47 protein-coding genes, 2 pseudogenes and 2 riboswitches (2 of these 51 only partly in view) are annotated in these 57671 nt (G+C 58.7%); of the genes and pseudogenes, 25 read left to right on the plus strand and 24 right to left on the minus strand.

Annotated elements, in window-relative coordinates:
• On the minus strand, window positions 1–1077 hold the 5' portion of the coding sequence (istA, locus tag KIO76_RS29890) for an IS21 family transposase (RefSeq protein ID WP_213322865.1). 423 nt of this gene lie to the left of the window's left edge; 1077 of the gene's 1500 nt are visible here — the first part of the coding sequence; the start codon lies at window positions 1075–1077; its stop codon lies off the left edge, out of view.
• Between the two features lie 281 nt (window positions 1078–1358).
• On the opposite strand from istA (KIO76_RS29890), the gene KIO76_RS29895 reads away from it, so the two are divergent.
• The 12 genes from KIO76_RS29895 (at window position 1359) to KIO76_RS29950 (ending at window position 12434) form a co-directional block, all read left to right on the plus strand.
• On the plus strand, window positions 1359–1445 hold the full coding sequence (locus KIO76_RS29895) for a hypothetical protein (protein ID WP_349629444.1): 87 nt from the start codon (window positions 1359–1361) through the stop codon (window positions 1443–1445).
• 155 nt (window positions 1446–1600) lie between these two features.
• A riboswitch (cobalamin riboswitch) is annotated at window positions 1601–1803 on the plus strand.
• Between the two features lie 112 nt (window positions 1804–1915).
• Window positions 1916–4267, plus strand: a complete 2352-nt coding sequence (gene metE, locus KIO76_RS29900; protein WP_213327321.1) for a 5-methyltetrahydropteroyltriglutamate--homocysteine S-methyltransferase — start codon at window positions 1916–1918, stop codon at window positions 4265–4267.
• 249 nt (window positions 4268–4516) lie between these two features.
• Window positions 4517–5593, plus strand: a complete 1077-nt coding sequence (locus tag KIO76_RS29905) for an ABC transporter substrate-binding protein (protein ID WP_213327322.1) — start codon at window positions 4517–4519, stop codon at window positions 5591–5593.
• The gene (locus KIO76_RS29910; protein ID WP_291976166.1) at window positions 5577–6641 is read left to right on the plus strand and encodes a FecCD family ABC transporter permease; all 1065 of its coding nucleotides are present in this window, start codon (window positions 5577–5579) and stop codon (window positions 6639–6641) included. The genes KIO76_RS29905 and KIO76_RS29910 overlap by 17 nt, the downstream gene beginning before the upstream one ends.
• Window positions 6634–7410 carry an ABC transporter ATP-binding protein gene (locus KIO76_RS29915; RefSeq protein WP_213327324.1) on the plus strand — a complete coding sequence of 259 codons (777 nt, stop codon included), beginning with the start codon at window positions 6634–6636 and terminating at the stop codon, window positions 7408–7410. The genes KIO76_RS29910 and KIO76_RS29915 overlap by 8 nt, the downstream gene beginning before the upstream one ends.
• 72 nt (window positions 7411–7482) lie before the next feature.
• Complete coding sequence (locus KIO76_RS29920; RefSeq protein ID WP_213327325.1) at window positions 7483–8001, plus strand: hypothetical protein; 519 nt, start codon at window positions 7483–7485, stop codon at window positions 7999–8001.
• A 109-nt stretch (window positions 8002–8110) separates the two neighbouring features.
• Window positions 8111–9013, plus strand: a complete 903-nt coding sequence (locus KIO76_RS29925; protein ID WP_213327326.1) for a hypothetical protein — start codon at window positions 8111–8113, stop codon at window positions 9011–9013.
• Window positions 9014–9698: 685 nt separating this feature from the next.
• The gene (locus KIO76_RS29930; RefSeq protein ID WP_213327327.1) at window positions 9699–10094 is read left to right on the plus strand and encodes a DUF2946 family protein; all 396 of its coding nucleotides are present in this window, start codon (window positions 9699–9701) and stop codon (window positions 10092–10094) included.
• 87 nt (window positions 10095–10181) lie between these two features.
• Entirely contained in the window at window positions 10182–10766 is a 585-nt protein-coding gene (locus KIO76_RS29935) for a copper chaperone PCu(A)C (protein ID WP_213327328.1), read from the plus strand.
• 1 nt (window position 10767) lies between these two features.
• Window positions 10768–11379, plus strand: a complete 612-nt coding sequence (locus KIO76_RS29940; RefSeq protein WP_213327329.1) for an SCO family protein — start codon at window positions 10768–10770, stop codon at window positions 11377–11379.
• 167 nt (window positions 11380–11546) lie between these two features.
• Window positions 11547–12074 carry a YcnI family copper-binding membrane protein gene (locus KIO76_RS29945; RefSeq protein ID WP_213327330.1) on the plus strand — a complete coding sequence of 176 codons (528 nt, stop codon included), beginning with the start codon at window positions 11547–11549 and terminating at the stop codon, window positions 12072–12074.
• Between the two features lie 72 nt (window positions 12075–12146).
• Window positions 12147–12434, plus strand: coding sequence for a hypothetical protein (locus KIO76_RS29950; RefSeq protein ID WP_213327331.1), 288 nt, complete (start codon window positions 12147–12149; stop codon window positions 12432–12434).
• A 564-nt stretch (window positions 12435–12998) separates the two neighbouring features.
• Here KIO76_RS29950 and repC read toward each other — a convergent pair.
• The 3 genes from repC to repA form a co-directional block, all read right to left on the minus strand.
• Window positions 12999–14351: a plasmid replication protein RepC gene (gene repC / locus KIO76_RS29955; RefSeq protein WP_213327332.1), complete on the minus strand. Its 1353-nt coding sequence runs from the start codon at window positions 14349–14351 to the stop codon at window positions 12999–13001.
• A gap of 151 nt (window positions 14352–14502) precedes the next feature.
• A complete protein-coding gene (repB, locus tag KIO76_RS29960; RefSeq protein WP_213327333.1) occupies window positions 14503–15498 on the minus strand; it encodes a plasmid partitioning protein RepB in 996 nt (331 codons plus the stop codon).
• Window positions 15499–15576: 78 nt separating this feature from the next.
• The gene (gene repA, locus KIO76_RS29965; RefSeq protein ID WP_213327334.1) at window positions 15577–16788 is read right to left on the minus strand and encodes a plasmid partitioning protein RepA; all 1212 of its coding nucleotides are present in this window, start codon (window positions 16786–16788) and stop codon (window positions 15577–15579) included.
• Window positions 16789–18659: 1871 nt separating this feature from the next.
• Between repA and KIO76_RS29975 the strand changes: the two genes are divergently transcribed.
• Complete coding sequence (locus KIO76_RS29975) at window positions 18660–18893, plus strand: AbrB/MazE/SpoVT family DNA-binding domain-containing protein (RefSeq protein WP_213327335.1); 234 nt, start codon at window positions 18660–18662, stop codon at window positions 18891–18893.
• Window positions 18890–19294 carry a type II toxin-antitoxin system VapC family toxin gene (locus KIO76_RS29980; RefSeq protein WP_213327336.1) on the plus strand — a complete coding sequence of 135 codons (405 nt, stop codon included), beginning with the start codon at window positions 18890–18892 and terminating at the stop codon, window positions 19292–19294. The genes KIO76_RS29975 and KIO76_RS29980 overlap by 4 nt, the downstream gene beginning before the upstream one ends.
• Window positions 19295–19581: 287 nt before the next feature.
• Here the strand turns inward: KIO76_RS29980 and KIO76_RS29985 are convergent, their stop codons facing one another.
• Complete coding sequence (locus KIO76_RS29985; RefSeq protein WP_213327337.1) at window positions 19582–20517, minus strand: recombinase family protein; 936 nt, start codon at window positions 20515–20517, stop codon at window positions 19582–19584.
• 1057 nt (window positions 20518–21574) lie between these two features.
• On the opposite strand from KIO76_RS29985, the gene KIO76_RS29990 reads away from it, so the two are divergent.
• Window positions 21575–22729, plus strand: coding sequence for a hypothetical protein (locus tag KIO76_RS29990; protein ID WP_213327338.1), 1155 nt, complete (start codon window positions 21575–21577; stop codon window positions 22727–22729).
• Between the two features lie 313 nt (window positions 22730–23042).
• Complete coding sequence (locus KIO76_RS29995; protein ID WP_213327339.1) at window positions 23043–23276, plus strand: hypothetical protein; 234 nt, start codon at window positions 23043–23045, stop codon at window positions 23274–23276.
• Window positions 23277–23303: 27 nt separating this feature from the next.
• Here the strand turns inward: KIO76_RS29995 and KIO76_RS30000 are convergent.
• The 6 genes and pseudogenes from KIO76_RS30000 to KIO76_RS30025 all read right to left on the minus strand — a co-directional run.
• Window positions 23304–23772: pseudogene (locus tag KIO76_RS30000) on the minus strand (transposase); the annotation flags it as partial.
• 217 nt (window positions 23773–23989) lie between these two features.
• Window positions 23990–24730, minus strand: a complete 741-nt coding sequence (locus KIO76_RS30005; protein ID WP_213327340.1) for a haloacid dehalogenase type II — start codon at window positions 24728–24730, stop codon at window positions 23990–23992.
• An 879-nt stretch (window positions 24731–25609) separates the two neighbouring features.
• Window positions 25610–26266: a MarC family protein gene (locus tag KIO76_RS30010; RefSeq protein WP_213327341.1), complete on the minus strand. Its 657-nt coding sequence runs from the start codon at window positions 26264–26266 to the stop codon at window positions 25610–25612.
• Window positions 26267–26976: 710 nt separating this feature from the next.
• Window positions 26977–27540, minus strand: coding sequence for a tautomerase family protein (locus tag KIO76_RS30015; RefSeq protein ID WP_213327342.1), 564 nt, complete (start codon window positions 27538–27540; stop codon window positions 26977–26979).
• Window positions 27541–27728: 188 nt separating this feature from the next.
• On the minus strand, window positions 27729–28538 hold the full coding sequence (locus tag KIO76_RS30020) for a pirin family protein (protein WP_213327343.1): 810 nt from the start codon (window positions 28536–28538) through the stop codon (window positions 27729–27731).
• Window positions 28539–28564: 26 nt separating this feature from the next.
• Window positions 28565–28783 (minus strand): rubredoxin, encoded by a 219-nt coding sequence (locus KIO76_RS30025; RefSeq protein WP_502761918.1) that lies wholly within the window; start codon window positions 28781–28783, stop codon window positions 28565–28567.
• A gap of 553 nt (window positions 28784–29336) precedes the next feature.
• Here KIO76_RS30025 and KIO76_RS30030 point away from each other — a divergent pair.
• From KIO76_RS30030 to KIO76_RS30040, 3 genes are read left to right on the plus strand one after another with little or no spacing between them, the layout of a single operon-like run.
• Window positions 29337–31469, plus strand: a complete 2133-nt coding sequence (locus tag KIO76_RS30030) for an FUSC family protein (protein WP_213327344.1) — start codon at window positions 29337–29339, stop codon at window positions 31467–31469.
• Window positions 31470–31473: 4 nt separating this feature from the next.
• Window positions 31474–31713, plus strand: a complete 240-nt coding sequence (locus KIO76_RS30035; RefSeq protein WP_213327345.1) for a DUF1656 domain-containing protein — start codon at window positions 31474–31476, stop codon at window positions 31711–31713.
• Entirely contained in the window at window positions 31710–32582 is an 873-nt protein-coding gene (locus KIO76_RS30040) for an efflux RND transporter periplasmic adaptor subunit (RefSeq protein ID WP_213327346.1), read from the plus strand. The genes KIO76_RS30035 and KIO76_RS30040 overlap by 4 nt, the downstream gene beginning before the upstream one ends.
• 124 nt (window positions 32583–32706) lie before the next feature.
• Here KIO76_RS30040 and KIO76_RS30045 read toward each other — a convergent pair whose 3' ends face one another.
• The 6 genes and pseudogenes from KIO76_RS30045 to KIO76_RS30070 form a co-directional block, all read right to left on the minus strand.
• Window positions 32707–33609, minus strand: a complete 903-nt coding sequence (locus tag KIO76_RS30045) for a DUF4214 domain-containing protein (protein ID WP_213327347.1) — start codon at window positions 33607–33609, stop codon at window positions 32707–32709.
• A 668-nt stretch (window positions 33610–34277) separates the two neighbouring features.
• A complete protein-coding gene (locus tag KIO76_RS30050) occupies window positions 34278–35306 on the minus strand; it encodes a methionine synthase (protein ID WP_213327348.1) in 1029 nt (342 codons plus the stop codon).
• A gap of 27 nt (window positions 35307–35333) precedes the next feature.
• Window positions 35334–36317 (minus strand): DUF1852 domain-containing protein, encoded by a 984-nt coding sequence (locus tag KIO76_RS30055; protein WP_213327418.1) that lies wholly within the window; start codon window positions 36315–36317, stop codon window positions 35334–35336.
• A gap of 163 nt (window positions 36318–36480) precedes the next feature.
• A riboswitch (cobalamin riboswitch) is annotated at window positions 36481–36693 on the minus strand.
• 166 nt (window positions 36694–36859) lie between these two features.
• Window positions 36860–37654 carry an IS21-like element helper ATPase IstB gene (istB, locus tag KIO76_RS30060; RefSeq protein ID WP_213327349.1) on the minus strand — a complete coding sequence of 265 codons (795 nt, stop codon included), beginning with the start codon at window positions 37652–37654 and terminating at the stop codon, window positions 36860–36862.
• A pseudogene (istA, locus tag KIO76_RS30065) lies at window positions 37644–39109 on the minus strand (IS21 family transposase). Before istA (KIO76_RS30065) ends, istB begins: the two are co-directional and overlap by 11 nt.
• Window positions 39110–41054: 1945 nt before the next feature.
• Window positions 41055–41636, minus strand: coding sequence for a hypothetical protein (locus tag KIO76_RS30070; RefSeq protein ID WP_213327350.1), 582 nt, complete (start codon window positions 41634–41636; stop codon window positions 41055–41057).
• A gap of 2150 nt (window positions 41637–43786) precedes the next feature.
• Here KIO76_RS30070 and KIO76_RS30075 point away from each other — a divergent pair.
• Window positions 43787–44886 (plus strand): IS3 family transposase gene (locus tag KIO76_RS30075; protein WP_213327351.1). Its coding sequence is split into 2 segments (ribosomal slippage): window positions 43787–44048 and window positions 44048–44886, totalling 1101 coding nucleotides; the frame shifts between segments, so codons are not numbered across the junction.
• 97 nt (window positions 44887–44983) lie between these two features.
• On the opposite strand, the gene KIO76_RS30080 is transcribed toward KIO76_RS30075, so the two are convergent.
• The 3 genes from KIO76_RS30080 to KIO76_RS30090 are packed head-to-tail and all read right to left on the minus strand — an operon-like array spanning window position 44984 to window position 48502.
• Window positions 44984–46714 (minus strand): GMC family oxidoreductase, encoded by a 1731-nt coding sequence (locus tag KIO76_RS30080; protein ID WP_213327352.1) that lies wholly within the window; start codon window positions 46712–46714, stop codon window positions 44984–44986.
• 37 nt (window positions 46715–46751) lie between these two features.
• Window positions 46752–47693 (minus strand): HpcH/HpaI aldolase family protein, encoded by a 942-nt coding sequence (locus KIO76_RS30085; RefSeq protein WP_213327353.1) that lies wholly within the window; start codon window positions 47691–47693, stop codon window positions 46752–46754.
• Entirely contained in the window at window positions 47672–48502 is an 831-nt protein-coding gene (locus KIO76_RS30090) for an amidohydrolase family protein (RefSeq protein WP_213327354.1), read from the minus strand. The genes KIO76_RS30085 and KIO76_RS30090 overlap by 22 nt, the downstream gene beginning before the upstream one ends.
• A gap of 310 nt (window positions 48503–48812) precedes the next feature.
• Between KIO76_RS30090 and KIO76_RS30095 the strand changes: the two genes are divergently transcribed.
• Together KIO76_RS30095 and KIO76_RS30100 are read left to right on the plus strand one after the other, a co-directional pair.
• Complete coding sequence (locus tag KIO76_RS30095) at window positions 48813–50285, plus strand: aldehyde dehydrogenase (protein WP_213327419.1); 1473 nt, start codon at window positions 48813–48815, stop codon at window positions 50283–50285.
• A gap of 110 nt (window positions 50286–50395) precedes the next feature.
• Window positions 50396–51322, plus strand: coding sequence for a LysR family transcriptional regulator (locus KIO76_RS30100; protein ID WP_213327355.1), 927 nt, complete (start codon window positions 50396–50398; stop codon window positions 51320–51322).
• A 17-nt stretch (window positions 51323–51339) separates the two neighbouring features.
• On the opposite strand, the gene KIO76_RS30105 is transcribed toward KIO76_RS30100, so the two are convergent.
• Together KIO76_RS30105 and KIO76_RS30110 are read right to left on the minus strand one after the other, a co-directional pair.
• Window positions 51340–51933, minus strand: a complete 594-nt coding sequence (locus KIO76_RS30105) for a thiamine pyrophosphate-dependent enzyme (RefSeq protein WP_213327356.1) — start codon at window positions 51931–51933, stop codon at window positions 51340–51342.
• Window positions 51933–52484, minus strand: coding sequence for a thiamine pyrophosphate-binding protein (locus KIO76_RS30110; RefSeq protein WP_213327357.1), 552 nt, complete (start codon window positions 52482–52484; stop codon window positions 51933–51935). Before KIO76_RS30110 ends, KIO76_RS30105 begins: the two co-directional genes overlap by 1 nt.
• A 384-nt stretch (window positions 52485–52868) precedes the next feature.
• On the opposite strand from KIO76_RS30110, the gene KIO76_RS30115 reads away from it, so the two are divergent.
• The 3 genes from KIO76_RS30115 (at window position 52869) to KIO76_RS30125 (ending at window position 56879) form a co-directional block, all read left to right on the plus strand.
• Window positions 52869–53948, plus strand: a complete 1080-nt coding sequence (locus tag KIO76_RS30115) for an ABC transporter substrate-binding protein (RefSeq protein WP_213327358.1) — start codon at window positions 52869–52871, stop codon at window positions 53946–53948.
• Window positions 53949–54029: 81 nt separating this feature from the next.
• Entirely contained in the window at window positions 54030–55721 is a 1692-nt protein-coding gene (locus tag KIO76_RS30120) for an ABC transporter permease (RefSeq protein ID WP_213327359.1), read from the plus strand.
• A 93-nt stretch (window positions 55722–55814) separates the two neighbouring features.
• Entirely contained in the window at window positions 55815–56879 is a 1065-nt protein-coding gene (locus KIO76_RS30125) for an ABC transporter ATP-binding protein (RefSeq protein WP_213327360.1), read from the plus strand.
• A gap of 28 nt (window positions 56880–56907) precedes the next feature.
• Here KIO76_RS30125 and KIO76_RS30130 read toward each other — a convergent pair whose 3' ends face one another.
• On the minus strand, window positions 56908–57312 hold the full coding sequence (locus tag KIO76_RS30130; RefSeq protein ID WP_213327361.1) for a VOC family protein: 405 nt from the start codon (window positions 57310–57312) through the stop codon (window positions 56908–56910).
• 73 nt (window positions 57313–57385) lie between these two features.
• A protein-coding gene (locus tag KIO76_RS30135; protein ID WP_213327362.1) for a zinc-dependent alcohol dehydrogenase family protein crosses the window boundary here: on the minus strand, window positions 57386–57671 show its 3' portion. 719 nt of this gene lie beyond the right edge of the window; only the last 286 of its 1005 coding nucleotides appear in the window; its start codon lies off the right edge, out of view — the gene reads right to left on this strand; the stop codon is at window positions 57386–57388.

Genomic DNA, 57671 nt, shown 5'->3' on the forward strand with positions numbered 1-57671 from the left:
CCCGTCCTGGCGCAGCTCGACCCGATCGGCATAGGCGCGGATCTCGACGGGACGCCCGACCGCACTCGCGATGACCGAGTACTTGTTGTTGTCGAAGCGCACGAGGCAGGTCTTCGACACCGAGGCTGGCAGTGAGTGGAAACCATCGAACCGCCCCGCGTAAGGCACCAGGCTCGGGCGCTCGGCTTCGAACATCTCCCAGATCGTGCGGTCACGCTGTTCGGGATGGCGGTGAGCCTTGGCGTAGCGGAGCACCTGATCCATCAGCCAGGCGTTCAACTCGTCGTAGTTCTTGACCCGCAGCCGTGGGGCGAAGAAGCGCTCGCGCACGAGCCCGACCTGGTTCTCGACCTGCCCCTTCTCCCAGCCCGAGGCCGGCGTACAGGCGACGGGATCGACCAGGTAATGGCTGCACATCTGCTGGAAGCGGCGATTATAGGCCCGCTCCTTGCCGACGAAGATCGTCTCCACCGCGGTCTTCATGTTGTCGTAGATGCCGCGCGTGCAGGCGCCCTTGAAGAAGGCGAAGGCCCGGTCATGGGCGTCGAAGACCATCTCCTGGCTCTCGCGCGGATAGGCCCGCACGAACAGCATGCGCGAGTGACAAAGCCGGACATGCGCCACCTTCACCTGGGTCGTCGCGCCATTGATGACGACGATCTCGTGGCTCCAGTCGAACTGATAGGCCTCGCCGGGCGCGAAGCTCAAAGGCACATAGGCGTCGGCCGTGACGGCGGATTGCTCGCGGCGCCAGCCTCGCGCATAGCGACGCACGGCATCGTATCCGCCCTCGTAGCCGAGATCCCGCAGTTCTTCGAAGAGCCGGATCAGCGTCAGGCGCTCGCGGGCCGGCTTGCCGTCGTTCGCCATCAGCAGCCGATCCAGCTCAGGGCGCCAGGGTCCAATCTTCGGCTGCGGCTGAACCTTCCGCTCATACTCGAACGACGTCGCACCCGAGCGTAGCACCTTCCGCACCGTGTTCCGGGAGACATGCAGCTCGCGGGCGATCTCCTTGATCGTCTTCCCACGGATCGAAAACTCGCGCCGGATCCGCGCAATCGTATCCACGCCCTTCATCCCCCGCCCGCCCATCCGAAACCAGGACGGGCAGTCTCACCGAAACCGGCTCAAGGGGGTCAAAGTTGGACGCCGATCCCCCGCCTCATGGGGTCAAACTTGCACGCCGAAACACAATCCAGCGCAAGGCGCCAGGCCTCGACTTCGGCTGCAGTTGAACTTTCTGCGCATATTCAAAGGACATCGCGAGCGAACGCAACACCTTCCGAACTGTGTTCCGAGACACATGCAGATGGTGACGCATCTCTTTGATCGACTTTACGGAAACAGGCTTCTACGGCGTGAAATGCACGCCGCACTACGATATGGGCATGGTCATGCTCATTCAGGTCGGTACCGAAGAACCCTCCTCAGCTGCCTTGCCGTAAGGAATGCCAAAAGATGCGGCGAAACGCTTTGGGCAGATCATTGAACGCGCCAGAAAAGCTTCGGCGAAGTAAGTTCGTGTCAGCTTGAAGGACGTCCCGCGACGTAGAGATATAAACAATTCTTTATATAACGTTGACTTCCCTCTCCCGGCATCTCAAGATGCCCATGCCATGGTTCCCTGACATGCCGGCTGCGGCGCGTCGGGGCTAAGAGGGAAGCCGGTGAAATGCCGGCGCTGCCCCCGCAACTGTAAGCGGCGAGCCGATGCCCACGATGTCACTTAGGCGATAGCCTTGGGAAGACGGGTGGAGGCGACGACCTGCGAGCCAGGAGACCTGCCGTGGCGAACAACGTCCACGGGCGGGGTGTCCCGGTGGTGCGCTCGACGGCTCGCCCGGATCTCTGTTCGGCCGGGCGATCGTCCCGCGTCCGCTCTGGCCTTTGCCCCCAAACTTTTGGGGTTAAGCCTATGTCTCAACTATCATCCGTTGCCGTCGCGACGCTCGGCACGCCGCGCATCGGTCCGCGCCGCGAACTCAAGATCGCGCTTGAGAATTTCTGGTCCGGCAAGTCCAACGAGAAGGCACTTCTGGAAGCCGCCGCAGCTCTGCGCGCGGCCAACTGGGCGCGCCAGAAATCCCAGGGGATCACGGTCATTCCCTCCAATGACTTTTCCTTCTACGATCAGGTACTCGACACCAGCGTGATGGTCGGCGCCATCCCCGCGGCCTATGGCTGGACGGGCGGACCAGTATCGCTTGCGACCTATTTCGCGATGGCGCGCGGGTCGCAGGGTGATGAGCAACGTAACGCCTGCGGCCATAGCCACCACGATCATGGCGCGTCCCACGGCGTGCCGGCACAGGAAATGACGAAGTGGTTCGACACCAACTATCATTACATGGTGCCAGAATTCGAAGCCGGGCAGCGCTTCGAACTCGCCTCGCTCAAGGCGGTCGATGAATACCGCGAGGCAAAGTCCCTCGGCTTCGAGACCCGTCCGGTCCTGCTCGGCCCCGTCACCTTCCTGCGCCTCGGCAAGGCAAAGGATCCGTCCTTCGACCCGCTGACGCTTCTGGGTGATCTGCTGCCGGTCTATGTCGATGTCCTGCGCCGGCTTGCCGCCAATGGCGCGACATGGGTCCAGATCGACGAGCCCTGCCTGGTGCTCGATCTCGACGAACCCGCGCGCGAGGCGCTGCGTCGCACCTATGCGCTGTTCGCCCATGCCTTGCCGGATCTGAAAATCATGCTCGCCACCTATTTCGGCGGCATCGGCGATAACCTGGACACCGCGCTCTCGCTGCCCGTCGCGGGCCTCCATATCGATCTGGTGCGTGCGCCGGAGCAGCGCGATGCTGTTCTCGCCAAGGCGCCGCGTGGCATCGTCCTGTCACTAGGTGTCGTCGATGGCCGCAATATCTGGCGCACGGATCTCGAGAAAATCCTTTCCCGCGTGGCGCCCGTCGCCGCCAAGCGCGGCACCGACCATGTCCAGATCGCGCCATCCTGCTCGCTGCTGCACAGCCCGATCGACCTCGAACTGGAAACGAACCTCGATTCCGAAGTGAAGGGCTGGCTCGCCTTCGCCGTGCAGAAGATGGGTGAACTGGCGACACTCGGCCGCGCGCTCACGGAGGGACGCGACAGCGTCAAGGACGCTCTTTCCGCCTCGACGGCAGCCGTCGCCGCCCGCAAGGCTTCTCCCAAAGTCAACGCCGCGATCGTCGCCGGGCGCTTGGCGGCCGTGACGGAAGCCTTCGTCCGCCGCAAGAACGCCTTCCCGAGCCGGGCTCGGCTGCAGCGCGAGCGCTTCAACCTTCCCGCCTTCCCCACCACGACCATCGGCTCCTTCCCGCAAACCCCGGAGGTCCGCAAGGCACGCGCCGCCCATGACAAGGGGCAACTCGACGCGACCGACTATGAAGCCTTCCTGCGCGAGGAAACGGCGCGCGCCGTGCGCTGGCAGGAGGAGATCGGTCTCGACGTGCTTGTTCACGGCGAATTCGAGCGCAACGACATGGTCCAGTATTTCGGCGAGCAGCTCGCGGGCTTCGCCTTCACGCGCCATGGCTGGGTGCAGAGTTATGGTTCGCGTTGCGTGCGCCCGCCGATCCTTTACGGCGACGTCTCGCGCCCGAAGCCGATGACCGTGGAATGGTGGCGCTATGCCCAGTCGCTGACCACGAAGCCCATGAAGGCGATGCTGACCGGGCCGGTGACGATCCTCAACTGGTCCTTCATCCGCGACGACATCCCACGCAGCGATGCGGCCAGGCAGATCGCGCTCGCCATCCGTGATGAGGTGCTTGATCTGGAGCAGGCGGGCGCCGCCATGATCCAGATCGACGAGGCGGCTCTGCGTGAGGGCTTGCCGCTGCGCCACGGGGACTGGAAGCATTATCTCGACTGGGCCGTCGAAAGCTTCCGCCTGTGCTCGTCAGGCGTCGGTGACGAAACCCAGATCCACACGCATATGTGCTACTCGGAGTTCAACCAGATCATCGATGCCATCGCGGCGATGGATGCCGACGTGATCTCGATCGAGACCTCACGGTCGAAGATGGAGCTGCTGGAGGCATTCCGTAGTTACGAGTATCCGAACGAGATCGGCCCGGGCGTCTATGACATCCACTCGCCGCGCGTGCCCGATGTCGAAGAGATGTCGGACTTGCTGCGGCTCGCGCGCCAACGGCTGGACGACGCGCAGCTTTGGGTCAACCCGGACTGCGGGCTGAAGACCCGCAAATGGGAAGAGGTCAGGCCGGCTTTGGTCAACATGGTCCAGGCGGCGCGGGACCTGCGCGCCTTGCGCCACTGACACTGCATGATCGCCCGGCGCGGCGCGGATGCCGTGCCTCCTCCCACTCTTGCTCAAGGCGCCAGGCAGCTCCGGCCGCGCACCTTGTAGTCTTTCTAAGATACGGATTTCACTTGCTTTTTACCGACGCACCGCGAGACATAAGCCTCGCCCGTGTTCGATTCCTGCTTCTTCTTTCCGGAGTGCTTCGGCGCTCGATGCGGGGATGTGTTGACCCGGCCGTCGGTTGGACCGTTTCAGAGGTTTCTCATGGCATTCTTTTCATTCCGCATGGTGCTCGCCGCCTCCACAGTCCTCGCTACAATCGGTTCCGCCGCTGCCATTGATGTCGTCGATCAGCGCGGCCAGACCCTGAGCTTCGACAAGGAGCCGGCAAAGGTCGCGACGATCCCGATTCCAGCCGCATCCATGTATGTCCTCGCGGATAGCAAGCCGGACCGCCTGGTCGCCATGAACCCCACCGCGCTCGGCGCCATCACCGGTGAATGGCTGGGCCGTATCTATCCCGGGCTCGAGAAAGTGCGGACGGACATTGTCAAGGGCGGGCAGTTCACGCCCAATGTCGAGGCGCTGCTGACATTGTCGCCGGATCTTGTCTTCCAATGGGCCAATCAGGGGCCTGACCTCATCGCGCCGATCGAGCGTGCCGGCATGAAGGTTTTCGGACAGAACTACGGCACGCAGGCCTTCCTCGAAGAAACCATGGTCGCCATGGGCAAGCTGACCGGGCAGACCGACAAGACGTCGGCGCTGCTTGATAAGCATCGCGGCGTGATGGCAAGCCTCGAAAAGACAACGGGCGCCATCCCCGAAGCCGACCGGCCCAAAGTTATCTACTTCCAGTACTTCACCAATTCGCTGCGGCCCAACGGCGTCGGCAGCTACAACGACATGTATCTGAAGCTCGCCGGCGGCCGCAACGGGGCCGAAGGGGTGAGGGGCACGGGCACGGATGTGACCTTCGAGCAGGTGCTGGCCTGGGCGCCGGAGGTCATCATTCTCGGCGGGTTCGATCAGGCCGTGCCAGGCGACCTCTACAAGGACCCGAAATGGGCCAGCGTGCCGGCGGTACGCAACAAGCGCGTCTACAAGATGCCGATCGGCGGTTATCGCTGGGATCCGCCGAATGTCGAAAGCCCGCTCGCCTGGATCTGGGTCGCGTCCATCCTTCATCCGGACAAGGTCGGTTTCAATCTGCGCGCCGAGATGGACGGGATGTACAAGCTGCTCTATGGCCGAGCGCCGACCGATGAGGAAACCAAAGCGATCTTGAAGGCCTCGGCCAACGCCGATGCGAAGGATTACGCGCGTGTCCTCCAACGCTGAAACGGCCGTGGCCCCGCATTGGCGGGGCCATTCGCTGAACGGGCTGCTGATATGGTTGGCGCTCGCTCTCGCGCCGATCATAGCCATCGTGGTTTCTCTCGCCGTCGGGCGCTATGCCGTCAGCCTTGAACATGTGGCCGGGATCCTTCTCAGCCCGTTGACTGGCGCCACCAAGACCTGGACCGACACGGACGCGACCGTCGTTCTCATCGTTCGCTTGCCGCGCGCCCTCCTGTCGGCGGTCTGCGGTGCGGGGCTGGCCGTCGCGGGCGCCGCCCTGCAGGGGCTGTTCCGCAATCCCCTCGTCGCGCCGCAGATCCTCGGCGTGTCGTCAGGTGCCGGGTTCGGAGGTGCATTGTCGCTGCTCTTCGGTCTGTCGGGCCTCTGGTTGATCGGTGCCTCCTTCGCGGGAGCCTGGGTGGCGCTGCTCGCGGTCCTGTTGCTGGCGCGGGTCGAAGGCCGCACTTCGCTCCTCATGCTCGTCCTGGCCGGATTGGTGGTCGGCACCCTGTTTTCAGCGCTGACATCGATCTGCGTCTTCCTGGCGGATCCTGAACAACGTCTCCCCGGGATCGTGTTCTGGCTGCTCGGCAGCTTTGCGACGGCGGATGGTCAGCGCCTGCTGCTCGCCACCGGGGCGATCTCGATCGGCGCGATTGTCATTGTCCTGCTCGCTTGGCGTATCGACGTGCTTTCGCTGGGGGACGAAGATGCGCGCGCGCTCGGCCAGCCCGTGGATGCCATTCGTTGGGCGGTGCTTGCGGCCGTGTCCCTGATCGTTGCCGGGCAGGTCGCCGTGTCCGGCATCATCGGCTGGGTCGGCCTCGTCATTCCGCACATGATGCGCGGTATCGTCGGGCCTGATCATCGCCGTCTTATCCCCGCCAGCATCCTCGCCGGTGCTGCCTATCTCACGCTCGCCGACACGCTCGCGCGCTCCGTATCCAACGCCGAGATCCCTCTGGGCATTCTCACGGCTCTCGTCGGCGCGCCGGTCTTTGCCATTCTGTTGCGTCGCATGCGCGCCAAGGGAGGCGGGGATGAGTGAGAGCCTGCTCACGACCCGCGGCCTGGCCCATGGATGGTCGCCTGACCATTGGCTGTTTCGCGATCTTGACCTCACGATCGGGCAAGGCGAAGTGCTGTCGATCCTCGGGCCGAACGGACGCGGCAAGACGACGCTGATGCGCGCGATTGCCGGCTTGCAGGAAACGCGCGCCGGCACGGTTACGCTGACGAGCGGCGCCTCCGTTGCCTATATCCCGCAGTCGTCGCGCGGGACGCTCGCCTATCGCGTCATCGACATGGTGGTGATGGGCCGGGCGCCGCATCTCGGCATTCTCTCCTGGCCCGGCAAGCGCGACCACGCGATCGCCCATGCGGCGCTGGAACGTGTGGGCGCCGCCCATCTGGCCGACCACCCGTTCAAGCAACTCTCGGGCGGCGAGCGCCAGCTGGTGCTCCTGGCGCGCGCGCTGGCCAGCGAGGCGCAACTGTTGCTGCTGGATGAGCCGATGGCGGCGCTCGACCTGAAGAACCAGAACGCGATGCTGAACGTGCTCGCGCATCTCGTGCGCGATCGCGGGGTCGCCGTCATCGTGACGACCCATCACCCCCAGCATGCCCTGACACTCGGGGGCAAAGCGCTGATCCTCGGCCCCCCCGGCCAGCATGTGGTCGGCGATGCCCGGTCCATCCTGACGGATGAACGCCTGACCGCGCTCTACGGCCTTGCCGTCGCGCGCGTCGATGTGGAGCACAAGGGTCTGCGCGCCCGCGCCGTCGTGCCGATGTTCGAGGCGGGAGCGACAGCCTGAGCCGATGCGACCGATGGACGCCAGAATGCTGTACGCAGAGCTTTCTTTTTCCCAACACGGAATTGTCCGGCCATGAGCGACACAATCACGGTTCACGAGAACGGCCAGCCTATTAGCTTCACCTTCGCTGAGATCTTGAAGTACCATGGCTTCGGTTATCCTGGCGGGGTCGCCCATGCCTTCAAGGTCATGCAGCGCGCCTTCCCCCTCCTTGATGGCGGCCATCCCCCCGAGCGGCGTGAGCTCGCGATGGACACCGCATTTCCCGGCCCGGGCGGCCGCGACGCCTTCGAGATGGTGACGCGCATGGTCACGGCGGGGCGCTACAACGTCGACCTCGCGCTCGCCAGCGACGATGTGCTTTCGAGCCCGAAGGGCCGTTATCTCTTCCGTTTTCACTATCGCGGCACGACGGTCGATCTAACCCTCCGGCCGGGGCTTGTGCATGACGAGTTCATCATGCTCGCCGCCAAAGAGACCAGGACCGCCACGGAGGAAGAGCGGCTGGTTTGGCTCAAGAACGACATGGCGCAAAGGTTGTTGAGCCTGCCCGCCGATGAGGTCTACGACGCCAAGCGCGTCGAGGGCTGAGCGCACCACATATCGGAATACCGCATTTCGGTCGCGGTACGGAGCCTTTACCGTTGAGTGCGGGGCTGCGAACCGCTATGGGCAAGGTGGAAAAACATGCAGGTGCGTGATGGATATTCGCATAGCCAAGACGGGAATGTGCTTCGGCATCGAACGCGCCTACAAGATGGTGGATCGCCTGGCCGCCAAGACGCCTCGCCTTCACGCGGGGCATAAATGCTCAGCCGAGCACAAGAATGCCGAATGGGACACCTTCCACCGCATCGAACGTGGCGATCCGGAGCTTCTGAAGCGTTATCCCAATCTCGCGAAAGTCCAGATCATTCATGACGACGCGGAAGTCCGCTCGGGTGATGAACTGGCGATCGGCTATCACGGATACACCCCAGAGCGGATGAACGATCTGCGTCAGCGGGGCGTCAAGCTGCACGACTACATGTGCCCGTTCATCGCGCGGATGCATGGCACGGCTGAAAAGCTTGCCGCAGCCGGTCATGACATCATCGCCTTTGGCAAGCCTCTCAACCACCACACGACCTACTGCAAGCGGGCCGCCGAAGAGGCAGGGCGCACGGGCCTCATCGCCGAGGATCTCGACGCCATCGCGAACGAGCTCGCGAACCCCGAGCGCAACTGGGCCTGCGTCGGCCAGGTCACCGGCAACGCGGACAAATGGAAGGCCTTCGCGAGCGGCCTCAAGGCGCGGGGCATACCGGTGCATGTGGTCGACACGGTCTGTACCGACTCCCACGAGCGGCAAGGCGAGGCGCAGGCGCTCGCGCGTTCATCGGACGTCGTCGTGCTCGTCGATGACGGCGGCGGCGCCTCGGTGAGCGTTATGGAAGCCGTTGAGACGGTGAACAAGCGCGTCTTCCGCACGGGCACGAATATGCCGCTCCAGGCCGAATGGTTCGACGGCGTCAGCTCTGTCGCCGTCGTAGGCGGCATCATGGTCCCCGCGTGGAAGTTGCAGCAAGTGGGTGAAGATATCCGCCATCTCACCGCGCCCTGATCGGCAGCTGCGCGCGCTTCCTCCCTAGAAAATCAGGGAATCTGCGCAGTTTCACACTACTACACGATGCTCGGGTTATCCTTCAGCTTTTCGACTGGCTGCGGCTTGCAAGCATTGCGTCAAAGGAACCCAACTAAGGCTTCAGTATGAGCCATTAATTGGGTTGCTTGCAACAACGACAAACGCCTCGTCCATCGACGCGAGCAACCCGAAGCGCCTCGCTCCAGCTCGCGGCCCAGTCGGCTGCGCTTGACAGCCAGAGCCAAAAACTGTCTGCCCAGCATAAGCTGCGCAGCTTGAGTCCTCGCAAACGGTCGCTAAGCTTGAAGATTAGCCCACTTGCCCGGGAAAACAAAAACGCGTCCCGGGATAAACACGAGCGTTCTGGTTGGCGGCACCATCAAAGCAGAAAGTCATCTCGACTTGCTCCGGCACACCGTTGCAGATTCAGCTGCGGTGATCTCTGTTTACGGCAGTTCAGGCTGGCTCGATCTTTGTTCTACCAATACACGCCGTTCGCACCTGGATTATGTCGCTCGGTAAGGCCTCGATCAATATCGAGCCTATGACATTTTGTCCCTGCAACAATATGAAAGTCTATGCTAGTCCTTGAGGCTCATGGACAACGCGGTCCCTGACGGACCGTGTCATCACATTGCTCGATACATGAGGCATGGAGAGCCGGTTGAGCGCCCTGAGGCAGCAGAGAGGATGTGCGTGGGTCGCGCTTGTCGCGGCCTATATGCTCATCCTTCAGTCTGTACTGGGCGCCTTTGCAATCGGCGCCAGCGCATCGCCGGAACGCAACGACGTCTTCGGAACGATTCTTTGCGCACCGTCAGGCGACCAGTCCGGTGCATCCGATGACGCTCCGGTTCGTCGACATCTGCCGGACTGCTGCCTCTACGGATGCAGCATGTTCGCGCCGGTCCTCCTGTCGCTGCCTGCTGCCGCAGAAACGCCGTTCGAGCATCCCGTCGTCCTTTCGCATCCGTTGCCAGACTTCGGCGTCCGCGCGCCATTGCGCCGCGATGGCAGCCCCGGACGCCCACGCGCACCACCCCTCCTCGTCGCTGCCTGACCCCTTCGCCCTGCGCAGGGTCTTCTGACGCACATTCAATGCTCTGTCGCGCGCGCGACAGAACGCGTCTCAGCGTGGAGATTTCCCATGTCATCGTTCTTGCCCCGCCGCGCCTGGAGCGCGAGCGCACCGCTGTATCTATTTCGCAGTCTCGAGGAAAAGCTTGGTCTCGTCGCTCTCGCTATCGGCATGATCTTCGCATCGGCCCAGACTGTCCTTGCTCATGACACGACGGTCGAATCCTTGACTGTGAGTCAACCGTGGTCCCGCGCAACGCCTGGAGGTGCCAAGGTAGCCAGTGGCTATCTCGTCATCCGCAACACAGGTGACCAACCGGATCGGCTCATAGCCGCTACATCCGGCATCTCGGGCCGGACAGAGATCCATGAAATGGCCGTCAAGGATGGGGTGATGACCATGCGCCCCCTTGCGGACGGCCTGACCGTTCCCGCGAAGGGCGAGATCGTCCTGAAGCCCGGCTCTTATCACCTGATGTTCGTCGACCTGAAGAGCGGGCTCCAGGAAGGCGAGCCATTCCAGGCGCAGTTGACATTCGAGAAGGCGGGGTCGGTCGCCTTGACCTTTGACGTACGCGCGATCGGCGCCAGCGATGCCGGCGATCCTGCCGGTCATGGCACGTCGACGGGTCATGTCAAATCTACGAGGCACTGACATGAAGCTTACCTGGCGATGGATCGGGGTGATCGCGACGACGGGGGCGCTCGCGGCGGTCCTGGCGACTGCCATCGCGCTGCTTTCAGCATCGCGGCATCCCCCGCAGGCGGAAACCGCGGCCGGCCCTGGCGGGCCATTTCAGTTGATCACCCAAAGCGGAGCCGAACTGTCGAACGAAGACCTGAAGGGTGCTCCCTTTGCCATCTTCTTCGGCTTTACCCACTGCCCCGAGGTCTGCCCGACGACGCTGTGGGAACTGTCGGAAACGCTCAAACGCATGGGTCCGGATGCGGACAAGCTCAAGACAATCTTCGTTTCGCTCGATCCCGCGCGCGACACGCCAGAGATGTTGAAGACCTATCTTCAGTCCTTTGACCCCAGGATCATCGGGCTAACAGGCAACGAGGACGACATCACCGCCGTTGCCAAAGCTTACAAGGTCTTCTGGCGCAAGGTCCCGACAGAGAGTGGCGATTACACGCTCGACCACACCGCGATCGTCTACCTGATGAATGGGAGCGGCGAATACGTGGGCGCCCTGGCTTACCACGAGGACGCCGACAAGGCGCTCGCAAAGATGCAGCGCCTGGTAGCGGGGAAAACACCTTGAAGGCGGCCGGCGAAAGCTTCGCACCTGCCGCCTTCCGCACCAACCCATGACGTCCATACGCGGGCCAAGTGACTTTGCCCGATCAACCCTGCCTGCAAACGGAATTGCCCGTTTGCAGGCTCACCAACCGGCCGGAAGGCGCGGCATCAACTAAGGAAATCCAGTCCATGTTGTCATTGAAGTCAATTGTTCCGGTCGTTCTGCTCTCAGCGGTTGGAGCGAGTTCAGCCTTCGCCCATGTCACGCTGGAGAACCAGCAGGCGCCCGTGTCCTCAACCTATAAAGCCACCTTCCGTGTCCCTCATGGGTGCGAGGGTAAGGCGACCAACACGGTCCGCGTCCGCATCCCCGAAGGCATGATTGCGGTGAAGCCCCAGCCTAAGCCCGGCTGGAAACTCGAGAAGGTAAAGGGCAAATATGCCAAGTCCTACGACTACTACGGTACGCCGACGAGCGAAGGCGTGACCGAAATCGTCTGGAGCGGCGGCAATCTCGCCGATGACGAATATGACGAGTTTGTCCTGCGCGGCTATCTGACTGGCGATTTGAAGGCGGACACGACGCTCTATTTCCCCGTCGTCCAGGAATGCCCGGACGGCGCCGCCGCCCGTTGGATCGAGATCCCTGAGGAGGGCAAGAAGGCGGATGACTATGAAAAGCCAGCGCCCGGACTGAAGCTCGTTCCCACGAAGTAATCGAGATCCGGGCGCGGGCATATTGTGCCCGCGCCCCCAACGTTTCCGGTAAACCCGCAGGCGAAGGCAACGATGACCCGCAACACCAGTACCCAGCTATGCTTGCTCTTCGCCATGCTGCTGAGCGCTGCGGTCGGTCTGCTGATCCCGGCGGGGGAACCCTCGATCGCACCCTCGTCCAACTTCACGCCTTTGGTTACGATTTGCAGCGAGCCGTCCGGCAGCGGGCGCTGTAAGTCTTTCGCCTCACTCCACGGCGCTCGCATCCATATGTCCCGCTCCGCCTCGGTGGTGAAAATCACGGGTATGGCTGTGGCCTGGATGGGAGCCACCTCCGCGTTCGTGCTCAAGAATGCATAGAGGTCTGCCACCTCCGTTCCCGTCTCGACGTTGCGGACGTATTCCTATTGCAGCATCCAAATGCCGGGGAAGAAGGCGAGAGGGCGCTCCTCATTGGAGGCGAACCAGATATCGCCGCCGGCCTATTTGTTGAAGTCGCGGAATGAGGTGAAGGGTACGAGGCAGCGGCCAGTCATCTCGCCCTCGTCGCAGATCATTCCCACCATGGCGGGGATGCGAGAAACTGTCTTGTGTGACGCACACACTCTCTGGATCGAAATCGGCTCGCCAGTCCTTGATGTGCGGATTATTGAGACCGCGCACCCAGCTCGGTCAACGTTGCGCTTGATGGTGACATACAGTTGTTAGAGCGTGCAGCGGATCACAAATGGGCAGTCGGACGCATTTCCAAGGGTAGCTCTTCGCTCATCGACAAGTTACTTGAACCTCAAAGACAACGTCTGCTGCAAGGAGGCCCCTGCGGGTCCGAATGGTGCCTACATAACGGGTGCCTCACGCCGTTGAGCTAGGAGAGAGCGTCCCCTGTGCCACCTCCTCAGGCGCACCATCCGTGATATCGCTGCGTCACCCCCTGCTCCAACCTCGCCCGGTTGACCCGTTCTTGAGCTTTTGCTGCAACGCGGCGCTCACGGTGATGGAGGGTCGAGAATGACCGCCCTCGATCCCCGGGGGTTCCGTTGCCGGGGTTGGATGCTGGAGGTTCTCCCCTCCCCTGTGCTTTCTCAGTTTCGCGGTGAACAGAGCGAGGATCATAGGGGTGGTCGAGAACTCTCCGGTGACCGCGCGCTGGGTGAGATTACGAAGATAGCCACCTGGATTGGAGATCTCCCCCGACCGCTCGTAGATGGCGGCGAGCACTGTCGCAGCACCCTGGGCGCCGAGCGTTGCACACGTTTCCTCCCAGAGTTTGGGACTGATCCCCAGCATCGGACGAACAACACCTGCCAATCCCAGAAGATCTCGCCAGTTCTGAATGGCACGGCCCTGGGCCAGATCGATGATAGCTGGGCAGGCTTTGATGACCGTGGAAAGGCTAGGTCCTTGCCGATCCTGAGCGACTGGGGGTGTGGTCTCGCCGGAAGGGGCGTTTTGTTCATCCCTTGAATCATCTTTTTGAGATTCAGAATGAGATTCTGGGTTTGACTCCTTTATGTGCCCGCCAGAATGGGACTCATTGGCGGCCGGAATTCGGGATTGTGTGAAGTTTTCCAGGGATGTGCGGATATCGTCCCAGAGATGGCGCAGATCAGCGCAGATCGCCTCGATGACCTCTCCGCAGGGCTGGCGCGGAAGCTGGCTGATGATCGCGTCGTAGCGGTGCTGTGCGATCTCCCAGGGGCCTGGTGCGCCTTCCGCGCGGGCAGCGGTGATGGTCTTGGCGATATCCCGGCGCAGGAGCGTCAGCTGTTCCCGGGCGACTTGTCTCGCGCGTTTGTCGGCCTGCACGGCTTCCGCCATGTCTTTGAAGGCATCGGCGCGTGTGACGATCGGTGAGAGGTCAAAACCGTAGACCTGCTCGATGTCCCCTCCCCTGCCCTTGCGGGCGAAGCGTTTGCCGTTGGGACTGTCGCGGCGGATGATGAGGCCGCATTCAACCAGGTTGGCGAGGTGTCGCCGCAGGGTTGTGGCGGGCATGCCATTGGCGCGGGCTGCGAGCTGATCGTTGGAAGGCCAGACAATAAGACCTCCCCGCGCTGACAGGGTGGTTTCCGGATGGAACGAGAGCAAGGCGTTCAGGATGGTGAGGGCCCTGTCGGTGGCCCCCAGGCGATCGCGCGCTTCGCGGATATGTTGAAACACCTGCCATTTATGGACAGCGGTGTCTTTCGGGGCGCTGCGTCCAATGGATTGCTGTGCCAGCTGGGCAAGCGACATCGTCCGCCGCCCAAAGGGCGTCGTTGCAATATGCGTCTGCATTCTCTTTCACCTATCGCTAGGCAAAAGAAATCTGCTCGCCGAAATGGCGCCGAACCGCTTGACAGGCTTTTGCGAAAGTGTGATTCTTTGGGTGCTTAGATCAAAGAAAAGGCTTCCGCGCGGCGACGTTCGGGGGCTTTTTTCTTTTGCGCTACTCTCCTTGCTGTCGAACTTTCCACTCCTTGAAATCGCGATAAAGCGATTCAAGGTTTGATGAAATGAAATGGCCGAACTCGCTCGCGTGAGCCGACTTCAGTGATAACGTGAATGTTTTTCCTGTGCTCTGGTAGCTGGCAGAAACGGCCCGATCGTCAGGAGACCACACGCCTACTCCTCCCTCTCGGGCCTTCTTCCGCTTCCGCCTTCCCTGCCCCGCCTGCTTCAGTTCTCCAAGAAGATGATTGAAGCGGTTTGCTCCCTCCAGCGAACGGAACGCTTCTGCGTTGACCACATCGCACGCGTATTCCGCGACTTTAGGATTGGCGACGAGTTTCTTGAGCTCTTCCCATCTGTCCCTGCCAACGGACTTCGCGGCACCGATTGCCTCAATCACCTGAGCCGGTACGGTTTCCACGACAGACAGCATTCTCGACAGTAATGTGTCATCGATGCTGAGCGCAGACCTAATCGTTTCCTTACTTTGCCCCATGCTCAAGAGCTTTGTGGCGAAGAGAGCCTTCTCAATGAAGGAGAGATTTGCGCGTCGAGAGTTTTCCTGCCCCTGGGCAATGATATGGGCAATGGCTTCGAGGTTTTTCACAACTGCGAGAACTGGAATGCCAAGCTCTCTCGCCGCGCGGGCGCGGCGATGCCCAAACACGATCATGAATCGGCCGCCGGTGTCCGGATGAGGGCGCACCAAAATAGGTTGCAATTGTCCTTCCGTTTCAATTCCCTGCTTCAGGTTCGCAAACTCCTCCTCGTCGTCTTCTACGCGATCTACGACGAACGATTCGTCCAATAGAGCCGGATCGAGGCTGACGACGGTTTCGCCTGCCATCATCTTCTTGGCATTCTCAGCCATTTCCTCGATCGACAGCATCATCGATCGCGACGCGCCGCGATTTGCGTAGTCAGATCGGACCTCTCTGTCCGCCGTAGTTGTCAGATGTGCGGACACGTTGGCTAATAGGTTTTTACGTGCCATTGCGCCCTCCCCTAGCCGGAGACAAGTGATTGGCAAATTGGAAGGTTTTGCCGCTCTGCACGGCTGTCAAGATAAACCTCATTTACGCCCCCACGCGCCATGAACGAGAGCCGTGATTTCCCCATTAACCGCGTTCAAAGCCTCAAGGGCGCGATCATAAGTGGTCCGAATGAATTGCGCGCGCTCGACCTCGTAGAGCGACTGGTTTGTAATTCCCGCGTCCGAAATCGCGGTCGATTTTACCATCGGGTTCTTCAGCATATGTGCAGGGAAGAGAGCTTGCATAAATCCGACCATCTGCGTCTGCGGGCCGTCTGTCGGTTCGTAGCGTGTGACCAAATAGCGAAACCATTTGAGGCGCACATGCGCGCCGGCTTTGCTTATCGATTGCAGGATCCCCCCGAGCATCAGCAAGAACTGACTCATCGACATGACGTCGAGCATCTGCGGGTGAATGGTGATCAGAACAGCGGTTGAAGCCGTGAGAGCGGTTAGAGTGAGATAGCCAAGTTGAGGCGGACAATCGATGATGACTACGTCATAGCGATCGTCCACCTCCCGTAACGCGTCTGAAATACGCGTGAAGAAAAGGCGGCCATCTGATGAGGCTTTGTTAGCTGCGGCAAGCGGTGTGTCGTACTCATATTCCTGAAGCTCAAGGTTCGCAGGCACGATGTCGAGGCCGGGAAAATTGGTTGCGCGGATAACTTCCGAGATCGACTTTTTTGCCTTGTCATAACGAAGGGCTTCATAGAGAGATGGATTTTTGTCCAGCTCTGGCTGGAAACCGTGCAGCGCTGATAAAGAGGCTTGAGGGTCGAGATCGATTGCCAGCACTCGATGGCCCGTCAAAGCCAGATGCTGCGCTAGATGAGCCGCAGTGGTGGTTTTTCCGCTACCCCCTTTAAAGTTCACAACTGAGATTACCTGTAAGGATTCTCCGGGCCTCCTGTGCGGGACATATTTCTTGTAATCTGCGCGCCCATGCCGATCGAGATAATGTCTCAATTCAAGCATTTGCTTGGCTGTGTAAGTCCGACGTCCAGATGCGGACGTGGTCGGTATCGGTCCCTTCCCTTCGAGGTGAAGCTTTTTCACATTCGACTGAGTGACACCCAAAAAAAATGCAACTTCCGCCAACGAGAACTGCCGCAGGGTTTTGGTCGCATCGGGTGGGTAATGCTCGACGCGGAGCATGTTCAGCTTGTCCGAAATCAGTTCTCCTTGCATGAGAATTGATTCGTGAAAGCTGAACGTTTCAAATTCCTCAGCGGGTGTCGCCATGTTCATCGATGCCGGTTGTCAGAATAACGCTTTTCTGAAGGAAAACTCTCAACAAGCGGGAATTATGCCCGATTCGCTCAACGCGGCAATCGATTTTGTCTTAATGAGAAGTTAACTCGCTTCCGCTGGTTTTAGCGATATTCAAATGAGACCAAGATCGTTGGTTAAGTATATGCTCTACAATATTTTTTTATCCTCTGCACGGCTGTCAAAGCAGTTTTAAAGCTGGAATTTTCCAGATATCGGTGGCGTAAACAGAAGTGTTCGCCCAGTGAAGGCTGCGAGGCAGGTGTTTGGCCTCAAGGACTTTCGAAGTGCGATCGAATATGGGGTCAAGGTTTCAATGGGAGCGGAAGTCTGCACCAGACCGCAGTAACTGGTGCGCAGCTTGGCTTCTCGAACCCGATGGTTCATTCTCGTGCGAAGCGCACGCTTAGCCGGTATACGGTGATTGGTCCTGGCAGATTAAGCGCACGCCACGTCCAATGCCTTCCTGGGGCGGGCAGCCCTCCACGTATGTCGTGGCCATGACCGGCCAGCCGACGAGCTTATAGTGCTGCTGGCGTTCCATGTTTTGTCCGCTTCAGCACGCCTGCCGTAGGGCTTTATGGCGTCGGGCAGGGGGCGTGCCGTTATTAAAACTAACGATGCCGACAAAGCTTCCGCGGGGAGGCGCGGCCTGAAGGTCCCTCAGTCGATTGTATCGTTTCGCCATCAGCCTGACACCGGCGCAATCTTGAGTATCGAGGCAGGGGAGGGATCGCATTCACCTGGCAACCCTGGCCGCTTGAAGCAAGATGGATCGTTTGCCGATGCCAATACCCATGCGATTTATTCAGCTCTCTCTGACGCGCCTAGCGAAGCCCGGCCGTGTCCTCGTTCTGAAACAGACGGCGGTTTTAAGTGATCGGAACGTGTGGACCGCAATGTGGCGTGCTTCATATGCAGGCCGCGCCGAGGATGCTCATCGAGAACGTGCTGGCCTCGGAGCCCAGCTTTGAAGGCATCCACACAAGGATCGCTGCATTGTGTCTCGGTGTCGATATCGCCCTCATTCAATGCGGCGTTGCCGAATGGACGCTCACCGAGCCAACGACGCTGAGAGCCTTAATGGTGTGCGTGTTATGAGGAGAGCTGGGGGCTTTTATTTGGTAGCAGTTAGATCTGCGGGAGCTGAAGGGAGGCGGATGGGTGGAGCAGATCATATCCCGCACGGGTACCGAATCCCGCCACGAATTTTGGATCCGTAGGCGGGCATCCGAAGGCCATTGACACATGAGCTCGTGTGTTCTGACGGCCGGCCGGCCATAGCCTTAAGCTACCGAGACGCATTCAAAGGTCTATCAGCCGCTAGACCTACCAATGCCTTGCTCGTTGCCATATTCCTCTGGCTCAAAGTACTGACGCAGACTTTTGTGTCTCGCCCTTATGGGGCTGTATGAGCCTTCACCGCTATGTCAAAGCGCGCGCATCACGGCCAGGGTTGTTTTGAGCGTCGGATTTTCGCGTTCACTGAAGGAGCAGTATAGCCGCTCTCAAGACAATCCCGTCGTACCGCGATTTCGGACATCACTTTGGCTCACGCGACAACACCAAGTGCTTTGGCGATATAGACCGCATCGCCATTTTGCAAAGGTATCCGCCATAGTGCGGCGATTTCGTCATCGCCCACGGTGCATCCTTGGTCCTGGCAATGAGAACGTCAGCAGCTCGGGGCCGAGCGGATCAGGTCGCCGAGATGGACGTTCCCGCCGCACTGTCGAGCAGGGCTTTTAGACCTCACGGTCGGATGTGGGAACGACCGGTCGATAATGTCGCTTGAATCCAGAGCGTCGGAGTAATACCTTCAACGAAAGCGGTATTACAGGGTTGAGGTTATGACGAGCACGGTGACGTCCAAGGGGCAGGTCACAATCCCGAAAGCGGTCAGGGATCTGCTTGGAATTGCTCCAGGAAGCAAGGTGGCTTTCCGCAGGGCAGCCGATGGCAGCGTGGTGCTGACGAAAGCGGACACGGACAGGCCTCCCAGCCGGTTCCAGCGGCTCAGAGGGCACGCGGGCAAGGGACTTGATACGGATGCGATCATGGCGCTCACGCGTGGCGAAGCGTGACGCTCGTTGATACCAATATCCTGCTCGATCTTGTGACGAATGATCAAGACTGGGCAGATTGGTCGATCGAGCAGCTTGAAACTGCCGCTCTCGCGGGCCCATTGATGATCAACGATGTTGTGTATACGGAGCTATCTGTTCGCTACGATCGGATAGAAGGCCTTGATGCCTTCATTGAAGACGCGGGCTTAGAACTGATGCCCATCCCTCGGTCAGCCTTGTTCTTGGCAGGCAAGGTGTTCACACACTATCGCAAGGCAGGGGGATCGCGCACCGGGGTGCTGCCGGACTTCTTCATTGGAGCCCACGCAGCGGTTCAAGGTCTGCCTTTGCTGACGCGAGACTTGAAGCGCTATCGGACATACTTTCCAACGGTGGAGCTAATTTCGCCAGCGCCGTGAGAGGGGGCGGGGGGCAGCGGCTGAACGCGTGATTGTCTTGAAATCGTATCCGTCGGACGCAGAGAGGTCCCTGACATCTTGGTCCATGCACGGCCCAAATTGCATTTGGAAGTAGCCTTTATGGACTCCGAGGGACGAAGCCCGGTCTGCGCCCAAAATGCATTGCATAGCCTTCTGCGTCGGTTTTCGCACCCTAGCATCAACCAGAAGAGAGCAACTGCGACATGAGATCCGCCGGCCTCCGAGAGACGGCGTCTCTGAGGCTCGCCATCGGCCGTTCCTTCCGCTCAATCTTGAACTTCCTGTGGCTGCGGCACAACCAGGCCGAGCCGCTCCGCCCGGTCAAGTAGCGCTTTTACGGATGAGGCAGCCCATTGCCGGCCGCCGCGCGGTGCACGTTCCCGCATCCGCTCGAGCTGGGCGGCGATATCGCGCAAGCTGAGATCCGGATCGGCGATGGCTATGCCGGCGACAAGGGTCATTAGCCTGTCCTCGGGAGGGCGTCGAGGGGAGCGCTGGATCAGGTGCGCCTCCGCCATCTTTTCGCTCACCAGGCGGTGTACCGCGCGTCGCAACTTCTCGACGGTCCAATTCTGGCCGCGATGGTTCAGCACCCGCACAACCTCGTCCCAATTGTGCTGTGGCCGCATGCGCCGCACCACCGGCAGCCAGTTGGAGGCCGAGACAATGAGGTCGCCAACATAGACCCGCCTCCTGGCCTCAGAGGCCGCGCGTATCGCCTCCGGGTTGCGTTCCCGCAAGCCCGGATTGCCGGGCAGCTTGCCGCGAGCCTTCGCCGCTCTCATCCCCGCCTTGGTGCGCTCGGCGATCAACGCGCGCTCGAGCTGCGCCACCGCGCCAAGCACCTGCAGCGAGAACATGCCCTGCGGCGTGGAGGTGTCGATCGGGTCATGGAGCGAGCGGAAATGCGCCTTGCGCTCCTCGAGATGCTCGATCACCACCAGAAGGTGACTGACCGAGCGAGCCAGACGGTCCAGGCGCACCACGACCAGGACGTCACCGGCGCTGATCTCTCGCAGCAGTCTGGTCAATACAGGCCGCACCCGAGACGCACCCGAACCGTGCTCCGTGTGAACGATCTGGCAACCGGCCGCACGGAGCTCGTCGACCTGGGCATCTGTTGCCTGTTCCTCAGTTGAGACCCGCGCATAGCCAATCAGGCGTCGGACGGGCGTGCGGAGGGGAGGGGAGGGCGAGGCCATCGAGATTCCAGAGCCGATTCGGGGCTCTTTGTACAATTTCACCAGACAAGAGAAAAGGATCCTTTGTAAACGTGTTTTATCGGCCTCGTCAAAAGGCCATGGAGGCCGATCGGGCACCGTAGATGGTCGCGGTGCCAAAAGGAGCCGGAACGGCAGCCTGTGGGGGCTCTGAGCGGAAAACAGGCGATTTCAGGGGTTTTGGAGGCTTGCTCGGCGCTTGCCGGGCGCCGTGAGGCTGATTTTCCGCCCGGCGGGTGCCTTCGCGGCTCAGCGGCGCGGGAAATCCACCGATCCAGGTGGGGCGGTCGCTCAACTAGGCGCGGAATGCACCCATCCGGGAAGAGGGGAGGCGAAAAACGACGTGTTTCCGGGCGATTCCAGCCATCTCGGCCGAGCGGCATCGCGGATTTGCCAATGGCTGTCCATGACTATCGATAAGGGGTGTTATCGTTAGTCAGGGCGTCGTCCGACCGGCCATCGCGATCGCAGAAGTGAAGCACATATTCGCTTCTCCTGAAGATTAAATATGACGGTTGATCAACATGTTCTGAGGAGGTGGTGCGCCGTGCCATTGGCGCTTCCCGCGGACCTCCTTTAGCCAGGATAGAAAAAATGCCCAACTGATTAGTTGCTTGAGATGCCGATTGCCTCCCTTTGCTGCGACCGACGGTCACGCGGACATAAGTAGCCGTCGGTGAGAGCACTCATCGCAGCTCGGTGGGGGAGTGGACCGCTTCGAACCGCAGGTTATCTCGAACGCGGGATAATCCCATCGCGTTCGAATGCCGCGCATATCGCCGTCAGCAGCCGGTTACCCGGCCACAAAGCCGAAGCTCAGACATAGGTTCTCAACCAGGTGCCTTACAGGCCCATCAATGATGGTCGTTTATCAGCACGGCCGCGCAGCGCCCTAGTAGGAGCGTAGCTGGTCGAGATTTTGCTTACAGTGGGCCTCAATACGTGTATCGTCGAGCCGTGGCTTAGCCTTAAGGCTCGTTGGCGAAGCGCCCGCTAAATGTCATGAGTCGTTGACCGACCTGCTTGTGGAGTTCGTGCGATGTCTGGAACGGACATCACCGCCGTAATCGGCGACCTCTATGAGGCAAGTTCAAGCGGCGGAAACTGGTTCGCATTCGGCCGTGAGTTTTTCCAGCGCTTGGGCGTCGATTCCGGCTCCCTTCGCGTGCGGGATACGGACGGTCACCTCATGAATGTCTTGCAGCCAAGACTGCCAGGGGAAGGGCAGTATTCGCGCTTCCAGGCGCTCGATCCAGTGCGTGGAGCTGCCCTGCGCACAATCCCGAGCAGGGATTGGGGAACCACAGTTAAACTCGGCACGGAACTGCTGCCGAATGACACCTTCATGCGCTCCGACTTCTATCAGGAGTTTGCCAAGCCCCTCGGGAGAAATCACCTCCTGCTGGGCACGATCGGCGATATCGACAAGACCTTGATCCTGTTGTTCAGAGAGACGATCCCGTTCACCGAACGAGACAAACAGAATCTTGCGTCTATGCTTCCCCATATGCAGCGGGCAGTACAGCTCCATAACCGCTTGCGCGGGGCGGAGCTGAATGCGCAGATTGGCTACGCGGCCTTTGAGGCCCTGCCGGGCGGTGCGATCGTGCTCGATCACGAGACCAGCGTCCTGTTCATCAACAAGGCGGCGGAAAGGCTTCTTTCCGAGGCCGGCTCGCCCCTTGCGTTAAGGCGTCAATCTTCGCAGGTGTGGAACGCACGCGCGCTGCAACTGGTCATTCGTGATCGAAGTCGGGCGGCGCGGCTATTGTCTCTGGTATCGGATGCAGCCCATGGAGGCAGCGGCGGAGCAGTGCGTTTTGAGATCGACAGTGAGACAGATGATCGGCTGGGCCAATTGGCTGTTCTTGTATCACCGCTGCCGCGTCAATACACGCTTAGTGAAGATGCTCCGGGCGCTCCTGGCCCGGTCCTCATTCTTCTGAAGGAGCTGTCGCCTGCCAGGACGCCGCGCGCCTCGCTCCTTGGTGACTTGTTTGGCCTGAGTATCGCGGAGAGCGCTGTCGCTCTCGCTCTTCTTGGTGGCCAAACCGCAGAAAGTGTAGCCCGTGACCGGAACGTGTCGCTTGAGACGGTCCGCAGTCAGATCCGTACAGTGCTCCGCAAGTCTGAAGCAGCGAACCTTCGCGATTTCGAACGGATTGGCGCGCTGCTCGCCTCCCTCGGGCAATGAAAGCAGAGCTCCCTTTGAAAGGGATCCCTAGTTCTCGGGATGCGATCTGACGGGCCAGCCCATACGAATAGGTGCAAGCGTCATCTGGACGTGATGTGCCGCCGCAGGACTTCTCTCCTGTGGGGCGACAGTGTGTCAGCAGCCCACAACCGCAACGTCTGTTGCGTGACAGGCCCAATGAACCATGCCAAGACAGTACCGCAAGTCGCGCTTCCGGATGTGGGTCAGCCCCTTAATAGGTGGGCCGGCGCTAGCGTTGGTAGGTTCGGTGCTTTTAGCCGATGAACTCGGCTACTCCTTGCCGAGCCGGTGGATGGCACTCATTCTGTTGCTCCCCGCTGCTGCAGCAGTTGCCGATAGCTTCAGACTTGTTCTGCAGTGGGGTCGATGGAACATATATCCCGTCGCCCGAGCGATCACAGGCGCCCTCTTTGCAGCAATCGCCATCCTATTGTATTTGCGGATCAACACGGGTGTTCTTTTGCCAATTCTCATGATGGCGCTGGGAGTGGGCGCGATTTTACGCGCTCTTATTTCAGATCATTAATGGCGGAGAGCAAGAACTCGTGCTTCCCATCTTGGTGGACAGCCCCGTCTCGTCGATGAAGACGAGCCGCTGTGGATCGAACTCGGGCTGGACCTCGAACTAGTCGCAACGTTGCTTCGGGCATTGGCGCGCTCCTGCTCCAGTGCATGGGCGGTTTTTTGAACGTCCAGCCGCACCCGCGAAGCCAAGCGCTCAGCGCGCTGCGGCGGATGGCGACGGTTATGCTCGGCAAGAAGCCGCGCCGCCATGTTGTGCAGCGTGATGTCCCGCCGCTCCTCGATCACACCGACGATGAACGCCTCATGAGCGTCGAGGCTCGAGCCTCGACGCCGCCTTGTGGCCGAGCCGTTAGCTCCCCAGTCCTGGCTCACGCGATCCATCGGATCGCCGTCGAGATCCCGACGCCAAATCTCGCCGCCGCCTGGCGGGCTGAAAGTCCGCCCGTCGAGGCTTCCACAACACGCATGCGAAGATCGTCGCTCAAAGCCCGCATCATCCTCCACCTCCTCATAAAGAGGTTGAATCAGCCTCGTCAGCACGCGTCACCTCACAATCGATTCACGATCAACGGAAATGCTCTAGCTACGCCACCCGCGCTGGCGTTCAGGCCAACCGTCCACTAGCAATCGCTCTGGACCATGCCGTGGGAAGGATCACGTATTCACCTCGATAGCCGAGCCGCGGATGCCATTCGGTCCCGAACAAGACCGCCGTTAAGTTGCTCCCAACCTGTCTGCCAGAGCGGTGAAACTATCAACACAGCAGTCGATCCAACTCTCTGGCGCAATATCGGGTCGCGCGTCTGGACCTAACTCAAGAGGGCGCGCGACAAACGCGGTGCGCATGCCGAACTTCCCGGCCGCCCGCAGATCATATTTATGACAAGCAACCATTAAAATTTGATCTGGTTGATAGCCAAGATAATCCACCGCGAGTTGATAAACCTCCGGCGCTGGTTTGTATATTTTCGCCAATTCTGCGGTTAGTACTGCGTCAAACGGCAAGTTCGCATGCTTGACGATAGCAACAGCTGCCGCCATGCCTGCATTGGATAATGTCGCGATCGTAAAGTAGCGGCGAAGTCGCGTCAGCCCTGCAACGGAATCTGGCCAGGAGTCAAGCTGCGACCACACGCCATTGAGTTCGGCACGCTCTTGCTGAGTGAACTCAAGCCCGCGCTCTTTTAGCAATGTGTCGAGCGCTTCTCTGTAGATTTGATCGGCCCTGATCCACGGCCGCTTCCCTTCGATAACTTCATCAAGCGTCTTCCGATAGAGATTGCGCCATTCGGCCGACACCTCGGCCCAGTTGATCCGAAGTCCCTTCTTGCGGTTGATAATGGATCCAGCCCGTAGAAGCGGTTGATAAAAGTCGGCGGTGGTACCTTGGATGTCGAAAATTATGGCTTTCAACCTACTGCGCCACATCGGCTGCTTTATTGATGCATCTGACATTTCTTGTCTCCTTGTCGATTTTTGAGCGCGCTTTTGAACTGGTTGGTGGGCTATGGTTGGTGGGTATCATTCGGGATCGCACCCTATCGCTGATGCGCGCTAGAAGGTTTGGCGGGACGCAGCCAAGACGGAATGGCCGCGAGCGACGCCAACAGGGCCAAGGCCGATCACAACCATCCTGATGGCGGAGGCTAGATCCGCCGCGCTGGCGCCGAGCGTGCTCGAACCACTGGTAAGCAGATGCAACCGCCGCGGCAGGAATCTCGCCGCCATGGCAATCCCACGCTCGCTCCTAAATCGCGGGTGACGTTCAGCAGGCTTGCGGCTTCGCCGGACTCCGCGACCGAGGCGCTCCCATGACGGCATTGTTTGGCGCAAAGAACGTACCTTCGACGATGCAGACAAGCATCTGCGCTGTCGTGCTGGCTTCGCCTGTCACGTGATCGGTGACAAGATAGATTCCGCCATAAGTCAGTTCTTCTCGTATAGGTTCAGATGTTCTCTGTGAGCCCGGCTATAGATCGACCCTCTGTATCTCTAGTGATCCCGGTGAGTGGGCTAGCTGTCGCAGATGCTGGGACTTGAACTAACGGAGGGAGGTCCCTTGCCGCAGCCGCAATCTCCAACAATCACCGAAATTATACGATCCAAGACACTCTGCTCATCGTTTAATCGAGGTTATGGCCAGATTGCTTGGCGCTCTTCGCTAATGGTGCCCCTCGATTGAAGGATATCGTCAGCGGCCGTTGCCTGCGCCGCCATGTTCGTCGGCATAGTCGATGCCGGCTCTGACCTCCTCAATGGCTTTTTCAATGAGGAGGAAGAAATATTCCCCAAAAACTTGCCGGAGCGATCCTCGACGGTGCGGTGCGACAATGTCTACCCCGCTCTTAGCGAAAGAATAAGTTGCTTGAGGCCATCCCACGTGACCGCGACCCCTATCGCCAATAGCAAGAATGCAGTGAGCCGGGTGATTGCGCCGGTTGCAGCAGCGCCCACTCGAGCAAATATCTTGTCGGAGAAGCGATAACAAAGCGCGACGGTGATAAAGACCAGGCAAATGCCAAGCGTCGCACCGACATATCCTGCGACGGGATGACTATCGCCGCGTGCTATTCGGCTGGATAGAGATAATGTGACGGCAAGCGAACCTGCGCCAGCCGTGATCGGGATTGTCAACGGGAAGAACGCGATATCACCTCCGATTGAGTCCGATCTTCCTTTCTGGTCCGACGTTCGCGCTGGTGACGCGACGAGCATCGTCCAGGCGGTGTAGAATACAAACAGGCCGCCGGCGATTTGGACATCGGCCAGCGAAACCCCGAAGAATTGGAGAACATAAGACCCGAAGAATAATGTGAGTACCAACAATGCCACGCCATATGCTGCGACCCGATAGGCAAGGAGGTGGCGTTCCGATACACTTCGGTCCTTGGTCTGCTCGAGAAACACCGGCGTCATTCCAATGGGGTTCACCATTGCGAACATAGAAGCGAAGCTGAAGGTGAACATGCTCAGCACGGAAGTCGATTCCATCACTGCCATCCACTCATAAGGCAAGATTCTGGTTCGGAGGCCTTCGCCGAAGGCGCTGCAACCTCAGTGCTGAGGCCATTGCGGCCAGGCACGTGCGATCCATCCCGTTTGGTCGTAATCGGCCATGCACCGGTCGACAAGAGCGCCCATGTCAGCCAAGCATCCGCTGTCCTCGGCGGTCCTCAAGACCTGTACGCGGACCTCTTCAGGCGCTCCGGCGTAGTTGAGATCTCGCGCTCATCGCCTAGGCTTGCCAGGTATTCCTCACCTATGAAGGGTCTCGACTTTGACGCGCGATGGTCCTCGACTAGCATGTTCTATCCTATCCAAAGCTTGGCGGCTGGACACACGCCGAGGGGCGATAAGTTCGTTTCCAGCTGAAACACGAAAACTGGCCATTTGGCGTTGACGGGACGGTTATCCCGAAGAAAGCTGGGGTATGCCGCCCTCGTTATCATCAATATCCAGGTACTTCGCGCGTTACCGAACGTAGGAACACTCAGGGTCTTGAAGCCTAGGCACGGGGGTATCCACTCGATGCCTCGTGGTGCACCGTTATTTCCACCGGAACAAAGGTAATATCACAATCGCTAGTCATGTTTGCATAAGCATTGGCTGCGATATGAAAAGCTGGCTGGGCGCTTTGCTCAGCTTTGCGCCTCCGGCGCCATTCCGGTCCATTTGACAAATATATTCGGTGTGACGACGGCCTATTCCCGAGAAATACTAGGGGGAAGTCCGCCAATATTTTTGGGATAGTCATAGGCTGACAGCATACGCGCTTTGGCGGAGAAGTACGCCTGCACCCAGGTGTACCGATCGCTGGTCTTTGAGAGGCCAACCGAGTCAGCAATATTTTCCAAGCTGATTGTACGGCCAGCACAACCCCAGTTACCTTCCGGCACCTCAGCGATGACGACAAGGATGCTGGCACCGGTCGCAGCAGGATCGGTCGTGTCGGTCGCGGCGCGTATGGCCGCATTGACCGACAGATGGACGTCATGCTTGTGGCTGGCGTTCATATAGCCTTCCGGAATGGTCACATGAACGAGAAAACATCCAGGCGGGGAGATAAAGCTATTATCGGTTTCGCCGCCAACCCACCAGTCTTCGCTCGGTCGTTCGCTGAAGAGAACCCAGGCGAAGGCGCGTCCACCATGCGTATTGGCGCCGCCCTCCATCGTGATTAGGACGTCGGTCAATCGCTTCGCGAGATCTGCCTTCATCGTCTTGTCAAGGTCGCCGGCACGGTAGCTCACGTTCATGATGGGCATGTCAGTTCCCTTTCCTTGTGGTGAGCACGCTGCCGGGACAAGCCGGGTTGGTCCGGTCGCCGTGGCAGATCAGAGACGTGCAACGCGCGCGATACGGACAAGGCGAGGGAGCTGCGTTCAGCTTCGTCGGCTCACGCACCGCTGTTCTTGGGAGCCTTCCGCGCTGCAACGGAATGCCCCGGTCGCGATCAGTGGCTGGCATGATCGTGCTCCCATACCTTGATGTTGTCGTCATCGATCATGATCGTCTCGACCACGATGATGTCGCTGTCATCCTCACCGACGTCGATTGTGATGGCTGGATTGTCGCGGTCTGAGAAGCCCGCGCTGTCACGCCGACCAAGTGCGACGCCGTCAACTGTGGCAGAGCCCTCTCGGACGAAAATGTAAGCGCCGTGTCCCCTGGAGCGGAGAGTGTAGGTGAAGCTGCGGCCCGCATCCGCCATCAGTCGAGAGACGCGCAGGTCCTGTGGGATCGGCAAGGCCGTGTCTGCGTCGCCGACAAGCTGCACGATCTCGTTGCGGCGTCTGCGATAGTCGAAATGGGCGCGATGATAGGTAGGCGGCAAAAAAAGCTGCTTGGGCATCAGCCAGAGATAGATTGCGTGCATGTCTTCCGACGTGACGCTGAGTTCCGAATGCTTGCCGCCGGAACCCGCTGAGAAGACGTAGTAGTCGCCGGCTTTCAGCTGATCGACCATGCCTTCGCCGGCCGTGTTGATATGCGTAAGCTGTCCCTCGAACACGAAGGCGCAGATCACGAAGTTGTGGTGCGGGTGCATATTGTAACCGCAGCCTGCGCCGTGGAAGACTTCGTCGCCAAATACCCGGACTGGGCCGAATCCTGGACGGCCGCTCTGGTAGTCGTGAAAGTTGAAGCTGGATGCACGGGTGACGAAGCCATCCGGGTGTCCTGCAATGTAGGACGAACGGGTGCCATCAGACCGGATCGTGTCATGGCCGCGTTCATGGTTGCGGATGATAAATGACTTGCTCATTGTGGGTGGCTCCTGATCGGTGGGGCTTATGCTGCGCTGGCGAGACTGGAGCCACCGTCGGAATAGCCGATGAACACCATCTCGAACATGTGCTTTGGGGTCCCGCAGTCGGGGCAAACCCAGGTCCCGGGAATGTCGGCCCAGCGCGTTCCGGGGGCGAGGCCGTGCTCGGGCAATCCCAGTGCTTCATCGTAGGAAAAACCGCAGCCAAGGCACATCAGCCGCATGAAAGGTTCTGGATTCATGTCTTTGTCCCTCGTCAATCCGCGCCAGGCGCAGCTTTTTTGCATCACCCGGGCGATTACTTTTCTGTAGACGTCGATCCACAGGTTCTTTCTGAATTCATCGCCATCCAGAGATGGACCGTGAAGTCCTATGGCTTGTTGCCGCAACGGATGTGATGCCTCATTAACGAAGGGTGCCGCCTGCCTCTATCCTCAGAACTGGGGATGGGATCTGGATTCTAACGGGTGCAATGGTGTGGCGATGTCGAGGTTGAGCAGACAGGATATGGGATGACCTTGCGAACGCGCGGGGAGGGGGCTGCGCCAATGGTGGCCCGTTTCAACCTCATGCATTGTCGATCTTGTGAGCCTTACTGGTAATAGCGAGGGTAAGGCGCTTTCAACGATGTATCTGCGCCGGAAGAGGATGACTTCTCCGTCAGAACTGGAGCGCACTCCATCGATTTCCGAAATAAGCCCAACAGTTCTTCTAGGACCGAGCCGCGATCGAAGTAGTCAAACCGCGGTATATTTGCTAAGCGATCCAGCGCGAGGTGTCATAGAGATAGGCACTATGAGTGTGACCGAGACCTCCAGGTCCAGCCTCTGGCCGTCCTTCCCCGTGGACCTCAGCTGGCGTAACTGGGTATTTGCGCTACGCACGGCAGTTGCCGGGGTCGTGGCGCTCGCGATCGCCTACTGGCTGGAGATGCAGGATCCACAGTGGTCGATTCTGACTGTCTATCTGCTGGCGCAGCCCACGGCCGGTGGGGCGCTCGCCAAGAGCACCTATCGGATCATCGGCACCATTGCCGGTGCTTGTGTGGGGCTTGTCATTCTCGCCCTCTACGCGCAGGCGCCCATCCCACTGGTGGGCGCCGTGGCGCTTTGGCTGGGCGCGTCGTTCTATGTTGCCGCCCGGCTGCGCAACTACGCGTCCTACGGCTGGATGCTTGCGGGCTACACGGCGCTGCTCGTTGCGTTGGAAGGCGCAGCGAATCCGCTGCAGGCTTGGTCGATCGCTGTCGATCGCACGGGCGAAATCATCATCGGTATCGCCTGCGCCTCGGCGGCAACAGTGTTGGTGATGCCACGCTATGCGGGCGTCCTGCTACGCGAACAGATGGCGCGCCTTTTTTGTGATCTCAGCCACTATGGCGCGATAGCCCTGCGTCGTGGAACGCCACCGGAAACCTTTGCCGCGCTTCGGCGCGCCATGGTGGAAAAGATCGTCGGCTTTGATGCCCTTCGCTCCTATGCAATGTTCGAAGCGCCTGAGATGCGAGCCGACGACGTGCTGATGCGTCGGGCGGTCCACGAGTTCCTCGGCGTTCTCGCCGTGGCGAGGGGACTCTACACGCGTATCGATGATTTTAAGGGCGACGCCGCAGCCTCCGTCATTGCGCATATGCAGCCTGCCCTGGATGAAACGGCGAAAACCCTTCAGCTTATCGCCGATGACCCGAAGGCGTTTGCCGATCCGCACCGGGTGCGGGCCGCATTGGTGAAGACACGAGCCAGCCTCGGCACCGCCGCGACGGGGCTGGAAACGCTCGCGGGTCGCGTTCCATTCGAGCAACTGGCCGACGGCTTGTTGATCCTGCATCGCGCAGGCGACCTGCTGCATGGTCTGTCGATGGTGATGGTAAGCGAGGCGGCAAGCCTGCGCCGACAGCGTGCCTCCAACGCACGAAGGCCGCCTGAGGCCTTGGCCTCCTCCTCGCACGCCGAAGCGGCGCTGATCGGCGCTCGCGCTGCACTCGCTATCATCCTGGGCTGTGTTGTCTGGGCCGCGACCGGGTGGAAATACGGCTTTACTGCCTTGACCGGCATCGGATTGGCGCTGTGCTTCGCGGTCAACCAGGACCGTCCGGGCAAACTGGGCCTGCCGGTCATGCTATGGACCGTTCTGGCCATCGCCGTCGCCTATTCAGCCATGGTCTTCGTCCTGCCGCGGATTGAGGGGTTCGAGGCGTTTGCTCTATTCGTTATCGCCGCCCTTATACCCGGAGGGCTCATGGCGGGCACGCCGCAGACCATGTGGCCAGGCATCATGTTCGCGGGCTTCATTGGTGCCCAGCTTGGCACTGGCAACAAATTTCAGCCGAATGACCTCATTTTCTTTAATGCCAACATGGCCTTCGTCTTGGGTATCGCCGCCTGCCTCGGCCTTATAGCGCTGCTTCCCGTGACCTCGATGGCGAACCGGGCCCGCTTCTGGACAATGGCGGTTGGCCGCTTGCTTCCAGATGCGGCGCGGGGCGCGCGACACGAGCGCAAAATTCTCAGTGCGATCGTCGATATGATGGCCGAATTGCTGCCTCGCCTGTCGCTCGATCGGCCGGGCGACGAGGATTTTCTTCGCGGCGCGCTCGGCGCCGCGTCCATGAGCCTGGAACTCGGCCGCCTCAATCGTCTCAGGCAGGCGCCCGAGCTATCGCCGGAGGTCGCGGTTATTCTCGCTGACTTCCTGAATCGTTTCGCCGCCGCATTGGAGGTAGTGCCACGTGCCGGCGAACAGCGGGCCGCGTGGCTTGCGGAGGCGGAATTTTCCGTACGATCGTCAGTCGCCGCTCTCGGGGCACTTCCGCTGGAACCGGGCTCGGCAGCGGCCCTGGCGATCCGCGCGGCTGCCTCACTGCGGTTCATCTCGGACCGGTTCGAGATCGATCGGGCCTTCCTGCTCCTCCCTGTTGCCGAGGCTTAAGTCCATGCCTTTTGCGCTTCCGACCGCCTTCTATACGCTAGAGGCTTTTGGTTTTTACCTTCCACCGCTGATGATGTGGGCGTTGCTCGCCCTGCTGCCTTTTCTTGTGGTCCGCTGGCTGCTCGGCGTGGCGGGCTTCTATCGCCTCGTCTGGCATAGATCCCTGTTCGACACGGCGCTCTACGTCATCGTGCTCGGTGCGTTTATGCTTGGCTTGCCGGCTGTTGCAGGAGGACAGGGATGAGACTGGGACTGCCGGTTGTAAGGGTCGGAATGACGTGCCTTGTGGTCGTCGCGGCGCTCGTCGTCGGCTGGCGGCTTTGGGCGTATTACACGCTCGCGCCGTGGACCCGCGACGCGCGCGTGCTCGCCAATGTCGTGGAGATCGCTCCAGACGTGTCCGGCCTCGTAGCGTCCGTCAATGTCGTCGACAACCAATTGATCAAAAAGGGTGACTTGCTGTTCACCATTGACCGGGAGCGCTTCAAGGTAGCCCTCGAACAGGCCCAGGCTGAGGTCGCGGTGAAGGTGCAGGCGCTGAAATATGCGCAGGACACGGCCAACCGCAACGTCAACCTGGCACGCAACGATAGCGGGGCCATCTCGCCACAGATGATGGAGCGCACGTCGATCTCCGCGGCTGAAGCGCAGGCCGAGCTCGAGGCGGCACAGGCCGCCCTCGCTGCAGCCCAGATCAATCTCGTCCGCACCGAAGTGCGTTCTCCGGTCGATGGCTGGGTCACCAATCTCAACGTTTCCGCAGGCAACTACGCGACCGCAGGACAGGGCGCGATGGCGCTCGTCGATCGCAATTCGTTCTATGTCTACGCCTATTTTGTGGAGACCAAGCTGCCAGCGATCCGCGTCGGTGACCACGCCCGGATCGAGCTCATGGCGGGCGGGGTGGTGATCGACGGATCAATCGCCGGCGTGAGCCGAGCTATTGCCAACACGACCGATCAGAATGGTTTGCTGGCAAGGGTCGATCCGGAATTCGACTGGATCCGCCTCGCCCAACGCATCCCGGTCCGCATCAAGCTTGGGCCATTGCCGCCGGACGTTGAACTCGTCTCCGGCATGTCAGCCACCGTCATCGTGACGCCGAACAAGTGAACCCCATGATCGGACGGATGCGCTCCCCAAAGATCCCCGCAGGCTATCTGGCCTTCGGTCGGCTTCGTAGGCGCCGAGACAAGGTGTTTTGCGAAGCTGGAAGGTGGGCTGCCGGAATCAAGGATTAAGCCAGCACGAAATCCGTAATGGTGGCGGCGCCGAGGCCGGTGAGGACGAAATCGGTGGTGACCGAGAAGGTGGCGTCGCCGTTGACGCTGATGCAGATGACCGGCTGGCCGTCGAGGGTGACGCGGGCGATCGGGCCGTCGGCGAAGACGCTGGCCACCGTCTGGGCGGAGGCGGGGCCGAGCTCGGTGATCGCGGTGGCGGTGAGATAGAGCGGCACGAGGCTGAGCTTGGCGCCGTTGTGGACGAAGCCGACCATAGTGCCGGTCGGATTGGCGGCCGCCAGCATCTCGCTGGCGAGCTCGTAGATCATGAAGCTTGGCAGACCGGTGATATTGTAGGTCTTGGCGCGGGCCAGAACCTCAGCATAGGTGCCGAGCGTCGTATCGAGCGGGGCGGCGGCCACCCAGGCGTCGATCTGCGCTTTGGCCGCGGTGACCGAGGCGGGCGTGGCATCGACGCTGTTCAGGATCGACTGCTGCCAGGCGAAGGCCGGGGCGGCGCCGGCGGCCAAAAACCTCTCCGCGAAATAGACGCCGACCGTGGTGCGGTTGGCCTGCACGGCGCCATCGGTGCCGCCGACGGCGAGCAGCGCCAGGAGGACAGGGGCGATGCCATTGGCCTGCAACTCATTGGCCCAGTAGGTCTGGCCGGCGGCATCGGGCGTGCGGTTGAAGAGATGGGCATAGAGCGAGCCGACGAGGATATGGGCGTTGGTGATGGAGGGGCTGTCGAGCCAGGGGTTGAGGGCCTTGGCCTCGGGCGTTGCCGCCCAGGCATTGATGAAGGCGGTCTCGGTCATGGTGGGATAGAGGGAGACCCACCAGGCATAGCCGTTGGGCTCCGGCGCCCGCCCGAGGAAGGCATTGTACATCTGTGCGGTGAATTGTTGGGCGGGCATGGGAATTTCCTCACCTACAGTGTTTCATCTGAAACTATAAATCCTTCCGCCCACTCCATTTTGTCCAACGTATAAAGGTCAATAATAAATCCCTCTGGGAAAGACGAAAATCCCGGAAGACGTCTATATTCTTCAACCGACAGCCGGATCACCCCCGCACGGTTACGTACCAATCCCGAAGGAAAAGGCAGGAAGCGGACGCGGACGAGCCTATGTCTCGCGGCGCGCGGTCGAAAAGCAAGTAAAATCCGTAGCTTAGAAAGACTACAAGGTGCAGCGATCGGCTTCCCGTATTTGGCGAGGCCGTCCAGGATCGCGGTGATCAATGCGCCGATCTGCCGAGACTCAGCAATCCCGGAGCCCCACGACGTAGCCGCGGGGCGTGCCCAGGCAAATGCCGGAGGCTACCGTCGGCCTGGAGCCGCGCCCACAGCTGCCATTGAGCGCGCCCCAAAAGCCAGTCCTCCTCCAGAACGAACGCTCTGCTGGAAAGAAACTGGGGAAACGTCACATTATACCTATATTTGCCACTCAAGCGTGCATAGGGCGGGTAAAGCCGATGCAGTTGAGCAATTGCCCGTGTTCGTGGTCTCGGCGGAAACGCCTCTTGCACGCCGGATCGGCATTACCATTTCGACGAAGCGGGTAAGCCGATCCCGGAAACGCTCCTAGGCCGAGAGTTCTTTGCGGACGATTTCTGCGCCTGCACTTAAAGCGCTCAGCTTGCCTCTTGCCACTCGACGAGAGAGGGGCGCCATGCCGCAATTGGTGCAGGGGTACAGTTTGTCGGCATCGACAAACTGAAGGGCCTTCCGGAGAGTGTTGGCGACTTCTTCCGGGGTCTCAATAGTATTGGACGCCACGTCGATGGCCCCCACCATCACCTTCTTACCTCGAACCAGTTCAATGAGATCTATCGGAACGTGCGAGTTGTGGCATTCCAGCGAGATCAGATCGATACTGGATTTTTGCAGCTTGGGGAAAGACTCCTCATATTGCCGCCACTCCGACCCCAGAGTCTTCTTCCAGTCCGTGTTGGCCTTGATGCCGTAACCATAGCAAATATGGACGGCGGTCTCGCATTTGAGGCCTTCGATAGCCTTTTCCAGGGTGGCAACACCCCAGGCATTCACGTCGTCGAAGAAGACATTGAATGCGGGCTCGTCGAATTGGATGATGTCGACACCCGCAGCCTCCAACTCCCTTGCTTCCTCATTGAGGATCTTTGCGAATTCCCAGGCTAGTTTTTCGCGGCTTTTATAGTGGCTGTCATAGAGCGTATCGATCATGGTCATCGGACCCGGCAGAGCCCATTTGATAGGCTGCTTGGTCTGCTGGCGCAGAAACTTGGCGTCTTCCACAAAAACCGGCTTTTGCCTTGACACCGCGCCGACGACTGTCGGGACGCTCGCATCATACCGATCGCGAATTCTCACCGTCTCGCGCTTCTCGAAATCAACACCGTCGAGGTGCTCGATGAACGTCGTGACGAAATGCTGGCGCGTTTGCTCGCCATCGCTGACGATATCGATGCCTGCCTGTCGTTGATCGTCCAGAGCCAAACGGAGGGCATCCCGTTTGCCCTCGATCAAGTCTTCACCATGCAGTTTCCAGGGCGACCAAAGCTTCTCAGGCTGAGCGAGCCAGGAGGGTTTCGGCAAGCTGCCGGCGGTTGACGTGGGCAACAGTGTTCTCATGACAGGCGACCTTGTTGTTTCGTGTAATCAAAGAGCGTAATTGGCAGACCACCGCTCAAGAAGGGTCTTGTACGGTTTGATGAAGTGCTCTTCGGCAAACCTGCCTTGCTCAATAGCCAGCCGGCTGCGCTCTTCTCGATCGTAGACAATTCGCGTTACGGAATAATCCTGATACTTCAGACTTGGCTGATAGCAGGCCCCTGCTGCGGAACTAGCATTGTAAATCTCAGGTCGATAGATCTTTTGGAACGTTTCCATCGTGCTGATAGTACTGATTAGCTCAAGATTTGTGTAATCGCAAACTAGGTCGCCGTTGAAATAGAAGGCTAAAGGCGCGACGCTGTCCGGGGGCATGAAAAAGCGAACGTTCAATCCCATTTTCTGGAAGTACAAATCGGTCGAAGACAATTCATCCTGCTCGTACTCGACACCCAATACAGGGTGCTGATTCCCAGTTCGACGATATGTTTTGCTGCTTGAGACACTCAGGCATATGATCGGCGGTTTGCGGAAGTGCTCGTTGTAAACATCTGAGTTTATGAAATTTTTGAACAGGTTGCCATGCAGATTGCCAAAATTGTCTGGTATGCTGAAGTCCGGGCGGTCCTGATTGTGCTCCGATAGCAATACGCTGAAGTCGTAATCTCGTACGTAAGAGGAAAAATTATTCCCCAGGATACCCCGGATTCGCTTATTGCTGGCTCGATCGACGATGTTCGTCTCCAGCATCTCAATTAGAGGGAACGGCTCATCGTTTCCTTCAGCACCTACATTCATCTGAACTGAAATGATTTCGAGCTCGACAGAATAACGATCGCCTTTTGGGTTATCCCAATGCGCCAGAGCGTTGAAACGATTGTCAATCATCCGCAGGGCGTTGCGTAGGTTCTCCTGGCGGCCCTCCCCTCGGGCCAAGTTAGCAAAGTTGGTGGTGATACGCGTATTGTCTGAGGGACGATAATCCTCATCAAAACGAATGCGCTTAAGGCTGAACGCAAAATCGGCGCTCATCGTGACCGGCCGTCGATCGACAAGGGGTACGCCAGAGGCGGCGACTTGAGTTGCGGTTTGAAACATGACTTACCCCAATGAGTTGGGGCAGGGATCAGCGGACACATAGCAAGTCAGGCCGCTATGCGACCTCCGCTACGGCACACCGGGACACCCCGCCCGTGGACGTTATTTCGCCAAGGCAGGTCTCCTGGCTCACGGGTCGTCGCCTCCGTCCGTCTTCCCAGGGGTTCACCCCAGTGACACGCTGGACATCAGCTCGCCGCTTACAGTTGCGGGGGCAGCGCCGGCATTCCTTGTTACGGGGCACCGGCTTCCCTCTTAGCCCCAGCGCGTTGCACGCAACGACCGGGGAACCTAGGCAGCCGCACATTCCTGCAATTCTCGCAGGAAGTCAATTGGGCATAAAGAAATGTTTATATCTTTATCGAGATTTTGACGGGCAATTTTGCGGCGCCGGCATTTCCTGCCTTGTTGATTTCCGCCGAGAAGTGACCCTGGATTTCCACTGAGAAGTGACCCGGGCTGATGGTGGTCTGGGGTCAAGTGGTGGTCAAGTTTCGCGGCTTCTCCCTGGTTGGCTTTGGTGGCTTTGCCGAGCTGCTCTTGAAGCGGAAGCTGTCATTGCCGGTCTCGAGGATATGGCAGTGATGGGTGAGCCGGTCGAGCAAGGCTGTGGTCATCTTGGCGTCGCCGAAGACGGTAGCCCATTCGGAGAAGCTGAGATTGGTGGTGATGACCACGCTGGTGCGCTCATAGAGCTTGCTCAGCAAGTGGAACAGCAAGGCGCCGCCGGAGGCGCTGAACGGCAGGTAGCCGAGCTCATCGAGGATGACGAGATCGGCATGGACGAGCCGGCCGGCGATCTGACCGGCTTTGCCCTGAGCCTTTTCCTGTTCGAGGGCGTTGACGAGCTCGACGGTGGAGAAGAAGCGGACCCGCCTGTGATGATGCTCGACGGCGTGGACGCCAAGAGCCGTGGCGATGTGGGTCTTGCCGGTGCCCGGCCCTCCGATCAGGACGACGTTGTGCGCGTCGTCGAGGAACTCGCAGCGATGGAGCTGGCGCACGAGCGCCTCGTTGACCTCGCTGCTGGTGAAGTCGAAGCCGGCGAGGTCGCGATAGGCCGGGAAGCGCGCGGCCTTGAGCTGGTAGGCGGTCGATCGCACCTCCCGCTCGGCGGTCTCGGCCTTCAGGAGTTGCGAGAGGATCGGCATGGCAGCCTCGAAGGCGGGAGACCCCTGTTCGGTGAGTTCGGCGACGGCTTGCGCCATGCCGTGCATCTTGAGGCTTCTCAGCATGATGACGATGGCTCCGCTGGCCGGATCATGACGCATGGCGTGCCTCCCTGGCTCGACGCAGGGCGTCATAGCGTTCCACATTGGCCTGAGGCTCGGTGGTCAGCGTGAGAGAGGCAGGAGCCAGGATGGGTGGCGTGCTCAGCGGCGTGCCGTCGATCAGCCGGTGCAGCAGGTTGAGGATGTGGGTCTTGGTCGGCACGCCGGCCTTGAGAGCGAGTTCGACAGCCTCGAGCACGACCTGCTCGTCATGCTGGAGGACCAGGGACAAGATCTCCACCATCTCGCGGTCACCGCCTGGCCGCTTGAGCAGATGCTGCTGCAGGGACCGGAAGGCCGGCGGCATCTCGGCGAAGGGGGCGCCGTTGCGCAGGGCGCCGGGCTTGCGCTGGACCACGGCTAGATAATGGCGCCAGTCATAGACGGTCCGGCTCTGGCGATCATGGGAGCGCGCGAACACCCTTTGATGCTCGCAGATCACCTGTCCCTCGGCGACGACGACGATCCGGTCGGGATAGACCCGCAGGCTCACCGGGCGGTTGGCGAAGGAGGCCGGCACGCTGTAGCGATTGCGCTCGAGGTGGACGAGGCAGGTCGGGGAAACGCGCTTGGCGTGTTCGACGAAGCCGTCGAACGGCCGCGGCATCGGCATCAGGTGGCGGATCTCCTCAGCCCACACATCGGCGATCGAGCCGGGTTGCGCGCCGTGGGGACGTTCGGCATGGGTTGCCACAGCCGATGGCGGGCATCCTGTACGTTCTTCTCGATCTGCCCCTTCTCCCAACCGGAGGCTGGATTGCAGAACTCCGCCTCGAACAGGAAGTGGCTCACCATGGCTGAGAAGCGGATATTGACCTGGCGCTCTTTGCCCCGGCCGACCTTGTCGACCGCCGTCTTCATGTTGTCGTAGATGCCTCGCCGCGGCACGCCGCCCAGCACCCGGAAGGCGTGGTTGTGGGCATCGAACAGCATCTCGTGGGTCTGCAGTAGGTAGGCTCGCAGCGTGAAGGCGCGGCTGTAGGACAACTTCAAATGAGCGACTTGGAGCTTGGTGCGCTCGCCGGCGATGATTGCCCAGTCCTCCGACCAATCAAACTGGAACGCTTCACCCGGGACGAAAGCCAAAGGCACGAAAGTGCCACGGCCGCTGGTCTGCTGTTCGCGCAACCGCGCGGCCTTCCAGTCCCGGGCAAACGCCGCGACCCGATTGTACGACCCCCCATAGCCCAGCGTCACCAAATCGGCGTGCAACTGCTTAACCGTGCGCTTGTGCTTGCGCGACTTGCCGCCCTCGACCCGCAGCATCGCTGCGAGCTTGTCGGCATAGGGATCAAGTTTGCTCGGCCGGTCAGGAGCCTGAAACTGTGGCTCAATGCTGTTCGCCCGCAGGTACTTGCGCACGGTGTTCCGTGAGAGGCCGCTACGACGGGATATCTCTCGGATCGAGAGGTGATCCCGATAGTGCCAGCGTCGGATGACGCTCAATAACTCCATGTCGATCACTCCGCTGTCCCCCGCGTAGGCCGCGTGAGACGTGGTGAAAACATGGGTCACTTCTCGATGGAAAAATCCGATGCTGCCGGGTCAGATCTCAGTGGAAATCAACAGAGTAGGATCTGTTCGAGAATGGGCATGGATGGACAGTGCATGAGGCTACTGAGAGCGACACGGGCCAAATGCCCAGCTTCACGCATTTTGTGGGTCGGTTCTTTGGTACCTGTGTCGAGCTAGTGAACAAACGTCTTCCCTGGTGACCACGCTTAGACCTTTTCCGCGAGAGAGTCGGCTTCTTCGTCGCCTTCGTCCTTCTCGTCAGAATTATCCCTCCGTCGGTCACAAGCGTTCGAGATCCCCTGGACGAATGTCATCCAGCAGACCAGGCAGCTGTTCGGAGATCATGCATCGTTTTCGCTTCGCAGTCGTGGAGGTACCTATAATGAGTTGAATGCATCCCACCAGCGCTCAAAGACGTGCTTTGGTTCGAGGCCATCGAGGTCCAGAAGAACATACAGCATTTTGCGGATAAATGTGCATACACCGCCATGGACGTCGTCTTGAGGTCACCTGAACTCTCGACGCCGCTCTTCTAGACAAATCGAGTGAATCAATGGCTTTAGTCGGTTCATACTCTCAATTGGTCGACGGTGGAACGTTGTTCAGAAAAGATCGCTCCATGAACATCGAGAACACGCATCCCTGTCAAGCCCCTGTAATAGCTCTGTCTCGAGCGGGTAGATCCGGGCGAGAATGCAGCATGAATCTATGTGCTCCTGTTAGAATGTATGTTAGTCAAAGAACTCTCCGTCTCGAACAGCCTCTTGTGAGGAAACGTAGACGCGGATATGAATCGATCGCCCCTCTTTTAAGCCGAGTGAGTTCTTTGCATATCTGTTTCCGACACGCCATTAAGAGCCTGTGCAAGTTGTGTTATGTGGATCCACAAATTTCATGTGCTTATCGAGCAGGGAGCTTTCTTTGCCAATAGAAACTTATGATCGATGATTCTCCGGTATTTAAATATGTTTTCAGGCAATATTGTAGGATGCGATTCCTAACGCTATCGACATCACAGATATCGATCTTAAGGTTTCCTTCTACAAAAATCCTAGCGACGTCACGATGCAAGTATTTTTTTGCAATCATATTCTCGAAGGCTGCTACTCTACTATTTTCAACAGCAAGGATGCCATGTAAGTGCACGCCATTAAGCGGGGAAGAAGTCGAGAATATGGGATCGTCGCCAGCAATAAAAGCAACGACATGATTGTGAGGTTTATGGGAAGGATTGGGATAAAGCCGCCGGTTAAGTCCCATGTAGAACTTATAGAATTTCCGCAACAGAGCGCTGTATACCACTAAGGCCGTCGGCGAGACCGTACGTCTGTCATTTTCGGTCAGATGTGAAGATAGGCTATGACATTGACTAATCGTAATAAAGTAGTATGTGTATATACGGCCATCAGTTTTTTTCTGGAGCCATGAAAACCAGCTGCGTGTCAGTTTGACTGCGTATACGGGATCTCTTGCCCTCAATTTTGTAAGCGTTTGTAGTTTCATTATAGATAATATTTCCTAAGTTATCTAGATTTTGTATTAAGATGATGATTTGTTTAGTTAATTTAGACATGTCTAAGCTTACCTCCAAGAGCAGTCCTGGTGGTATTGGTAATCCTACGTCGGCGTATGTGCCGGAATTTGCGCCGCCTTTCGGCGCCGGGTGTCAAGCTTTCGCCTACTCCCGGGACGCACAGTCTACATTCGACGTGGAGTGACTGATCAACGCAGTCATCTCTTCTATTTATATAATCTCATGCTTGAGAGTCGAGCCGCGAGTTCCCTCAAGTGGCTGCGGATAACGAGTCTCTTTGGAGCTCGTTGTCCCAGAAGCAGCTCGTAGCCGAGTCATAATGATCGGCTACGCGTTGGGCAATGGTTCGGCCTATGACTTGCTTGCATCGTGAATAATGCTGTAATCGAGCCCCAATTTTCCACGTCGCCAGCTGTTGACACTGTAGGTGGCGGCTTCAATCTGCACTTTCGCAATGTCATCGCGGTTTAACGGTTTCTGCGTGAACTTGCCGCCTTTTGACAAAGTCTGCCATGCGTTGATCCCATCTGACCTGAGCCAGGTAGTGAAGCTCGACTTCCCCGCTAGACCAATGCGGATGACGCTGCGCATGACTGGTGGGACGTGCTCCTGCTTGCCGTCAACATAGCCCAGAATTGTTGGGTAGTTTCGAGGCGATAATCGCTTCGGTGGGGTAAACTGCTGGAGCCAAGCGTCTTGCAGTTGGAGCATCGTGAGCATCGCATTCTCCACCGCAGCGAGGTGCTCATCTGCATTCAGGCTGGACCAGTCAGTCGGAGCAAGCGCGTTCTTTCCGAACGTGTGCACAAGAGACGAATAGTATTGATCCGGGGAATTTTTGGCCTCTTCTTGCAACTTAGACGACCAATAAATGACCGCCTTCATATGATCATATTCTGCCGGCCGTTCTGAAAAATGACTATATATATACATTTAATGCCTCTTTATTTTTAATATCCCGTTGTTCGGGCGCTGATATTATCAAATGCAATATGATGACGAAGCAGTGCACAAACGCCTTGGCCTAAACGACCGCTGCGCATTAGAAACAGGTCTACATCAAATGCTTTGATGGATTTGAAGGAACCCCAGTGTTGTGGCGTGTCCCTACTGTCCATTTCCTGGACGGTGACGCGTTGTAGCAGCGCCCCCCTGGAATGTCAACAGGGTCTTAAATAAAAAGTAAGTAGTGACGTCTTGATGTCTGTAAACGTCTCAGCTTATGTGGAAGGTTTGTTGCGAACATAACAATAGTTTCCTGTACGTGAAAAATTGTTCAAGCAAACCGAGAGGTCCGAATTTGCAGAGCCGTGACACCATATGTTGCACGCACCAATTGTACGTAGAGGGCTGCTGCCGGTAATCCGTGTGGGCCGCAGGCGGTGAGGCATATTGGGACGAACAACGGTTTTGAAATAGGCCCACTAGCGACGATGTGGGTTGAGACGCGGACACGCAGTCGTCTGAATCAATCGCCAGCGAGGTTTTTGTTGCAGAATGAAGGCCTAGGGTCCGCCAACGCGTCGACGTCTAGGTAGTGGCAGGGAAGGGGATATGGTGGGTGCTACAATGACAACGAATGACCCGCCGTGGGACCGCGGGATTCGTACGGAGGGTGGTGAAGTTATTTATTCGGCCAGAATGCCGAAGCCGCCTTGGCGGACCCGTGCTGCTCGGCAATGCTGTTCATCTTCACAATGATTCCGTCGCCGTTTCGGGCCCGCTCTGGGTCAGTGCGCATAATAAGGACGTGGGGCGGGACTCTCTCCTCTACGTTGCGCTGGCGGCGGATTTCGATCTGCCGACCACATCTGAACGATGTCGTCTACGCTGGGCCGTTCCAAACGATAGTGCCCCTTTTTGCCAGTTACTCTGCTAGATGCGTTCGGGTTCGTCGCACCGGAGGCGGCAGAGTGTCAGCCGTTTAGTCGCGCGTGGGGGCCGCCGCCGATTTCGTTGTAAGTGGCGTTGCAAGGAGCCTCCATTTTAAGCCGATGTTGAAGACGGGGTCATAGTCAAGCTACTGATCGTTGGATCTTTTCGGGTTATCCGAGCTCCTGCGCATGTCCCTATCCCATCCATTCCGGACTGCCGGCGAAGTGTTGATCCTCGCCGTTCAGGGGCTTATCGACCACGGGTCGCTTATGTGTTTTTCACCGACAGGCGCATGGTTAAAAAGCGTAAGAAAGATGGGTAAGCCTCGGTCAGCTCCACAGACTCTTCAAGGACACGTTCACGAGCGAGCGACGGGTGGGGGACGACAGTCCTATTCCGAAGGCATTGCTACGCCAGACGTTAAAGAGGCGCTCGTCGCGGCGTCATTGCGATTTGTGGCGTAGCCTTGTGTGTGGGCCAACAATCGCCACGGCTAAGCGAAAACCCGCCAAGCGGGGGAACGCCCTGGCGGGTTGGGGAGATGAATCAGAGTTTCTATCCGTCGGCTCGGAGATCGACGCTTTCTTCTAATCTATGGCAGCGGGAACGTCGGCGTCAAGCATCGACCCCTTAGTCGAAATCCTCGTTTGCCACGCTGGTTAACGGTCGCTAAAACCATCAGAATTGACTTAGGCGGTGCCGTGTTCGATGGGGGTCAGGCACGGGTAGCGACATCGATCGGGCAGGTTTGGGGACCGGGTATGGGGGACTATCCAGATGTGCGCGCTGATGGCGCGAACATAGAAATCGAGCTTGAACGGGGATTTAAGCTTGTCGCGTATGTCGGCGATCCCAAGGTTGCGGCCTTGCTCGAGGAACTCTGGAGCTTGAGGAATAGCTCACCAGTCCGCATAGCACGCTTGAAAAAGCATTTTCGTCAGACTGCGCCCAGAATACCGCAAGACCGAGAACTCACCGAGCTCCTCGTTAAGCTGCGGCGACAGATCGATGATTTCGAGGCATCCATGGAAGCGCCTAGGCCAAAACAGCGCCGTTGAAGCCAAGTTCCAGCTGTGGCACTTTCTCGCGATGGACGCTAAGATCACACCATTCCCCTTCAACTCGTCCGCTAGGAATCGGGCGCTCTGACCTGAGACCCTGATCTTCCTCCAGATTTGAGTAGAGTCCGTCACTCACGGAGACGGACGATGCGCCCCTCACGATTCACGGAAGAGCAGATCATCGGGATGCTGAAGGAGCAGGAGGCTGGAGCTGCGACGGCGGATGTCTGCCGCAAGCACGGCATCTCCTCGGCGACCTTCTACAAGTTCAAGGCGAAGTATGGCGGGATGGACGTGTCGGATGCGCGTCGGCTGAAGACCCTCGAGGATGAGAACGCCCGCCTCAAGAAGCTGCTCGCCGAGCAGATGCTCGACAACGCGATCCTGAAGGATGTTGCCGCAAAAAAATGGTGACGCCCGATGCGAAGCGGAAGGCGCTGGCTCATGCCTGCACGGTGCATGCAGTGAGCCAGCGTCGGGCGTGCCTGGCCTTGACGATCGACCGCTCGACGGTGCGCTACATGAGCACCCGGCCGGACGATGCGCTGTTGCGCGAGGCGATGAAGGCCGTGGCGGCGGAGCGCCGGCGGTTCGGCTACCGCAGGATCCACATCATGCTGGGCCGCCAGGGCATCGTGATGAACCAGAAGAAGCTGCGGCGGCTCTATCGCGAGGAGAAGCTGCAGGTGCGCCGGCGCGGCGGCCGCAAAAGGGCACTGGGCACGCGCAGGCCCATGCTCGTGCCTGATCGGGCCAATGCGCGCTGGAGCCTCGATTTTCTCTCCGACACGATCTCGGACGGTCGCCGCTTCAGGGTGCTCGCCATCGTCGACGACTACACGCGCGAGTGCCTGGCACTCGTCGCCGACACCTCGCTCTCGGGCCTGCGCGTGGCTCGCGAACTGGATGGTGTCATTCGCCTGCGCGGTCGGCCGGGGACGATCGTGTCCGACAACGGCACCGAGTTCACCTCGATGGCGATCCTGCGCTGGTGCCAGGAGACCGGCGTCGAGTGGCACTACATCGCCCCCGGCAAGCCGACGCAGAATGCCTTCGTCGAGAGCTTCAACGGACGCTTCCGGGACGAGTGTCTCAACGACACGCTGTTCTCGACGCTCGTCGAGGCCCGCAGCGCCATCACCTCATGGAAGGAGGACTACAACCGCCACAGACCCCACTCGGCCCTCGGCAACATCACGCCCGCCGAGTTCGCCCTAAAATCCACGCTGGAAAAACAGGCTGCATGAGGCCAGAAACGAAACCCAGGACTCTCACTCGGATTGGAGGAGAAAAGGGTCTCAGGTCACATGCAAAGTCCGATCTAAGGTGTAGATTTGTCCTATCTCACTGCTTTCCTGCTGTAGCGGGGCGCAATTTATCGGACTTGCCAATTTCGTCGAGGATCGATTGTGAGATTTTTTCTCCAATCATCAAGACCGGTAGATGCGTATTTGCGCTGATCACGGTCGGCATGATCGAGGCGTCCGCCACTCTTAGATTCGCCACCCCATATACTTTGCCATCGGAGTCGACGACCGCCATTGGATCTTCCTTTCCCCCCATCTTGCACGTGCCAGAAACGTGATGCACGGCTGCGGAATGCTTAAGGATAAGGTCCTCGCGGGCTGCCTTATCGCGGATGAGAGTTTCAAGATCGACGAGTTGTCTGCGCAATAGGAACCTTCTCAAGCCGCCGAATGGCACATCGAAGAGGAGGTTAATTACTCCGCTCTTCAGCCAGTTCATAAAGCTAGGCGTATTGAGCTTATTTGCGCGACCGCCAGGTGGCATGAAAGCTTCATTGGCAACTTTCCTTACCCGCGGGCTCGCAAGAATTGATGCAACACGCTTCAGGCCATCGATCATCCTTTCCAGATCACGCTTATCTGAGAGCAGCCGGTTCCTAACAAGCGGAGCCGCGTTGGGATCAGCGCTCTTCAGTTCGACAGAGCCAAGAGAAAAGGGCTTGTAAACAAGAAGCGTAAGGGCCCCGATCCGCCACCCCAGCGGGTGCCAGGAAGTACGGCTCGAGGAAAAAATCTGCATGTCCCCGGGCGGACAATCCTGAACGCCGGACGAATATCTCAGGATCGATGTCGCCCAGCACGTGGTGCGCGACACGTCGTGCTTCGAGGAGCGGGGCAGGTGGACCGCGACGTGGATACCGGGATGGTTGTTGAGGTTTTGGCCCACGCCGGCGCGGTCGACAACTGCCACGATACCGACCCTTCGCAGACTTTCGGAAGGACCAATGCCCGACCGCAACATCAACGCCGGGGATTGAATTGCTCCAGCGCACAGAATTGTCTCTCTGGCCCGGTGGATTTCGCTTGTTTCATTTTTGGTCGCTTTGACGCCAGTAACAGTGCTGCCCGACAGGAGAAGCGTCTCAGCATATGTGTCGGTCAAGATCGTGAGGTTTGGACGCCTTCTGACTTCGGCGGTCAGGTAACCGTTGGCGGCGGAAATGCGGTCGGTCGCAGTGTTGCTCAAAGGGACTGCCGAGACGCAATCTCCGAAGTATGCGTTCATATCCTCATGGAACTCATACCCCGCCGCCTGAGCCTCCTGAGCAAAAGCTTCTCCAAAAGGTGGCCAGGACGAACGCGGCGCCCTGCGTATGGGAATTGGTCCATCATTGCCGTGCATTGGAGAACGGAAGTCTGTGTCGGTTTCGAGACGATTGAAATATGGAAGGACCGAATCCCAGCCCCAGCCTTCCGCGCCAAGGCGCTCCCATTCGTCATAGTCGGCAGGCAACCCGCGTTGCGCCATCATTCCGTTGATGGTCGAACTACCGCCCATCACTCTTCCCTGCGAATAAAGGCGCGTGTAGACGGGCCGGCCATTCCCCACGTCGGGGCCGACTTCTGCCAAAAGGTTCTTCCAACCAAAATCGGGATTGCTGGAAGCCGAGGGGAACGGGTTACGCACCGATGCCGGCTCCTGTCCGGGGAGTAAATCCATTCCTGCTTCCAGGAGTAGTACCCTCACCTTCGGGTTGGCCGAAAGCCTTGCTGCCACCACACAACCCGCGGCGCCGGCGCCGACGATAAGGTAGTCAAATTCCGCCATGTTTCTCAGACCCTGTTCGCTGCTTGCGTGAAAGTCGTCAACCGCCCTGGTGGCGGGCGATGATCGATCGCAGCATGTCCGACCCTTGCGCATAACCCGACACGATGACCTTTGTATCGGAAGAATAGGTCAACCAGCGCATACCCCGAGCGACCATGTCGCTGGCATCTTCCTGCGAATAGCAGCCCGCGCCGGGGGCAACGCCGTATTTCGCGCAGGTGGACGCAACCTTGTCGACCGCGGCGAGCACTTTTGGATGGCGGATCTCCAACGGTGCGCCATAGGAGGTGGACAGGTCGCTGCGCCCGACCTCGACGACATCGATTCCGCCGACTGACAAAATATCGTCGAGCATGTCGATCGCCTCGGCGCTTTCAACCTGGATCGCCAACAATGTGTTGGCGTCCAGATGCTCTCTCACTTCGACCGCCTTGAGCGAAGCGGGCAACGCGTAGTCCGACAAAGGGCCATTCAACCCGAATGCGCCTCGACCCCCCAATGGAGGATATTTCAGGTTGTGTGCGAGGCGGCTTGCATCCTCTCCGCTCCTAACATCTGGATAAAGAAGCCCGGCGGCGCCGATGTCGAGCATTCGCTGGGCGACGCCGTGAGATTGCTCGTAAGGCCTCAGGATCGGATCGAGCCCGCAGGCTCGGGCCATGTCACAGAAATCACTCAGTGTTTCCCACGAATAGCCGGAGTGCGTGGTATCGATAAAGGCAAAATCGTAGCCGGTCCCAGCTAGTATTCGCATCATGGCAGGATTTCGAACAAATCCGATATAGGCTCCGATCGCAAACCCCCCGGACGCCAGCGAAGCCTTCATTCCGTTTGTCTTGAGGCCATTGTCTTGGGCGACCATCGCTCTTACTCCGTTTGGCCCACGACGGCGTGGGTTGATGTTGGCCCCGACCAGTTCTTGCCACGATTCAAGCAACGGCGGGCAGTGTTCCAAATTTACCCGATCGGCCAGCGGCATGCCTTGGCTGCGGCCTTGCCCAGGATCCACTCCTTGTCCGTCGGTGTCAGGAAATCGAGCGCCTCGGTGAAAAGCCGCAGGTTGTCGTCGTAGCCCCACAGGAGGCGTGTAGCATCGCTTCCCCAAAGCATACGCTCCGGTCCGAAGCCATCATATATTCGCTTCAAGGGTTCATGCAGGCTGGGGAAAGGATAGGGCTTGCTCGAAAAGGACGGCAGTGAAGAAACCTTGATGGCTACGTTCGGGTAACGCGCGAGGGCCAATGTCTCATCAAGATCGTTCCAGATCTTGTCCTCCCCCAGACCCCATGGTTGACGGCCAGAATGATCGATGATCAGTCGCATGTCGGGATGACGCTCAAGAATAGGCACGTAGAGCCCCATCTTGCCGGGCGCGGCCGACATGAATGGAAGATCGTGTTCAGTCAATTCGCGCCACAGCCAGTCCAGACTTCCGTCGACGAGCGGGGTCGTGTCGGCGAGGAAGTAACGCCTGATCCCGAGCATGCCGTCCCGCCGCCAATTTGAAAGGTCGCGAGACGCGTCCGGATCGTCGAAGTCGAATTGGCCCATCACTGCGAACCGGTCAGGGTACCGCCGGGCGGCTTCGATTGCGTAGCCATTCCGGGTTGGCCCGGTCTTGAAAAGCAGTCCAATGGGTACCAAGATCGCGCGGTCTACTCCGGCTTGGTCCATCGTTTCCAGCGCTTGCTCCGCCGTGAACCCGCGGCGATGCCGCTTCGCGAATTCGGGTGGCGTTGGATATTCGGGTGTGTCGACCCAACAATGTATCTGGGCATCAATAATCAAGGGGGGCCTCCCAACCCAGGGTCAAAAATCTGGCGATATGCCAACGCCAGAGCACGGAAATGCGTCGCAAACGAGCAGCGACGCCTTCTATCCTCAACTAACAATGAACTCATCCCCCCCCGATGTCGAATTCGAAATCTCGACAATCGGCTATGCCGGAATTGTATCGGGGGTGACGCCCGCTGAAAATATAGTGCAAGCCGATATAGCGAAACAGGCTCTTGAGCATGCCTCGTCGACCGGTAGGGGGTCCTTCTCACCTCTGCGCCCGTGGCACGCGACTAGACCATTGTCAGAAAGGCGGCAGCACATGCAGCGCTATGCGATGTTCATCGATGGAAAGTGGGTGGGACCCTCGACCAAAAACTACTTTCCCTCCGACAACCCGTACACCGGCGAGGCTTGGGCAAACATTCCGCACGCATCGACCGATGACGTCGGCATGGCGGTCGAAGCGGCGGAGGCAGCTTTCGACGCGTGGAGTGGGCTGCGGCCGACAGCACGCGGCAAGCTGCTGGTCAGACTCGCGGAACTCATCGAACAGAATGCCGAATACCTGGCCGAAATCGAAGTGAGAGACAATGGAAAGCTCTATGCCGAGATGCATGCCCAGGTCAGGTACATGGCGGAATGGTACAGATATTACGGAGGCTTCGCCGACAAGATCGAAGGAGCCGTCATGCCGATCGATAAACCTGATATGTTCAATTACACGCGCTATGAGCCGCTAGGCGTGGTGGCGATGATCACGCCGTGGAATTCACCTTTGCTGCTCCTGACATGGAAGCTTGCCGCGGCTTTGGCGGCCGGCAACACAGCGGTCATAAAGCCCTCCGAATTCACGTCCGCCTCGACACTCGAGTTCATGCGTCTATTTGAACGTGCAGGCTTCCCCGGCGGCGTGGTCAATGTCGTTACTGGATACGGCCAGGACGTAGGGGCCGCACTGGTTGCGCATCCAAAGATCGCCAAGGTTGCATTCACCGGGTCCGATTTCGGCGGCCAGAAGGTCTACGAATCCGCCGCCAGGGGCCTAAAGCACGTGTCGTTGGAACTTGGCGGCAAATCGCCGAACATCGTTTTCGAAGATGCCGACCTGGAAGCGGCTGTGATGGGCGCGATATCCGGCATCTTCGCGGCGACAGGCCAGACCTGCATCGCAGGATCACGGCTGCTGCTGCACGAATCCATCCATGACAGGTTCATGCGCCGCCTGATCGAGGTGGCGGGCGCGGCGCGCATTGGCGACCCGATGTTGCCGGAGACCAATGTCGGTCCCGTCACGACGCAGCCGCAATATCAGAAGGTTCTGGACTATATCGCCATTGCCGAACGTGAGGGCGCCAAACTTGTGCTCGGAGGCAAGCCTTATGTTGGCGACGGCGCGGCTGGAAACCAGTTTGTCCAACCGACGATCTTCACCGGTGTGAGTAATGAAATGCGGATCGCGCAGGAGGAGGTCTTTGGTCCCGTCTTGGCGGTCATACCGTTTTCAGAGGAGGGCGAGGCTGTGCGAATCGCCAATTCTGTCCAATACGGACTGGCTGCCGGTGTCTGGACAAGCAATATGGGCCGGGCGCTAAGGATGGCTGAGAAGCTGAAAGTGGGGACTGTCTGGATAAATACTTATAGGGCCGTAAGCTATATGTCACCTTTCGGGGGCGTCAAACACAGCGGAATAGGGCGCGAAAGCGGCATCGATGGGATCAAGGAATATCTTCAGACCAAATCTGTCTGGATCGCATCCAACTCGTCAGTAGCCAATCCATTCATCATTCGATAGCGCGACGATCAAGATGTAGTCTTCGGTCAGAGGGCTGAGCGGATATTGCACGGTCGGCCCGGCGAGTTGGGGTGGAGGAACCCCCCCCCCCGGAAATCAGGGAGGAATTGATGGATCTTAAGCAGTTGCGCACGTTTCGCGCCGTCGCGGAACTTGGAAGTCTCAGTAAGGCGTCGGATCGACTTAGGATAGCGCAACCCGCTTTGAGCCGCCAGATCAAACTGCTTGAGCATGAACTACGCACGGAGCTGTTCCTGCGAAACGGACGCGGCATGATGCTCACGAATACGGGGCAAATGTTGCTTGATCGGACTGCGGACTTGGTCCGCCAATTCGAACAGGCGCGAGACGACATCCAGTCGGCGGGAAGCGCGCCGGCCGGTCGGGTCGTTCTTGGGCTCGTGCCCACCGTCAGCACTGTTTTGTCCGTGCGTCTCGCGAGACGTGTGTTGGAGATGTTGCCGGGGATTTCCTTATGCATCGTGGAAAGTTATGGCGGCCATCTTATTGAGTGGCTTCATCGCGGGACAATAGATCTGGCCATCATCTACGGACCGGCGGTCGATGTGCATGTGTCAGCCGTGCCGCTCGGTCACGATACCGTTGTGGCCATAGGCCCGCCTGGATCTGGCCTTAATGAAAGAGGCGAGGTCGACATGGAATGGCTGGTAGAGCAGAAATTCGTGCTACCAAGTCAATCGCACGGGTTGCGGGCACTCATCGAACGAGCAGCTGCGCGCAAGAATGCGGTGCTTAACGTCCGCATGGAAGCCGATTCCTATCGGGTTTTGACGAGCTTGGTAGAGGATGGAATTGGCTATACACTCCTTCCCCCGTCTTCCGTTCGGCAAGAGCTGATGTCAGGCCGTCTGGAGTCCGCGGCAATTGTCAGACCAACCATAAAACGGGAACTGATTCTGGCGTCTCCCACCGGTCGCCCCTTATCGATCGCGAGCTCGGCAATCGTCACCACACTTTTTTCAGAGACAAAGTTGCTTTCCCGAGAGGGCGTATGGGACGTCACTCTTTCGAAGTAGCGACGTCGCCAGATGTCTCAGTCGACTCCATAGCCAAGATATTCGCGAAACCTGTTCTTCATGAACGTGCCGTCGCGTGGCGGAAACGTGCGCGGCAATTCCTCCGAAGAGATCTGAAGCCGTACGAACCGTGGACCAATCGTCGTGCTGTGGAGAATCTCCCGGTACGACTCGATGTCGGCCAGATCCGAGATATCGTCAGTCCTTGCAAAACCTGCGGCTTCGCCAATGCTCGCCAGATTTACACCAAGGCCGCTGTGACTCCTTTGCATTCCCGTTTCACCAAAATGGCCGTTGTCCAACACGGCGACCGTTAGATTGGCGGGCTTTTTGACGGCGATGGTCAACAATCCGCCAATTCCCATCAACTGCTCGCCGTCTCCCGTGATGGCGACCACTGGACGTTCAGGTTGGGCGATCGCCAGACCCATAGCAACCAAGGCGCACCCGCCCATCGCGCCCCACAGATAGAAGTTCCCGTCGTGGTCCCCCGCAGCAAACAAGTCATAGGTCGGCGAGCCCAGGCCGGAGACCGCTAGGATGTCTCCGCGGTTCTTGAGAAGTTCGCTGACCGCCCGGCGACGGTTCATGGCGCCCATTTGGCTTGTCATCACTTTGTTTCCTTCCACTTCTTGCGACCGATCATGCGCTGCGAGATCAGCACTGCTATCTGTTGATTTCCGTCGAACGCAAGCGCAGTCGCGGCCGAGATTACTTCGCCCGCTTCTTCGGGTCGATCGAGGCGGAGAACGGTTGCGCCCATGGCTTCAAGCACTACCGGCGTCGCTTTCCCCATGGGCACCTGCCACGGGTTAAACTCCGCCCATTCGCCACGCATTGTCACAAGGGTAAGGAGTGGAAAGCGGCAAGTGTTCATCAATGAAAGCATGTTGATGCAGTTTCCGACACCGCTCGACTGCATCAGTAGTGCGGAGCGCTGTCCGCCTAGCCAAGCACCGGCACAGACCGCAATACCCTCTTCCTCGGTCGTCAGTACCGATGTCTGGATTTTGGGGTTCTCATGCGCAAGCCGGATAAGCCTGGAGTGTCCGGCATCGGGCACATAGGAGACCTGACGAACGTCGGCGTCTTTCAACGCTCTGTATATCTGGAACGGCCAGTCCAGTTCGGTTGAAGCGTCCGAGGGCGTGTTTGCGTTCATGTTTCACTTCTCAGTTTCGACATTTACGGACGCACACTATAGATGCGTCGGCCCCCTCACTCTTCGCATATGAAACAACCTGCCATGCCGTTGTTTTATGGCTGAAGGAGCGAAACTGCAGAGCACGCGCCCACGGTGCCTGAAAAGCCGTAGGCTAGGTTTCCGCATGACCAGGAAGCCTTCAAGTCGCGCTCGTCAGACATATCGTCTTCAACGAGTGATTTTCAGTTTTGATGCCGCTCGGCTCACAGCTATAAAACCCCGGCATACCTGCTATTTTGTCATTCGGCTCGTCAATTGGGGGGAAGCTGGCAACAATGCGGGTGCCAAGGAGGCTCGCAGTACCGTTGCATCCCTCTTGCGGCGGCGAGGGAGGAGGATCTCGTGAAGAAAGTTTGTGTAAGTTTGCTCGCGGGGGCGGCTTTGCTCGCCAGCATGGTCGCGGGCTTTACCCAGGAAATTCCCACACCGACTGACACAGCGCGACTGTATGAATTGGCGAAAGAGGAAGGCACGCTGACGTTCTATGCTAGCGGCCCTGCGCAGGCCATGCAGAGCTTCGCCGACGCCTTCAGCGAAAAGTATCCGGGCGTTTCGGTCGATGTGGTTCGTCTCAGTTCCCCTCAGCAATACCAGCGCTTCACCCAGGAATCGGAAGCTGGGCAGCATCTGGCGGATATCGTCATGCTCGATCCGATTTCGATGAAAAACCTGATCGAGGCTGGTCATATCGCCGATTGGGCGGTGCCGGAGGCGGATGAGCTTATCGACAGCGCCCGAATGGGCACCTATGCCTACACGCCATACTATTCGACCAGCGTCATTGCCTACAACGTGAACAAGGTCACGCCTGAGGAGATTGAGATCCTCGGTCGGGACTGGAAGGGCGTGCTCGATCCACGCTTCAAGGGACGGTTCGCGGTTTCGGATCAGGTCTGCACGCCGTGCTACGGCGGCCTACACATGTTTCTTGATCCCGCCAAGAAGGACGAATTTGGCGAAAAGTTCCTGCACGAAATCGCCGCTCAGCACCCCAGAATCTATCCCGAAGTGAACTCTGCGCTTGATCGCGTCGTCGCGGGAGAGCATGATTTCTTTTACCTTGCCTGGGAGTCGGGCGTTAGCATCCTGGAGCAGAAGGGCGCTCCGATCCGTTGGCTACAACCTTCGCCTACCCCGGTTATGCTTGTGAGCGGATGGTTCGCGGTTTCGAAATATGCGCCCCATCCTAATGCTGCTCGGCTTTTCATGAACTGGTGGATTAGCCGCGAAGGCAGCAAGATTCAGCAACAGCTTTATGGCGCAGCGCCGACTTTCAAGAACGAACCGGATATACGTGAGTTCGTGAAAGAGCCTTGGTACCAGCCTGTTACTGAAAAGTACGACATCGATATCGTTCGGTGGGAAAAAAATATCGGCAGCGACCTGAAGCTGTTCGGCAACATCATTCGCAGCCAGAAATAGCCGAAGAAAATTGATCCGCCCGTGCTTGTTGACATAGCGCGGGCGGATTCGCGCGGCGCTAAGTATTGCAGGGACGAGACGATGAAAAAGCGAATTAGCACGTTCGAAGTAAGCTGGTTGGCGCTCGGCCTGATCCTTTTCGGGGTGGTTGTCGTGCCACTACTTCTCGTGCTCAATTCAGCGTTTTATTCTGAAACAGACCTTGGCCTGTCGACGGAACGCAGCTTTCAAGCGGTCATCAATGTCTATGCCACGCGCGAGTATCTAACGTACCTAGCGAACGCGCTGTTGTTGGCCTCGGCAGTCACTGTTGCCGCAACCGTTGTCGGAGTGACCATCGCGATCTTGGTCGCACGCACGGACATCCCCTACAAATCCGCGATCGATCTCTTCGTGACCATGCCGATCTTCCTTTCGCCTCTGACCGGACTCATTGCCTGGATCTTTCTGGGATCGAGCGGGTCCGGGTACATCAACCTCGCGATCCAGTGGGTTACCGGATCCAATTTGACGCCGATCAACATTTGGTCGTTCGCCGGTGTCGTCTGGATCATGTTTCTATTTTTCTGTCCGTTCGTCTATCTGTTCACGCTCGGCAGTCTTCGGTCGATGGACTCATCCCTCGAAGAAGCCTCTCGCATGTCAGGTGCTTCGGTATTCACGACCCTGAGACGCATTACGCTCCCCATGTCGCTGCCCGCGATCTTTGCATCCAGCCTGCTGGTCTTTATTCTCGCAGCCGAGATGTACACAATCCCCGGGTTGATCGGGTCGAACGCCAATTTTACGACGTTGCCGTGGCAGGTTTACAAAGACACGACAATGTTCCCGACCAAACAGGCGCACGCGGCGGCTGCGGGCACTATGCTACTGTGGATTGCCCTGATAGGTGTCTGGGTACAGCAACGCATTACGCGCGTTTCAGAGCGTTACATCACCGTGGCCGGCAAGGGCTTTCGCGGCAACCCACTTAAACTTGGATCGGCCAAGTGGCCTGCTCTTGTTTTACTCGCCTTGTACATCCTGAGTGCGGACATACTGCCATTCGGCACGCTGCTGATCGCGTCCTTTATGAAGTACAGCTCGGTCGACTTCTTTGCCGATAATCTCTGGACGACCAAGCACTACTACGACATATGGAATTTGCCGAAGCTCAGACTGTCTCTGATCAATACCGCCGTCCTGGCAGTGATCACGGGAGTCAGTTGCGTCGTATTCGGCCTGCTGACGAGCTATGCCGAAATTCGCAGGCCGAGCCCTGCCACCAAGATGTTGGCATTCATCGGAGTGCTGCCGGTAGCGGTCCCCGGGCTCGTTTATGGCCTCGGCGTCATGTGGACCTATGTCCAGACACCGCTCTACGGAACAATATGGATCCTGTTTCTCGCCTATGTCGCAAAGTTTCTGCCTTACGGGATTCTTGTCAGCCGATCCGGCATTCTCCAGATCCACGGCGACCTGGAACAAAGTGCGCGAATGTCCGGCGCAACCCAGATGCAGGCGATGCGGCACATCACGATGCCTCTCATCAAGATCACGCTGATAGCGATACTTTTCTTCGTCATGATTATGAGCATCAAGGAGGTATCGGCGTCGATTCTATTGGCTACGGCGAAGAACCAGGTTCTTTCGGTGCTGACTTGGGCATTCATCGACTCGGGGAACTACCAGCTCGCGTCGGCTATTGGCGTCGTACAAACTGTGATGATGCTCGCACTTGTATATTTGACCCGAGTTATCTTCCGCGTGAAACTTGAGAATGCGATTGGCTGATTGCCGACCCGCCGTGGGAACATCGCAATCCTATTCCACCAGAACAAGCACGATACTGTTGACGCCCAGAATAGTCTGCTAGGAAGTTAAGATATGACAAGTGTCAAAGTTAAAAAGATGTTCAAGAACTACGGCGCCTTTGAGGCCGTCAAAGGTATCGACCTTGACGTGGAGGAAGGTGAACTAGTGGTTCTACTTGGACCAAGCGGATGCGGCAAGACAACGACATTGCGCTGCATCGCGGGGCTGGAAGACGTGACTGGCGGCGAAATCCTGCTGGGCAGTGAAATCGTATCCTCCGCAAGCCGATCGCTGCCACCGGAAAAACGCTCCATCGGAATGGTCTTTCAGTCGTACGCGGTCTGGCCTCATATGACGGTGGCACAAAATGTGGCTTACGGTCTGGGGCTGCGCGGCGTCGACGCCAAGAGCGCCAGTCGCCGTGTCAACGATGTGCTCGATCTTGTCGGCTTGAATTCCTATGGTGATCGGAGCGTCAGCAAGCTCAGCGGTGGTCAGCAGCAGCGTGTCGCTTTGGCGCGAGCCATAGTGCTTGAACCGAAAGTCCTGCTTTTCGACGAGCCGCTCAGCAACCTCGACGCCAAGTTGCGCGAGCGCATGCGCTTTGAATTGCGCAGTCTGCAAAAGCGTCTAGGTATCACATCTGTGTATGTCACGCACGATCAGCAGGAGGCCATGGTCATCGCCGATCGAGTCGTGCTGATGAATGGTGGCGTGATCGAGCAGATCGGCTCGCCGATGGATATCTACAACAAGCCGCGCAGCAAGTTTGCGGCGGAGTTCATAGGCCTGACCAATGTGTTCGAGGGAAAAGTTGTTGGGCGTGCGCCGACGACTGTGGATGTCGAGCTTGGCACTGTGCTGGAGACAATGCAGTCGGGCTTCGCAATAGGCGCCAAGGTTGAGGTGGTCTGCCGGCCAGAGAACATCCGGATTTCAACGTTGCCGATCCAGGGACCGAATGTGCTCCAAGGCGTCGTTTCCAACGTCTACTTCCTGGGGAACATCGCGGAGGTCTTTGTTCAAATCGGAACCTATCAGGTCCGCTCCCAGATCAGTCCGCCAGAAATCTTCGAGAACGGTCAGACGATGTGGGTTCAACTTGAACCAAGCCGGACGATCGTTCTTGGTAAGTGACGGTCTGGATCGCCATTATTCCGGTTGCTTATCCTTGCTCGGAGGGCGGCTGCATAAGTTCGACACGGACGCCATCGGGTGTCCTAATGAATGCATATTGCTGGCCGTTCACAAGTTTGCCTGGCTGTCCTTCAAGGCAGGCGCCAAAAGAAAGCAAACGCCTCAATTCTAATTGAAGGTCAACAACGTCGATGCCAAAATGTTCAAGGCCGAGATGAATGCCATTCGGCCCATCCGGGAGGCTTTCGCCGTATCGCTCGCCAGAAAAGTTTACGCGGAGGGCACCGTCTTCTGTCGTGCAGCGGATGAACCGCTCTCCAGTGCTGCGTGACTCATCGCTGACAATCGAAAAGTTGAATGCCGAGATAAACCAGTCCGCCGACCGTTTCGGATCTCGGCTCTTGACATGAAGATGGTTGATACGAAAAGGCATTGTTCCTCCTGGCGCGGACCGGGCGGGCATCGAAGCGAGCCGAACGGTTCGCCCCGTCCGAAATGCGACACTCCTAGAGCCGAATAACCAACTTTCCCGTGTGATCTGACCTTGCGAGAGATGCGTAGGCTTCCTGCGCCTCGTCAAACTCGAATGTCCTCGCCACGATGGGGCGAATCTTGTGAAGCGCTAAAGCACGATTCATCGCCTGGAACATTTCGACGCTTCCAACCGTCATTCCAAGCAGCCGGATTGCGCGCGGGATCATCGGACGTGGATCAAAATCGTTTCCGGCGTCTAGGAATCCAACCGTGACAATTGTGCCGCCAACCCTCGCGGCGCGAATAGAACGTTGCAAC

The organism is Chelatococcus sp. YT9, from assembly GCF_018398315.1.
Lineage (GTDB): Bacteria > Pseudomonadota > Alphaproteobacteria > Rhizobiales > Beijerinckiaceae > Chelatococcus.

Excerpts from the sequence above, each read along its gene's own strand:
- KIO76_RS29990 (WP_213327338.1), top strand. The coding sequence starts at position 21,575 with ATGTCTGGAACGGACATCACCGCCGTAATCGGCGACCTCTATGAGGCA.
- KIO76_RS30010 (WP_213327341.1), bottom strand. The coding sequence starts at position 26,266 with ATGGAATCGACTTCCGTGCTGAGCATGTTCACCTTCAGCTTCGCTTCT.
- repC (WP_213327332.1), bottom strand. The coding sequence starts at position 14,351 with ATGCAGACGCATATTGCAACGACGCCCTTTGGGCGGCGGACGATGTCG.
- KIO76_RS29915 (WP_213327324.1), top strand. The coding sequence starts at position 6,634 with ATGAGTGAGAGCCTGCTCACGACCCGCGGCCTGGCCCATGGATGGTCG.
- KIO76_RS30085 (WP_213327353.1), bottom strand. The coding sequence starts at position 47,693 with ATGCCGCTGGCCGATCGGGTAAATTTGGAACACTGCCCGCCGTTGCTT.
- KIO76_RS29925 (WP_213327326.1), top strand. The coding sequence starts at position 8,111 with ATGGATATTCGCATAGCCAAGACGGGAATGTGCTTCGGCATCGAACGC.
- KIO76_RS30020 (WP_213327343.1), bottom strand. The coding sequence starts at position 28,538 with ATGAGCAAGTCATTTATCATCCGCAACCATGAACGCGGCCATGACACG.
- KIO76_RS30040 (WP_213327346.1), top strand. The coding sequence starts at position 31,710 with ATGAGACTGGGACTGCCGGTTGTAAGGGTCGGAATGACGTGCCTTGTG.
- KIO76_RS29950 (WP_213327331.1), top strand. The coding sequence starts at position 12,147 with ATGACCCGCAACACCAGTACCCAGCTATGCTTGCTCTTCGCCATGCTG.
- KIO76_RS30070 (WP_213327350.1), bottom strand. The coding sequence starts at position 41,636 with ATGTATATATATAGTCATTTTTCAGAACGGCCGGCAGAATATGATCAT.
- KIO76_RS30015 (WP_213327342.1), bottom strand. The coding sequence starts at position 27,540 with ATGCCCATCATGAACGTGAGCTACCGTGCCGGCGACCTTGACAAGACG.
- KIO76_RS29985 (WP_213327337.1), bottom strand. The coding sequence starts at position 20,517 with ATGGCCTCGCCCTCCCCTCCCCTCCGCACGCCCGTCCGACGCCTGATT.
- istB (WP_213327349.1), bottom strand. The coding sequence starts at position 37,654 with ATGCGTCATGATCCGGCCAGCGGAGCCATCGTCATCATGCTGAGAAGC.
- KIO76_RS30045 (WP_213327347.1), bottom strand. The coding sequence starts at position 33,609 with ATGCCCGCCCAACAATTCACCGCACAGATGTACAATGCCTTCCTCGGG.
- KIO76_RS30120 (WP_213327359.1), top strand. The coding sequence starts at position 54,030 with ATGAAAAAGCGAATTAGCACGTTCGAAGTAAGCTGGTTGGCGCTCGGC.
- KIO76_RS30050 (WP_213327348.1), bottom strand. The coding sequence starts at position 35,306 with ATGAGAACACTGTTGCCCACGTCAACCGCCGGCAGCTTGCCGAAACCC.
- KIO76_RS29920 (WP_213327325.1), top strand. The coding sequence starts at position 7,483 with ATGAGCGACACAATCACGGTTCACGAGAACGGCCAGCCTATTAGCTTC.
- KIO76_RS30105 (WP_213327356.1), bottom strand. The coding sequence starts at position 51,933 with ATGACAAGCCAAATGGGCGCCATGAACCGTCGCCGGGCGGTCAGCGAA.
- KIO76_RS30100 (WP_213327355.1), top strand. The coding sequence starts at position 50,396 with ATGGATCTTAAGCAGTTGCGCACGTTTCGCGCCGTCGCGGAACTTGGA.
- KIO76_RS30125 (WP_213327360.1), top strand. The coding sequence starts at position 55,815 with ATGACAAGTGTCAAAGTTAAAAAGATGTTCAAGAACTACGGCGCCTTT.
- repA (WP_213327334.1), bottom strand. The coding sequence starts at position 16,788 with ATGAACATGGCGACACCCGCTGAGGAATTTGAAACGTTCAGCTTTCAC.
- KIO76_RS29905 (WP_213327322.1), top strand. The coding sequence starts at position 4,517 with ATGGCATTCTTTTCATTCCGCATGGTGCTCGCCGCCTCCACAGTCCTC.
- KIO76_RS30025 (WP_502761918.1), bottom strand. The coding sequence starts at position 28,783 with ATGAATCCAGAACCTTTCATGCGGCTGATGTGCCTTGGCTGCGGTTTT.
- KIO76_RS30055 (WP_213327418.1), bottom strand. The coding sequence starts at position 36,317 with ATGAGCGCCGATTTTGCGTTCAGCCTTAAGCGCATTCGTTTTGATGAG.
- KIO76_RS30130 (WP_213327361.1), bottom strand. The coding sequence starts at position 57,312 with ATGCCTTTTCGTATCAACCATCTTCATGTCAAGAGCCGAGATCCGAAA.
- KIO76_RS29940 (WP_213327329.1), top strand. The coding sequence starts at position 10,768 with ATGAAGCTTACCTGGCGATGGATCGGGGTGATCGCGACGACGGGGGCG.
- KIO76_RS29945 (WP_213327330.1), top strand. The coding sequence starts at position 11,547 with ATGTTGTCATTGAAGTCAATTGTTCCGGTCGTTCTGCTCTCAGCGGTT.
- KIO76_RS29935 (WP_213327328.1), top strand. The coding sequence starts at position 10,182 with ATGTCATCGTTCTTGCCCCGCCGCGCCTGGAGCGCGAGCGCACCGCTG.
- KIO76_RS30005 (WP_213327340.1), bottom strand. The coding sequence starts at position 24,730 with ATGTCAGATGCATCAATAAAGCAGCCGATGTGGCGCAGTAGGTTGAAA.
- KIO76_RS30035 (WP_213327345.1), top strand. The coding sequence starts at position 31,474 with ATGCCTTTTGCGCTTCCGACCGCCTTCTATACGCTAGAGGCTTTTGGT.
- metE (WP_213327321.1), top strand. The coding sequence starts at position 1,916 with ATGTCTCAACTATCATCCGTTGCCGTCGCGACGCTCGGCACGCCGCGC.
- KIO76_RS30030 (WP_213327344.1), top strand. The coding sequence starts at position 29,337 with ATGAGTGTGACCGAGACCTCCAGGTCCAGCCTCTGGCCGTCCTTCCCC.
- KIO76_RS30110 (WP_213327357.1), bottom strand. The coding sequence starts at position 52,484 with ATGAACGCAAACACGCCCTCGGACGCTTCAACCGAACTGGACTGGCCG.
- KIO76_RS30080 (WP_213327352.1), bottom strand. The coding sequence starts at position 46,714 with ATGGCGGAATTTGACTACCTTATCGTCGGCGCCGGCGCCGCGGGTTGT.
- KIO76_RS30095 (WP_213327419.1), top strand. The coding sequence starts at position 48,813 with ATGCAGCGCTATGCGATGTTCATCGATGGAAAGTGGGTGGGACCCTCG.
- KIO76_RS29975 (WP_213327335.1), top strand. The coding sequence starts at position 18,660 with ATGACGAGCACGGTGACGTCCAAGGGGCAGGTCACAATCCCGAAAGCG.
- repB (WP_213327333.1), bottom strand. The coding sequence starts at position 15,498 with ATGGCACGTAAAAACCTATTAGCCAACGTGTCCGCACATCTGACAACT.
- KIO76_RS29995 (WP_213327339.1), top strand. The coding sequence starts at position 23,043 with ATGGCACTCATTCTGTTGCTCCCCGCTGCTGCAGCAGTTGCCGATAGC.